55 protein-coding genes, 3 tRNA genes and 1 pseudogene (1 of these 59 running past the window's edge) are annotated in these 54,698 nt (G+C 68.0%); 15 read left to right on the forward strand and 44 right to left on the reverse strand.

All coding sequences use genetic code 11. The features are described 5' to 3' along the window. The coding region (locus tag AAY78_RS20020) for a hypothetical protein (protein ID WP_231589636.1) at positions 1 to 321 on the forward strand (321 nt) is incomplete at its 5' end. Between the two features lie 23 nt (positions 322 to 344). Here the strand turns inward: AAY78_RS20020 and AAY78_RS01955 are convergent. Together AAY78_RS01955 and AAY78_RS01960 are read right to left on the reverse strand one after the other, a co-directional pair. Further along, positions 345 to 722: a hypothetical protein gene (locus tag AAY78_RS01955; protein WP_045264199.1), complete on the reverse strand. Its 378-nt coding sequence runs from the start codon at positions 720 to 722 to the stop codon at positions 345 to 347. A gap of 86 nt (positions 723 to 808) precedes the next feature. Continuing rightward, positions 809 to 1,231 carry a hypothetical protein gene (locus AAY78_RS01960; RefSeq protein ID WP_156149170.1) on the reverse strand — a complete coding sequence of 141 codons (423 nt, stop codon included), beginning with the start codon at positions 1,229 to 1,231 and terminating at the stop codon, positions 809 to 811. Between the two features lie 262 nt (positions 1,232 to 1,493). Here AAY78_RS01960 and AAY78_RS20225 point away from each other — a divergent pair, with 262 nt between their 5' ends. Further along, positions 1,494 to 1,778 (forward strand): helix-turn-helix domain-containing protein, encoded by a 285-nt coding sequence (locus tag AAY78_RS20225; protein ID WP_197073245.1) that lies wholly within the window; start codon positions 1,494 to 1,496, stop codon positions 1,776 to 1,778. Here AAY78_RS20225 and AAY78_RS20230 read toward each other — a convergent pair. The 5 genes from AAY78_RS20230 to AAY78_RS19140 all read right to left on the reverse strand — a co-directional run bounded on the left by AAY78_RS20230 (position 1,659) and on the right by AAY78_RS19140 (position 7,468). Next, the gene (locus AAY78_RS20230) at positions 1,659 to 2,321 is read right to left on the reverse strand and encodes a hypothetical protein (protein WP_045264201.1); all 663 of its coding nucleotides are present in this window, start codon (positions 2,319 to 2,321) and stop codon (positions 1,659 to 1,661) included. The two genes, AAY78_RS20225 and AAY78_RS20230, sit on opposite strands and share 120 nt — an antisense overlap. A gap of 482 nt (positions 2,322 to 2,803) precedes the next feature. After that, the gene (locus AAY78_RS20260; RefSeq protein WP_153243565.1) at positions 2,804 to 3,706 is read right to left on the reverse strand and encodes a TniQ family protein; all 903 of its coding nucleotides are present in this window, start codon (positions 3,704 to 3,706) and stop codon (positions 2,804 to 2,806) included. Continuing rightward, positions 3,703 to 4,731 (reverse strand): ATP-binding protein, encoded by a 1,029-nt coding sequence (locus AAY78_RS01975; RefSeq protein ID WP_045264203.1) that lies wholly within the window; start codon positions 4,729 to 4,731, stop codon positions 3,703 to 3,705. The genes AAY78_RS20260 and AAY78_RS01975 overlap by 4 nt, the downstream gene beginning before the upstream one ends. Beyond that, positions 4,728 to 6,653 (reverse strand): Mu transposase C-terminal domain-containing protein, encoded by a 1,926-nt coding sequence (locus tag AAY78_RS19135; RefSeq protein ID WP_156172595.1) that lies wholly within the window; start codon positions 6,651 to 6,653, stop codon positions 4,728 to 4,730. Before AAY78_RS19135 ends, AAY78_RS01975 begins: the two co-directional genes overlap by 4 nt. A gap of 77 nt (positions 6,654 to 6,730) precedes the next feature. Next, entirely contained in the window at positions 6,731 to 7,468 is a 738-nt protein-coding gene (locus tag AAY78_RS19140; RefSeq protein WP_082066568.1) for a TnsA-like heteromeric transposase endonuclease subunit, read from the reverse strand. A gap of 447 nt (positions 7,469 to 7,915) precedes the next feature. Here AAY78_RS19140 and AAY78_RS01990 point away from each other — a divergent pair, with 447 nt between their 5' ends. From AAY78_RS01990 to hrpB, 3 genes are all read left to right on the forward strand, one after another. Further along, the gene (locus AAY78_RS01990) at positions 7,916 to 8,344 is read left to right on the forward strand and encodes a MarR family winged helix-turn-helix transcriptional regulator (RefSeq protein ID WP_046746699.1); all 429 of its coding nucleotides are present in this window, start codon (positions 7,916 to 7,918) and stop codon (positions 8,342 to 8,344) included. A gap of 170 nt (positions 8,345 to 8,514) precedes the next feature. After that, on the forward strand, positions 8,515 to 10,107 hold the full coding sequence (locus AAY78_RS01995) for an SPFH domain-containing protein (RefSeq protein ID WP_046746700.1): 1,593 nt from the start codon (positions 8,515 to 8,517) through the stop codon (positions 10,105 to 10,107). A gap of 76 nt (positions 10,108 to 10,183) precedes the next feature. Next, on the forward strand, positions 10,184 to 12,739 hold the full coding sequence (gene hrpB, locus AAY78_RS02000; protein ID WP_046746761.1) for an ATP-dependent helicase HrpB: 2,556 nt from the start codon (positions 10,184 to 10,186) through the stop codon (positions 12,737 to 12,739). A gap of 20 nt (positions 12,740 to 12,759) precedes the next feature. Here hrpB and AAY78_RS02005 read toward each other — a convergent pair whose 3' ends face one another. From AAY78_RS02005 to AAY78_RS02025, 5 genes are all read right to left on the reverse strand, one after another. Next, positions 12,760 to 13,494 (reverse strand): ABC transporter permease, encoded by a 735-nt coding sequence (locus tag AAY78_RS02005; RefSeq protein ID WP_046746701.1) that lies wholly within the window; start codon positions 13,492 to 13,494, stop codon positions 12,760 to 12,762. After that, positions 13,491 to 14,276 (reverse strand): ABC transporter ATP-binding protein, encoded by a 786-nt coding sequence (locus tag AAY78_RS02010; RefSeq protein ID WP_052748610.1) that lies wholly within the window; start codon positions 14,274 to 14,276, stop codon positions 13,491 to 13,493. Before AAY78_RS02010 ends, AAY78_RS02005 begins: the two co-directional genes overlap by 4 nt. A gap of 134 nt (positions 14,277 to 14,410) precedes the next feature. Then, the gene (locus AAY78_RS02015; protein WP_046746702.1) at positions 14,411 to 15,007 is read right to left on the reverse strand and encodes a TetR/AcrR family transcriptional regulator; all 597 of its coding nucleotides are present in this window, start codon (positions 15,005 to 15,007) and stop codon (positions 14,411 to 14,413) included. 43 nt (positions 15,008 to 15,050) lie between these two features. Then, on the reverse strand, positions 15,051 to 15,806 hold the full coding sequence (locus AAY78_RS02020) for an AAA family ATPase (protein WP_046746703.1): 756 nt from the start codon (positions 15,804 to 15,806) through the stop codon (positions 15,051 to 15,053). A 70-nt stretch (positions 15,807 to 15,876) separates the two neighbouring features. Beyond that, positions 15,877 to 17,373: an L-serine ammonia-lyase, iron-sulfur-dependent, subunit alpha gene (locus tag AAY78_RS02025; RefSeq protein WP_046746704.1), complete on the reverse strand. Its 1,497-nt coding sequence runs from the start codon at positions 17,371 to 17,373 to the stop codon at positions 15,877 to 15,879. A 126-nt stretch (positions 17,374 to 17,499) separates the two neighbouring features. Here AAY78_RS02025 and AAY78_RS02030 point away from each other — a divergent pair, with 126 nt between their 5' ends. Next, entirely contained in the window at positions 17,500 to 17,796 is a 297-nt protein-coding gene (locus AAY78_RS02030) for a hypothetical protein (RefSeq protein ID WP_046746705.1), read from the forward strand. An 84-nt stretch (positions 17,797 to 17,880) separates the two neighbouring features. Here AAY78_RS02030 and AAY78_RS02035 read toward each other — a convergent pair whose 3' ends face one another. Then, the gene (locus tag AAY78_RS02035; RefSeq protein ID WP_046746706.1) at positions 17,881 to 19,611 is read right to left on the reverse strand and encodes an L-aspartate oxidase; all 1,731 of its coding nucleotides are present in this window, start codon (positions 19,609 to 19,611) and stop codon (positions 17,881 to 17,883) included. Between the two features lie 71 nt (positions 19,612 to 19,682). On the opposite strand from AAY78_RS02035, the gene AAY78_RS02040 reads away from it, so the two are divergent. Then, positions 19,683 to 20,621 carry a LysR family transcriptional regulator gene (locus AAY78_RS02040; RefSeq protein ID WP_046746707.1) on the forward strand — a complete coding sequence of 313 codons (939 nt, stop codon included), beginning with the start codon at positions 19,683 to 19,685 and terminating at the stop codon, positions 20,619 to 20,621. Between the two features lie 101 nt (positions 20,622 to 20,722). Here AAY78_RS02040 and AAY78_RS02045 read toward each other — a convergent pair. Next, positions 20,723 to 20,795, reverse strand: a tRNA-Arg gene (locus AAY78_RS02045). A 64-nt stretch (positions 20,796 to 20,859) separates the two neighbouring features. Next, complete coding sequence (locus AAY78_RS02050) at positions 20,860 to 21,516, reverse strand: asparagine synthase (RefSeq protein ID WP_231589637.1); 657 nt, start codon at positions 21,514 to 21,516, stop codon at positions 20,860 to 20,862. A 57-nt stretch (positions 21,517 to 21,573) separates the two neighbouring features. Between AAY78_RS02050 and AAY78_RS02055 the strand changes: the two genes are divergently transcribed. Continuing rightward, positions 21,574 to 22,413: an SDR family NAD(P)-dependent oxidoreductase gene (locus tag AAY78_RS02055; RefSeq protein WP_046746709.1), complete on the forward strand. Its 840-nt coding sequence runs from the start codon at positions 21,574 to 21,576 to the stop codon at positions 22,411 to 22,413. A 48-nt stretch (positions 22,414 to 22,461) separates the two neighbouring features. On the opposite strand, the gene AAY78_RS02060 is transcribed toward AAY78_RS02055, so the two are convergent. From AAY78_RS02060 to AAY78_RS02095, 8 genes are all read right to left on the reverse strand, one after another. After that, positions 22,462 to 23,322 (reverse strand): hypothetical protein, encoded by an 861-nt coding sequence (locus AAY78_RS02060; RefSeq protein ID WP_046746710.1) that lies wholly within the window; start codon positions 23,320 to 23,322, stop codon positions 22,462 to 22,464. Beyond that, positions 23,322 to 23,534, reverse strand: coding sequence for a hypothetical protein (locus AAY78_RS02065; protein ID WP_231589638.1), 213 nt, complete (start codon positions 23,532 to 23,534; stop codon positions 23,322 to 23,324). Before AAY78_RS02065 ends, AAY78_RS02060 begins: the two co-directional genes overlap by 1 nt. A 143-nt stretch (positions 23,535 to 23,677) precedes the next feature. Next, positions 23,678 to 24,343 (reverse strand): GntR family transcriptional regulator, encoded by a 666-nt coding sequence (locus AAY78_RS02070; protein ID WP_046746712.1) that lies wholly within the window; start codon positions 24,341 to 24,343, stop codon positions 23,678 to 23,680. 114 nt (positions 24,344 to 24,457) lie between these two features. Continuing rightward, positions 24,458 to 25,099, reverse strand: a complete 642-nt coding sequence (locus AAY78_RS02075; RefSeq protein WP_046746713.1) for an NADPH-dependent F420 reductase — start codon at positions 25,097 to 25,099, stop codon at positions 24,458 to 24,460. 56 nt (positions 25,100 to 25,155) lie between these two features. Further along, the gene (locus tag AAY78_RS19445; protein WP_156172596.1) at positions 25,156 to 26,097 is read right to left on the reverse strand and encodes a GNAT family N-acetyltransferase; all 942 of its coding nucleotides are present in this window, start codon (positions 26,095 to 26,097) and stop codon (positions 25,156 to 25,158) included. A gap of 16 nt (positions 26,098 to 26,113) precedes the next feature. Beyond that, entirely contained in the window at positions 26,114 to 26,548 is a 435-nt protein-coding gene (sufU, locus tag AAY78_RS02085) for a Fe-S cluster assembly sulfur transfer protein SufU (protein WP_046746714.1), read from the reverse strand. Beyond that, positions 26,545 to 27,852 (reverse strand): aminotransferase class V-fold PLP-dependent enzyme, encoded by a 1,308-nt coding sequence (locus tag AAY78_RS02090; RefSeq protein ID WP_046746715.1) that lies wholly within the window; start codon positions 27,850 to 27,852, stop codon positions 26,545 to 26,547. The genes sufU and AAY78_RS02090 overlap by 4 nt, the downstream gene beginning before the upstream one ends. Before the next feature lie 43 nt (positions 27,853 to 27,895). Continuing rightward, positions 27,896 to 28,276, reverse strand: coding sequence for a winged helix-turn-helix transcriptional regulator (locus AAY78_RS02095; protein ID WP_046746716.1), 381 nt, complete (start codon positions 28,274 to 28,276; stop codon positions 27,896 to 27,898). A gap of 89 nt (positions 28,277 to 28,365) precedes the next feature. Between AAY78_RS02095 and AAY78_RS02100 the strand changes: the two genes are divergently transcribed. Together AAY78_RS02100 and AAY78_RS02105 are read left to right on the forward strand one after the other, a co-directional pair. Continuing rightward, the gene (locus AAY78_RS02100; protein WP_046746717.1) at positions 28,366 to 28,773 is read left to right on the forward strand and encodes a nuclear transport factor 2 family protein; all 408 of its coding nucleotides are present in this window, start codon (positions 28,366 to 28,368) and stop codon (positions 28,771 to 28,773) included. A gap of 76 nt (positions 28,774 to 28,849) precedes the next feature. Next, a complete protein-coding gene (locus AAY78_RS02105; RefSeq protein ID WP_046746718.1) occupies positions 28,850 to 29,497 on the forward strand; it encodes a LysE family translocator in 648 nt (215 codons plus the stop codon). A gap of 21 nt (positions 29,498 to 29,518) precedes the next feature. Here the strand turns inward: AAY78_RS02105 and AAY78_RS02110 are convergent, their stop codons facing one another. The 7 genes from AAY78_RS02110 to AAY78_RS02135 all read right to left on the reverse strand — a co-directional run bounded on the left by AAY78_RS02110 (position 29,519) and on the right by AAY78_RS02135 (position 34,737). Beyond that, positions 29,519 to 30,319, reverse strand: coding sequence for a DUF1206 domain-containing protein (locus tag AAY78_RS02110; RefSeq protein ID WP_046746719.1), 801 nt, complete (start codon positions 30,317 to 30,319; stop codon positions 29,519 to 29,521). A 76-nt stretch (positions 30,320 to 30,395) separates the two neighbouring features. Next, complete coding sequence (locus AAY78_RS02115; RefSeq protein ID WP_046746720.1) at positions 30,396 to 31,031, reverse strand: GyrI-like domain-containing protein; 636 nt, start codon at positions 31,029 to 31,031, stop codon at positions 30,396 to 30,398. Between the two features lie 84 nt (positions 31,032 to 31,115). Continuing rightward, positions 31,116 to 31,982: an AraC family transcriptional regulator gene (locus AAY78_RS02120; protein WP_046746721.1), complete on the reverse strand. Its 867-nt coding sequence runs from the start codon at positions 31,980 to 31,982 to the stop codon at positions 31,116 to 31,118. A gap of 93 nt (positions 31,983 to 32,075) precedes the next feature. Further along, positions 32,076 to 32,210, reverse strand: coding sequence for a methionine/alanine import family NSS transporter small subunit (locus AAY78_RS19450; protein WP_082108540.1), 135 nt, complete (start codon positions 32,208 to 32,210; stop codon positions 32,076 to 32,078). Then, positions 32,207 to 33,829: a sodium-dependent transporter gene (locus AAY78_RS02125; protein WP_046746722.1), complete on the reverse strand. Its 1,623-nt coding sequence runs from the start codon at positions 33,827 to 33,829 to the stop codon at positions 32,207 to 32,209. Before AAY78_RS02125 ends, AAY78_RS19450 begins: the two co-directional genes overlap by 4 nt. Before the next feature lie 162 nt (positions 33,830 to 33,991). Continuing rightward, positions 33,992 to 34,573: a haloacid dehalogenase type II gene (locus AAY78_RS02130; protein WP_197077662.1), complete on the reverse strand. Its 582-nt coding sequence runs from the start codon at positions 34,571 to 34,573 to the stop codon at positions 33,992 to 33,994. Positions 34,574 to 34,648: 75 nt separating this feature from the next. After that, positions 34,649 to 34,737 (reverse strand) — tRNA-Ser (locus AAY78_RS02135). A gap of 159 nt (positions 34,738 to 34,896) precedes the next feature. Between AAY78_RS02135 and AAY78_RS02140 the strand changes: the two genes are divergently transcribed. Both AAY78_RS02140 and AAY78_RS02145 read left to right on the forward strand, forming a co-directional pair. Next, positions 34,897 to 35,604: a potassium channel family protein gene (locus AAY78_RS02140; protein WP_046746723.1), complete on the forward strand. Its 708-nt coding sequence runs from the start codon at positions 34,897 to 34,899 to the stop codon at positions 35,602 to 35,604. A gap of 53 nt (positions 35,605 to 35,657) precedes the next feature. After that, positions 35,658 to 38,168, forward strand: a pseudogene (locus AAY78_RS02145) (family 78 glycoside hydrolase catalytic domain); the annotation flags it as partial. On the opposite strand, the gene AAY78_RS02150 reads toward AAY78_RS02145, so the two are convergent. Continuing rightward, positions 38,085 to 40,589 (reverse strand): glycoside hydrolase family 3 C-terminal domain-containing protein, encoded by a 2,505-nt coding sequence (locus tag AAY78_RS02150; RefSeq protein ID WP_231589639.1) that lies wholly within the window; start codon positions 40,587 to 40,589, stop codon positions 38,085 to 38,087. The pseudogene AAY78_RS02145 and the gene AAY78_RS02150 overlap by 84 nt on opposite strands. A 94-nt stretch (positions 40,590 to 40,683) precedes the next feature. On the opposite strand from AAY78_RS02150, the gene AAY78_RS02155 reads away from it, so the two are divergent. Continuing rightward, positions 40,684 to 41,262 (forward strand): TetR/AcrR family transcriptional regulator, encoded by a 579-nt coding sequence (locus AAY78_RS02155; protein WP_046746725.1) that lies wholly within the window; start codon positions 40,684 to 40,686, stop codon positions 41,260 to 41,262. Positions 41,263 to 41,352: 90 nt separating this feature from the next. Here AAY78_RS02155 and AAY78_RS02160 read toward each other — a convergent pair whose 3' ends face one another. The 10 genes from AAY78_RS02160 to serS form a co-directional block, all read right to left on the reverse strand. Beyond that, positions 41,353 to 42,300, reverse strand: a complete 948-nt coding sequence (locus AAY78_RS02160; RefSeq protein ID WP_046746726.1) for a carbohydrate ABC transporter permease — start codon at positions 42,298 to 42,300, stop codon at positions 41,353 to 41,355. Then, positions 42,297 to 43,262, reverse strand: a complete 966-nt coding sequence (locus tag AAY78_RS02165) for a carbohydrate ABC transporter permease (protein ID WP_171010978.1) — start codon at positions 43,260 to 43,262, stop codon at positions 42,297 to 42,299. Before AAY78_RS02165 ends, AAY78_RS02160 begins: the two co-directional genes overlap by 4 nt. A gap of 6 nt (positions 43,263 to 43,268) precedes the next feature. Continuing rightward, complete coding sequence (locus AAY78_RS20030; RefSeq protein WP_231589640.1) at positions 43,269 to 43,811, reverse strand: hypothetical protein; 543 nt, start codon at positions 43,809 to 43,811, stop codon at positions 43,269 to 43,271. Then, on the reverse strand, positions 43,736 to 44,638 hold the full coding sequence (locus tag AAY78_RS02170; protein ID WP_231589641.1) for an ABC transporter substrate-binding protein: 903 nt from the start codon (positions 44,636 to 44,638) through the stop codon (positions 43,736 to 43,738). Before AAY78_RS02170 ends, AAY78_RS20030 begins: the two co-directional genes overlap by 76 nt. 52 nt (positions 44,639 to 44,690) lie before the next feature. Next, positions 44,691 to 46,322 carry a glycoside hydrolase family 13 protein gene (locus tag AAY78_RS02175; protein WP_046746766.1) on the reverse strand — a complete coding sequence of 544 codons (1,632 nt, stop codon included), beginning with the start codon at positions 46,320 to 46,322 and terminating at the stop codon, positions 44,691 to 44,693. 181 nt (positions 46,323 to 46,503) lie between these two features. After that, positions 46,504 to 47,511 carry a LacI family DNA-binding transcriptional regulator gene (locus AAY78_RS02180; protein ID WP_017204694.1) on the reverse strand — a complete coding sequence of 336 codons (1,008 nt, stop codon included), beginning with the start codon at positions 47,509 to 47,511 and terminating at the stop codon, positions 46,504 to 46,506. Positions 47,512 to 47,574: 63 nt separating this feature from the next. Then, positions 47,575 to 48,825: an LCP family protein gene (locus AAY78_RS02185; protein WP_046746727.1), complete on the reverse strand. Its 1,251-nt coding sequence runs from the start codon at positions 48,823 to 48,825 to the stop codon at positions 47,575 to 47,577. Between the two features lie 51 nt (positions 48,826 to 48,876). Then, positions 48,877 to 48,961: transfer RNA gene (locus AAY78_RS02190), tRNA-Ser, on the reverse strand. Between the two features lie 42 nt (positions 48,962 to 49,003). Then, positions 49,004 to 49,825, reverse strand: coding sequence for an HAD family hydrolase (locus tag AAY78_RS02195; protein WP_046746728.1), 822 nt, complete (start codon positions 49,823 to 49,825; stop codon positions 49,004 to 49,006). Next, the gene (gene serS / locus AAY78_RS02200; RefSeq protein ID WP_046746729.1) at positions 49,822 to 51,138 is read right to left on the reverse strand and encodes a serine--tRNA ligase; all 1,317 of its coding nucleotides are present in this window, start codon (positions 51,136 to 51,138) and stop codon (positions 49,822 to 49,824) included. The genes AAY78_RS02195 and serS overlap by 4 nt, the downstream gene beginning before the upstream one ends. A 110-nt stretch (positions 51,139 to 51,248) precedes the next feature. Here serS and AAY78_RS02205 point away from each other — a divergent pair, with 110 nt between their 5' ends. Then, the gene (locus AAY78_RS02205) at positions 51,249 to 51,629 is read left to right on the forward strand and encodes a YybH family protein (protein WP_046746730.1); all 381 of its coding nucleotides are present in this window, start codon (positions 51,249 to 51,251) and stop codon (positions 51,627 to 51,629) included. A 34-nt stretch (positions 51,630 to 51,663) separates the two neighbouring features. On the opposite strand, the gene AAY78_RS02210 is transcribed toward AAY78_RS02205, so the two are convergent. After that, positions 51,664 to 52,191 carry an RNA polymerase sigma factor gene (locus AAY78_RS02210; RefSeq protein WP_046746731.1) on the reverse strand — a complete coding sequence of 176 codons (528 nt, stop codon included), beginning with the start codon at positions 52,189 to 52,191 and terminating at the stop codon, positions 51,664 to 51,666. Between the two features lie 76 nt (positions 52,192 to 52,267). Between AAY78_RS02210 and AAY78_RS02215 the strand changes: the two genes are divergently transcribed. Then, a complete protein-coding gene (locus AAY78_RS02215; RefSeq protein ID WP_046746732.1) occupies positions 52,268 to 53,266 on the forward strand; it encodes a diacylglycerol/lipid kinase family protein in 999 nt (332 codons plus the stop codon). Between the two features lie 19 nt (positions 53,267 to 53,285). Here AAY78_RS02215 and AAY78_RS02220 read toward each other — a convergent pair whose 3' ends face one another. Then, on the reverse strand, positions 53,286 to 54,014 hold the full coding sequence (locus tag AAY78_RS02220; RefSeq protein ID WP_046746733.1) for a hypothetical protein: 729 nt from the start codon (positions 54,012 to 54,014) through the stop codon (positions 53,286 to 53,288). Positions 54,015 to 54,059: 45 nt separating this feature from the next. Beyond that, on the reverse strand, positions 54,060 to 54,698 hold the 3' end of the coding sequence (cls, locus tag AAY78_RS02225; RefSeq protein WP_046746734.1) for a cardiolipin synthase. Its footprint extends 822 nt past the window's final position; only the last 639 of its 1,461 coding nucleotides appear in the window; its start codon lies beyond the right edge, outside the window; its stop codon occupies positions 54,060 to 54,062.

Genomic DNA, 54,698 nt, shown 5'->3' on the forward strand with positions numbered 1-54,698 from the left:
TATCGTCGTCTTCGTCGGGACCGCTGTCAAGTCGGCATCGGCATTTCGAATCCGGACCGTGACACTGCCGAGATGCGCGCGATCGCAAGCCCCCGGGCGACAGCGCGGATCGAAAGGATTCGATGCGTTCGCGAGCCTTCGCGCAGCGCCGCAGGGAACGTCGTGTGGGCAGACGATCGAGCTCCCGAGGACGCTGAGCAACGGCTAACCGCGATGACGGAGGTCCCATCGCTGGTCGTCCGCCCCGACAAGTTCGTGGGCCTCACCCTTGCCGATGTTGGGCAAATTGATCAGTTCCTAGACGAGCAGCTCGTAGTCTGAACGTCCGCCAGGCAGGGCGGCCCTCATTCGGATGCTTCCCCGGCCTTGGCACGAGCGTGAGACGCGCAGAGTGCCCACACCCACATTCGGATCGTGTAGGTCCTCGCCGGTGCCCCGCATTCTTCGCAGGTCCTCGTGCTCTCCCACTCAGCAGCAAGGATGGCGTCGCTGAACACTTCGTTGTAGTCGTAGACGTCGTCGGATGCACGAGCGTAAAAGCTGAGAGAGCCAAACTTTGATTTGATCTGCTGAACGACGTAGCCCGGAGCGATCGCCGCGAGCTTTCTGTCAAGCCGGTCGAGAAGCGGGTACCAGCCGGAGCTCACATCGATGAGCTCAGGCCAGCCAGGTTCGATGCGAGCAATGATCCGCCGAAGCCCCGGCGGAGCGTTCTCAGTCATATCGTCCCCTCCTGATCGACGTTCTCCGCTCTAGACGACTCGAACGGGCTAGTGGTGGCTCACGGGTACATCGGCTCGATGGGAGCCTACGTACCTTCGTTCGTTTCGTCAGCCACCTCCAGCGGTTCCGCAAGCAGGACCAGTGTGGAATGCTTCGAACCGTTACGGGCAACTAGGGACGCTCGGGACTGTTGCCGCCGTCGAGAATGCTCACGGAACGCGCGCCCTACGCGCAGACTGCGCATCACGGCCCTGTCGAAGCTAATCATTCCTCGACGACGCCACTCGATAGCGGCGTGACCTCGAAATCCCGTGACCGCCCGTCGGCGCTCCATGAACTCGAGTTCTGGGAAAGGACCCGGCAATCCACCGGTGTCGGGCAGCAGGTGGGTGAAGAGTTCGGCGAACGTCGGACCGAGGCCCGTGCGGCGTCGAGTCTGCGCGATGAAGATGGCGGCAGCCAGCGCCCATTCCTCCGCGGTGTCATCGCCGGTGAACTCTTCGAACATGTACACCCATTCTGTAGGCGGCGGACTCGTGATGTCCTGCCACCAGATCGGGAACGCCTCACACATGACGCACACCATCACATTTCGCGGTCGCATGCACGGGCCGATCCCGCGGCGCGACCGCCAGTCACCGGGATGGGCAGCACACGTGCAGGGAGTAGCGGAGCAATCCGACGAAGATGATGATTGTTTCGTATGGCCTCCCAAATTATGCCATACCGATTAGGCCAAGCATGAGAGCCCGGATCTAGACGCTTGGAAGGTGCGCCAGCGGAACGACGACTTGGAAGCAGATTGGGATGCGTTCGCGCAGCGCTTCGCCACTTCCCTTCGCACTGCTCGCCACAAAGCCAATCTGAGCCAGGAAGACGTGGCCTACCGCGCCGGGCTGACCCGGTACACGTATCAGAAGTACGAGAAGGGCGAATCACGCCCCGGCCACCCGGCTAACCCGACGTTGCGAACTCTCCTGGCTCTCACCCAGGTGCTCGGCATCACCTTGACCGATCTGGTCCCGGGGAACGCTCCCGATCTTCGAAGTCGCTGAGCGCTGTTCAGGCCCCTGCGTGACCCACGGTGCATCGTCGGCCCAGCCGGGAACGATGCGCCGGGATACGACCCGAGATGCAGGTGCCGCACGCACAGAACGCTCCAGGATGTCCGCTCTTCTGCCGGAGCGCGTGATGTGGCGCAGGAGAACCGCTTTCTCACGGTAGGACGCTTCCGCGACCCCCTTCTCAAATGGCGTTTTCGATACCGTCGCCCCGCTCGACTTCGGCATTCGGATCGCGGTGTACATCGCGGCGCGGTGAACCGCTACGACCGTGGCTGCGGTCGATTCCAGTTCCGCCGTCCGGCTTCCACCTCCAATGCCTACGACGAGCCCGATAAGCCCTTCGACCTGCTGGGAGTCGCTCTCGGCGAGTGCAAACAAGCTGAGCGTGACGTCAGGGTGCGTTAGCGTCACGAGCAGGTCAACTGCCGGCGCATACGAGCACGAGGCTCGGAGCCAGCGCGCGTCAGGTCGCTCTTGCCAGCTGTCGATGATCAAGCGCAGGGCAAGGTCGTATTCGCCCGTGTGCATCGTCACTCCACGTCTCCAAAGGACTCCTGAAATCGACTGTTCGGCGCGATGGCACGCCGACGGGGTGGACAGGAGTTCATCTTCACCGAGGAAGTGCCATCGACGGTGGCGAATGCAAAACCCACCTCCCCTACTGAACACCTCAGTCGGGTTTCCGTCGCTGCATACCAAGCACGCGGAGCGAGCGCGATCAACAACTTCGCACGTGGCGCAGCGTCGAAGCATCCACCGAACGTGGTGGCAGCGCCGATACAGACGGAAGCGTGCGCGCTCCTTGGCGAAGTACCCGGGAGGCAGCGCACCGATTGCCTCAGTCGCAGATGTGAATCGAGCGTTGGTCGAGCTCGACCTGTTGGCACCAACCGTCCGCTCCAAATAGTGGGTGAGCGCGCTGAGATCGAGCGAGTTGGCGACGGCCAACCTAGCCAGGAAACCGGCAGGCGTCTCCCCGGGCAGCGGAATCACACGACAGGGAAGAGTTCGCATGCCTACCTCGACCTCAGTTCCACACGATGGTTCAGCACATGCGCCCTGATCGCCTTGACCCTCGGAAGCATGCGCCTGGCAGCGGGCGTAAGCACGCAGCCGCCTTGCGTCGCGACCGCGGACCTGCCGATCCAGAGTTCCCGTCCCTGAATTCTCAGGCTGTCGAAGATTCCGTCCACGGCGCGATGCCCTAGAGAGTGCGCGGCGACTACGCGATCGAACAGCATTGCCAGTGCGTACCCACCGAGACCCTGCGACATCAGAACGTTCGCGAGACGAGCGTCAGTGAGCCGCGCAGTGAGCGCGATTCGCCGCGGAAATTGAAGAATCTCGTCATCCAGAAGTTCAGCTGCGCACCCACCTTCGAGATTTCGCAGTCGCAGCAACTCCGCGGCCGCATCAACTTCGGGTGACCGATACGGCACACCTCGAAGAGTGAGAGTTCCATTCAGCAGGCGTTGCGCGAGCAGGTGCTTGTGCCTCCCCGGCAGGGGAATATCTCGGCCGCTTCCGTGCCACCTCCGGTGTCGCACGCAGACCGGACCGTGCATACGCGCGACTGTGACCTGATCGCCTCGGGCGCACCGTCTGCAGAGAGCCACAGCTGCCGGAATCATGCGACAACTCGGGCATTCGACTTGACGCGTGGCGCCACCATGTCCACAGGCGCGACCGCCGGCTTCGCGGAGCAATGCACCATCCGGAAGCCCACCCAACGCCTCGATCTTCCGGAGGGCGCTTCTCGGTGTCACCCGAATTGGGAGGGTTCGATCCTCGCGTCGCAACGCCAACCAGAGGTCCTTTTCGCCGATTGCATTTGCGGCGCAAAGCCGCGCCCAGTAGCTCGCCGCCGTTTCTCCCGGATACAGGCGAACGGAAGTCGGAAGCCCGGGACGCGAGGTCATGCCGCACTCACAGGCGTTCGCGATCGTCGCGGCTTGCTTGTGTGGAGCGTTGCGGCCGTCTGACGGCGGGCAAGATCGCGTTCAAATGCGGCCGAATCGAGCTTCTCGGTTCCGTCGTCCATCGCGCTCAGGGCAGCGAACTGCAAGAGGTCCTTGAGCAGTCCGATCTCCCCGCCCGTCAGCGCGTGCAGTGTCGGCGCCGCGGACAGAATCGATCCTGGCCGTTGCTCTGCTAGACACAGTGAGCTCTCCATGGCGAGAAGCAGATCACCCCAGCGAGCCTTCTCCGCGGTCGAGATCAAAGGAAATGGTAAGGCCACGTGCACTTCGAATCGCTTCCCGATCTGCCCACCACGTGAGCCGTCGAGAAGTCCGGTCCCCTCAACTGCGATTCCGGCGTAGACGAACGTGCCTCCACATCGCTCGGAAAGCTGCTTGAGCATGTCTGATGCCTCGACGTTCTGCCGGTACTTCAGATCGAGGTGATGCACGTCATCGACCAAGACAAGTTCGGTGGAGCATCTGCGCAGGGCGTTCGAGACCGCTTCCAGCAGGTCCCCGTAGGTCATCCTGCTGAGAACCGGGAGACCAAGGAATCGGGCGAACTCATGCATCAGAGCTTTGGCTGAGCACTGGGCGGGTACCGCGACATACACGACTGGGAGCATGCCCGGCCCCGCAGCCGGGTGGCCGGTGTCTCGCCGCCTGCGTTCGTGTGCTCTACCGATCTCGACTAGCGAAGTAGTCTTGCCCTGGCCTGGCTCCCCCGAGAGGATCAGGCCTAGCTTCCCGACTCGTCGGTAGGCGTTGAGCATGACGCGATCCCGCACGGCTCGCTGGAAGGCTTCGAACTGCGGTGTCCGCACGAAGGCGCCTGCCTGCGAGTATTGAGCTCGTCCCTGGTTGTATAACGCGCGGTCCCCGAAGCTCATGGCCCGAAGCTCCTCGGATGTGACCGGCGCCGGGCGCTCATACGCGGTGTCGACGTGCTCGCGCCAGCCTTCCTTGGTCGCGATCTCGATCATTCGTCGATCCTCCGCCGCACCTCGTCGAGCCTGTCTCCGATGAGAGGGAAGCCACCGGTGTTAGGCCATTCCTCAGTAGAGGTGGTCTCGATGGACGAATTGTCATCGTCAGCAGGTCGTTTCTCGTCCTCGATGCCCTTCACACTGGTGAAGTTCATCGGATCTTCAGCGATCGCTGCCAATCGAGCGCGCTCTCGCCCGCTTCGCTTCTGACCGTTGCTTCGAGGGGCCGGATTCCCTTGACCGGCGAACGCCTTGATCGCCATCGCAAGCTCGCGACGTTCAGCATCGAGATCCGCGACACCACCGGAGCGCGACGTGCGAGCGTACCGCCAGACATCACCCAGCATCGGGAGTTCATGGACCTGATTGGACCATCTCAGAGGGATGAACTCGCCGTCCCGCTCGAGCCAGACGACGTGCAGATTGTAGGGGTCTACGCGGATCGGCCATCGGCCGTTCCGCGCTTTGTCAGGAGACTTGCGCCTCCACAGGCCTTTGAGCCGCTCGGAGTTGTAGACGCGGTTATCGATGCGCACGCCGTAGCGGTTCAGAACTCGGTAGTCCACAGGTAGCAGCGCGATGTAGTCGTCTCGCGTCAGCGGTACGTGGAGTTCGGGCACGTAAGCGCGGAACGCGCGACACATCTCGTTCGGCGACAACTTGATGCGCGGATGCAACGGGTCCCGCAGTCCGTCATGCGGACGATTCTGCCACTCGACCGCGATCCAGTCCTCTAGGAGCTCCTGGGCCTGTGCGATCGTCAGTAGTTCGTCGGATTCCGTGTCTGTGTCGCGCCCGCGATGTTCGACGCTGCGGCCGACATATCCCTTCACATGCTGCAGCAGCATTGAGTTGATTGCCCCGAACGCTCGCTCTACGTGCGGTTTGTCCGTTGGTGTGTGCGGCGCCGAGGTGATCAGCGAGATATTCAAGGTTTCACACGCAGCGCGGAAATGCCGCGACAAATAGTTTCGTCCGCGGTCGGTGGTGATCGTGTCCGGAAACACATACGGCTGCGCGATACGCAATCGCTCAAATCGCTCCTGATCGATCAGTTGATCGTCAGCCCATGCCGTCGAAATCAGCTGTCGGGTCTCGCGAACCCCTTCCATACGCCGGCCATAGGGCACCAGGGCCCGTGCAAGGACAGCCACCAGGTCGACGCTCTTCGTCCCTTCGGGGCGGAGCATCGCGGCAAGAATCGAGCGCGTTGCGACGTCAAGGAGAATCGTCAGTTCGGGCCGGCCGACGGTTTCGTCATCGATCCGCAACATGACATCAATCCGCGTGGAGTCCATCTCGACCAGTTCGCCGGGACGCAGTGCGGTGCGAGTGCCGAATGTGCCGTCGGGTTGAAGCGCAAGCGACTCGCGAGTCTTGGCCGAACCGAAGGTGAATTGCCCGTGCTCGTCTGCTTCGAGAAGTCGGAAGAACGTCGCTCGGCTCGGCAGCTTCACCGCATCGCCGTGGAGACGTTCGACGCGCCTCATGATTTGTTCGATCGCTGTAGTTCGACTCACAGTCGAGGCGCGGCTCTTTCCTCCGAGTACGTGGTTGATGGCCTCGACGAGGCGTGGATCCCATGTGCTCTTGCGTGGGGAGCCTTTGCCTGCAGTGGTCGTCCCCTGCTCTCGGAACGCTTTAAGCCGACGCTCCACGGCGCGCGTGGAGACAGTTCTACTTAGGCGCACCTCCAGCCACTCGCGCTCTGCTTCAACAGCCTTCCCGACCCCGATCTCTTCTCGGGTCGCCTCGATACGTATGCAGGATTGCAGCCACGCATCCATGTCCGGCGTGATGTCCTGCACCTGCAGAGGAAGGTTCAGCAGACCTGAAGTGTCGCTAGGCACCGGTGTTGCATCATGTCGAAGCTCGTCGAGAGCGACTTCGACCTCACTTCCGTCCTCATCTCGGAGCATCGCCGAATCCTTCTCGATGAACAAGACCGAGAACTTGCGTTGACGCCACGTGAGCGACCCGCCAACTACAACCCGCACTACACGCTCCTTTGCCACACGATCGTTCTGATGTTGAGGGCTTGATCGAGATCTGCCTCGAGCGCCCCTGACCAGAGGTGCGCGTAGCAGTGTGCGAAGCCCTCGGATCCGACGCCGAGCAGCGCAGCTACCTCAGCCAGGGGCAGCCCATCTTCTGGGAGCATTGGCAGTTCTTCGCTGCTCGCCCAGTCTCGAAACGGGCCCAGGAATCGGAGGTTGGCCTCGCGGACTACCGATTCCGCGTCATAGACGACATACCGCCAGCCGCGCTCAGCGGCGAACACCGCTGTCATGTCGAACTGTCTTCTGACGTCGTCCTTGATCTGAGTCGCCGGCTTGACGTCCATCAGCACGGCGTGCCCGTCGTCCAGACGCACGAAGTAGTCCGGGCAGTGCTCGCGCGGGCCGTCGGGTGTGGTCCATCGGATCCACATGGGCTGGCTGGCGATCGCAACCACGCCCGGGGTGCGGTCCAATTCGATGAGGCAGCCCCGCTCCGTCAGCGACTCGAATCCGACAGACGCGCCAAGCGCACCCATCCAGTGGTAGCCGTCGTAATGACGCTTGAGCCGCCAACTGGGAAAGTTCCGAACGGGATCGCCTCGTTCGAAGGGCACGCTGTCGCAGTCGACGGCGTCGAGCTCTAGTTGCACGCCATCGAGACGGTACTCAACGCGAGCTCGCGTCCGGTTGGCTTTAGTGGTGGGAGGAACAGGCCATTGCTGAGTCAGGTCCATAGGGATCCAATCGACATCGACGGATACTTCCTATTCGGCAGTCAGCCTCTCTCCTGGGGAGCGGTACTGGCCTATGTCCTGAGCCCTGACAAAGATGCCCCGACTGGGGATCTGCTCACGGGCAGACTATGTCCGGCACCCAACGAGGCTGGTCGACACGCCGCTCTTCCGACACGTCTAGTGAGACTCCGACACTTTCGTGAGACTCTCCGACAGCCTTCGTGAGACTCCGACACTTTTCGTGAGATCGGACAGCGCGATGCCTGCGCTAAAGATTCCGTGATCAAACCGTTGCATTCGTTATCTCGCCGTTATACAGTGATCGCACGGTGAATGTTTGCTGTGGCATCCACCGCATGTGATTGCAGGACACTCTTGGTGCAAGGGACAAGGGCCGGTCGGGAGCCTCTCCGACCGGCCCTTTACTGTTCGCACTATTCTGTGAGGATGACCGATCGCAAGCTCGCCCTGGAGGCCTGGGAGAGCCTGTTCCGCGCGCAGCACGAGCTGTTCACCGAGATGACGGGCGACTTCGAGCACAGCGATATCGCGCAGGCCGAGTACGACGTGCTGCTCACCGTCACCCGCTCCCCCGACCTCACAGCGCGGCTGCGGGACATCACGGCGAATATGCTCATCAGCCAACCCAGCGTCTCGCGACTGGTCGACCGCATGGTCGCGCGCGGTCTCGTGGCGAAGTGCCCCGACCCCGACGACGGTCGCGGCGCACTGATCCGCGCGACGGACGAGGGGGCACGGGCCTTCCGCTCGCTCGCCACTGTGCACGGACGCTCGATCGCCGAGCGCATGTCCCGCCTCGACGACGACGAGCTCCGCGCCCTGCGCGACCTCGCGGAGAAGCTCCGCAAGGGCTGACGTCCGACTCTCCTCCACAGCTTCTCTGGGGGAGGATGAGTTCCCCATGGGACACGGGAGATGACGTCCGCCGCGGCGACGCCGGGCGCTTTTCTGGCAGGGTGGGGGCGAAGGCGCGCATTACGGCGCGTCCGAGACCGCCCCCTCGGGGGGAACCAGGGAGGTCATCCATGGAGATCGCCGGAATCGTCGGCATCCTCGTCATCGTCGGCATCGCCGTCGTCGTCGCCGTCGTCCTACTGCTCGTCCTGCTGCTGTTCGCGCGCAGCTGGATCAAGGTCGCTCGCGCCGACGAGGCACTCGTCATCTCGGGGCGCAAGCAGAAGGTGCAGACGGCAGTGCTCTCGGCCGACGGCTCGAGCAGGTCCGAGATGTCGGAGTCGCCGGTCACCGTGATCGTGAACGGCAAGTCGCTCGTGAACCCGATCACGCAGCGTCACGAGATCATCTCGCTGCGTTCACGTCAGGTCTCCCTGAACGCCGAAGCGCAGTCGCTCGACAGCGTGACCCTGAACGTCGACGGTGTCGCGATCGTGAAGATCGGATCCGACCCGATCCTGGTCCGCCGCGCAGCCGAGCGATTCGCCTCGCAGGACAAGGCCATCGAGCAGTTCACCACCGAGCAGCTCGAAGGTGCGCTCCGCGGTATCGTCGCCACCCTGTCGGTCGTCGAGCTGATGCGCGAGCGCAAGAAGTTCTCGGACCAGATCGCCGCAGACGTCTCGCAAGAGCTCGCCGAGCAGGGTCTGATCCTCGACTCGTTCCAGATCAAGGGCATCACCGACAAAGTGGGCTACATCCAGTCGCTCGGCGCCCCCGAGATCCAGGCGAAGCGCCAGTCCGCCGAGATCTCGCAGACCAACGCCGACCGCGCGATCAACCAGAAGAACATCGCCAACCAGGAAGCGAACCTGATCGAGCAGACCGCGCTCGACACCAACACCGCCAACGCGGACTCCGGCATCGGCCGGGCGCGCGCCGAAGCCGAGCAGGCCGAGGCACTCGCCCGCGCGCAGGCCGAGCAGGCGGTGCTGCAGCAGCAGGCCGAGAACAAGCAGGCACAGCTCGACGCCGACGTGAAGCGCGTCGCCGACGCCCAGCGCTACGAGGCGGAGACCCGAGCCCAGGCCGAGCTCTACACACGTGAGCGCTCGGCGGAGGCCGCCGCGATCGAGCAGGTCAAGCAGGCTGAGGCCCGCACGCGCATCGCCGAACAGCAGGCCCAGGCCGACAAGGCCCGCGCCGAGGGTGAAGCAGCAGCGGCGATCGCGAAGGCCAGCGGTGAGGCGAATGCCCTCCGAGCCCAGGCCGAGGCCGAAGCAGAAGCCCGCCGCCTCCGCGCCAGCGCCGAGGCCGACGCGATCCGTGCCGAGGGTGACGCCCGTGCGGCAGCCCTGGAGGCGGAGGCCAAGGCCATCGCCTCGAACCAGGACGCATTCCTCTCGCAGCGCGTCCTCGAGGTGCTGCCGTCGATCATGGCCGAGTTCTCGAAGGGCTATGCGGCGATCGGCAACGTGTCGATCATCGGCAGCTCCGGCGAAGACGGCGCATCCACCGTCGTGGGCGCCGACAGCGCCAAGGCGCTCGCCTCGGTGTTCGACAGCGTCCACTCGGCTACGGGGCTCGACCTGGCCGGCATCATCCAGGGTCAGGCCGTGGGCCGCGGCTTCGGCGCAGGAGTCGCAGAGGCTTCGGCGGCCGCGCCCACGCCGCGCGTCGCGACGCCGACCACGCCACCGCCGCCCGCGCCGCCCGCGGAGTAGTCGGCGCATGACGGCAGATGCCGCGATCGATTCGGTCGCGGCATCCGCCGTTTCTCCGACCGGGCAGACTGGACGGATGACGCGCGCCGCCTTCGACATCGCCACGATCGGCGCCGGCCTGTCGTTCGCCGGCGCCGTCGAGGAGCTCTCCGCCGCCCTCGACACGAGTTCATCCGTGGTGGTGACCGCACCGCCGGGCACGGGCAAGACCACCCTGGTGCCTCCGCTTCTCGCCTCGCGAACCCCCGGGCGGGTGATCGTCACCCAACCGCGCCGGGTCGCCGCACGCGCGGCCGCTCGCCGACTCGCGCAGCTCGACGGCTCGCCGCTCGGCGGGCGCGTGGGATTCACCGTCCGCGGCGAGCGCTCCGCGGGAGCCGACACGAAAGTCGAGTTCGTCACGGCGGGGGTCCTCCTGCGACGGATGCTCGACGACCCGGGACTCGACGGTGTGGGCGCGGTCATCATCGACGAGGTGCACGAGCGCGCCATCGAGACCGACCTCCTCGTCGGTCTGCTCTCCGAGGTGCGCGAGCTGCGGGACGACCTGATGGTCGTGGCGATGTCGGCCACCCTCGACGCCGCCCGGATCGCCGCCGTCATCGGCACCGACGAGTCCCCTGCGCCGGTCGTCGACCACGACGTCCCGGCCTTCCCCCTCACCGAGCGATGGGCTCCGAGTCCCGTGCCCCGCCTCGACGAACGGGGAGTCACCCGGGGGTTCCTCGACCACGTCGCGAGCATCACCGCATCCGCAGCCGCCGAACTGGTCCGCGAAGACCCGGAAGCCGATGTGCTGGTCTTCGCCCCCGGCGCTGGTGAGGTGTCGGAGATCGCGCGACGCCTCCGCTCCCTCAGCGACGCCTTCGACGTGCGCGAGTTGCACGGGCGGATCGCCCCGGCGGAACAGGACGCCGTGATCCGCGGCCGCGCGCCGCGCGAGGTCCCCCGCATCATCGTCACCACCTCCCTGGCCGAGTCATCTCTCACCGTGCCGGGTGTACGGCTGGTCGTGGACACCTGCCTGTCGCGGCAGCCCCAGCGTGACGCGGCCCGTGGCATGACGGGTCTGGTCACCACCGCCGCCTCACGCTCCTCGTGCGTGCAGCGTGCCGGACGCGCCACCCGGCAGGGCCCCGGCGCCGTGATCCGCTGCGTCGACGAGCGCACTTACGCCGCGGCTCCCGCTCGTCCGTCGGCGGAGATCGCCACGGCCGACCTCACCGACGCCGCCCTCCTCCTCGCCTGCTGGGGCGCACCGGGTGGCGCGGGTCTGCGCATGATCGAACCGCTGCGAGCCGACAGCCTCGCCGACGCCGTGGCCGTGCTCCGCGGACTCGGCGCGATCGACGACGACGGTCGCGCCACGGCACACGGCCGAGTGCTGGCACGTATCCCGACCGACCCGCGACTGGCCAGGGCGCTGCGGGACGGCAGTCCCGTGGTGGGGAACCGACTCGCCGCTGAGGTGGTCGCGCTTCTGAGCGGAGACCAGCGCGTCCCCGACACCGACGTCGCCCACGCTCTCATCGCACTGCGCGGAAGTCGGACCCCCGACGCTCGCCGTTGGCACGAGGACGCGCGTCGCCTGGAGCGGATGGTCGATCCGACGCCGGACACGCGTTCGGGCCTCGAGGGGGTGGGTCTCGTGATCGCGCTGGCCTTCCCTGACCGTGTCGCCCACCGCGTCGAGCGCTCGGAGTCGGGCGCGACCTTCCTGCTGGCTTCGGGCACCCGGGCCGGGGTCACCGGTCCGCTCGCCGCCGTGGAGTGGCTGGCCGTGGCCGACGTCACCCGGGCCTCATCGCGGGCGGCGGCGGGCTCCGGCGCGGTCATCCGATCGGCGGCGGTGCTGACGGAGGGGCAGATGGAGAGCGCGGCCAGCCACCTGATGACAGACCGCATCGAGGCCGAGTTCGTCGGAGGTCGCGTGCAGGCCCGCCGTGAGCGCCGGATCGGGGCGATCGTCCGCTCATCGGTGCCGGTGCGGGCGGCGGCGGCGGAAGGCCGGGATGCAGTGGAGCGGGCGCTCCGACGCGACGGACTCGGCATGTTCACCTGGTCCGAGAGTGCGGATGCCCTGCGCCGCCGACTCGCGCTGCTGCGACGCGAGCTCGGCGAACCCTGGCCCGACGTGTCGGACTCGGGGCTGCTCGAATCGCTCGACACGTGGCTGGCGACGGAGCTCGATGCCCTCGCGTCCGGTGCCCCCGCCAGCCGGCTGGATCTCACGTCCGCCCTTCGCCGTCTGCTGCCCTGGCCGGAAGCCGTGCACCTGGATACGCTCGCCCCGGAACGGCTCGCCGTGCCCAGCGGGTCCCGGGTGCGCATCACCTACCCGGAGCCCGACGGCGACGCGACCGCACGCCCCGTCGTGGCAGTGAAGCTGCAGGAGTGCTTCGGCTGGGCGGAGACGCCGCGGCTGGTGGACGGACGCGTTCTCGTGCTCTTCCACCTGCTGTCCCCGGCGGGGCGGCCGCTCGCCGTCACAGACGACCTCGCCTCCTTCTGGTCCGGTCCCTACGCCCAGGTGCGCGCCGAGATGCGCGGCCGCTACCCCCGGCACCCGTGGCCCGAGGACCCATGGGCCGCGGCGCCGACCAAGCAAACCAAGAACCGCGCCGCTCGCTGACCCGCACCCCCGAGCCGGTCTCAGCCAGTTCGCCGCCGCAGTGTGAGGGCGGCAAGCGCCAGGGCGCCGACGGCGAACGCCACGACGATGAGCAGCGGACCGAACACGTCCGCGCCCTCGTCCCCCGCCGCGACCGCATTGATCGTGTCGATCGCGTAGCTGAGCGGCAGCCAGTCAGAGATGGCGTGCAGCACATCGGGCATCTGGTCTCGGGGCATGAACAGACCGCCGAGGATGATCTGCGGGAACACCAGCAGCGGCATGAACTGCACGGCCTGGAACTCGGTCTGGGCGAACGCGCTCGCCAGCAACCCGAGCGCCGTGCCGAGCAGAGCATCGACAACCGCGACGAGGCCGAGCTGCCACAGCGGCCCGTCGACGTCGAGGCCGCACACCGCGACCGCGAACGACACCGTGATCACCGCCTGCAGCAGGGCCATCAGCCCGAACGCGAGTGCGTAGCCGAGGATGAAGTCGGCCTTCTCGAGTGGCGTGGTCATCAGCCGTTCGAGCGTGCCGGAACGGCGCTCGCGCAGGGTGGTGATCGATGTGATGAGGAACATCACGATGAACGGGAACAGCGCCAGGATCGCACCGCCGAACTGATCGAACACACCGTCCTGCTCGCTGAACAGCCAGGCGAAGAGACCGACGAGCAGGCTCGGGGCGATGAGCATCAGGGCGATCGACCGCGGGTCGTGCCGCAGCTGCGTGAGCACGCGCCCGGCGGTCGCGAACAGCCGACGTCCGTTCATCCCTCGACCCCCTCATTCCGCTCGTGCGCCTCTCGCCGCGCCCGCCTTGTGGTCGCGGCGCCGGCCGCCCTGTCGCGCTCGATCAGAGCGAGGAACGCGGCTTCGGCGTCGCTCGTGCCGGTGTCGGCAAGCAGCGACGACGGCGTCGTGTCGGCGATGATCCGCCCTTCCCGCATCAGGAGCAGCCGATCGCAGCGCACCGCCTCGTCCATCACATGGCTCGAGACGATGAGTGTGACGCCCCGGTCGGCAAGGCGGCGGAACAGGCTCCACAGCTCGGCGCGCAGCACAGGGTCGAGGCCGACCGTCGGCTCGTCCAGCACGATGAGCTCGGGGGCGCCGATCAACGCCACCGCGAGCGACACCCGCGTCGCCTGGCCGCCGCTCAGCGAATCGACGAGCTGCGCCGCCTGCGCGCCGAGGCCCACCTCCTGGATGACCCGGTCGACGTCGCCCCTCGGCGCCTTCAGGAGCGACGCGAAGTATGAGAGGTTCTGCCGCACGCTGAGATCGCCGTAGACCGAGGCGCCCTGCGTGCCGTACGCGACACGATGCCGCAGCTGGCGGGAACCGCCCGGCTCACCGAGAACGGTCACGTCGCCCGACGCGATCCGCTGCACGCCGACGATCGACCGCATGAGCGTGGTCTTGCCGCACCCCGAGGGACCCAGCAGTCCCGTGATCTGGCCGCGGGGCACGGCGAGGTCGATGCCGTCGAACACATGAACGGCCCCGCGCCGCACGCGCAGCTGCGTGATCTCGACGGCAGCATTATTCATCATGCGATGAATTATGCGCCTGCCGATCGACGGCGTCAACGGGTTCTCCAGAGCGCAGAAAGGTGGAGCGCAGTAGAAGGTGCAGAGCAGGAGAAGGTGCAGAGCAGGAGAAGGTGCAGAGCAGGAGGAAGTGGAGCTCAGTCGAAGAGGTAGCGCTGCACCGTGGGGCCCAGCCGTGCGACGAGGTCCTCCACCGGGGCGGCAGCGAGCGCCGGGAGCTTCAGCACATATCGGACGATCAGCATCCCGGCGATCTGCGAGGCGACGAGCGATGCCCTGAGGTCGGCGTCGTCGACGTCGAGGCTCCGCGAGATGCGGGAGAGGAGCTCACGCGAGAGGAATCCTGCCAGCAGCGGTGTCGTCACCCGACTCCCGATCGCGGTGCGGAGGAGCATGACCCCGCGCCGGCGCACCTCGGGCTGTTCGAACGCCTCGAGGACGTATCGGATCAGACGTTCACCGACCTCGTCACGCGGACCCGTGAGGATCCCCGGCACATCGATGTCCGGACGCAGCGGGATGCCCACGGCTTCGGCGAAGAGGTCGGCTTTGGTGCCGAAGTAGTGGTGCACGAGGGCGGAGTCCACCCCGGCCCGCGCGGCGATGGAGCGGATCGTCGCTCCGTCGTAGCCCTTCTCCCCGAAGTCGTCCACGGCGGACGCGATGATGCGCGCCCGCGAGTCCGAGACGCCGCGGGGACGGCCACGCCGTCTGGGGGGCTTGTGCTCGGTCATGCCCGTCAGCCTATGACGCGCGGCGATGGCACGGCGGTCCCGGTCAGTCGAGCAGATGACGCAGATAGCGCGTCGGATGCTCGAGGAACGAACGCCAGTGGTTCACGATCTCGAGGTCGTCCCACTCGGCCGGGCGCACACCCCACTCGCCGACCTCGAGGATCTTCGCTCCCGGCAGGGCCGCCAGCACCGGCGAGTGGGTGGCGCACAGCACCTGCCCTCCCTCGTCGGCGATGCGTCGGAGCACGGCGATCAGGGCGAGGGTGGAGTTGAAGGACAACGCGGCCTCCGGCTCGTCGAGACAGTAGAAGCCCGGCTCGTCGAAACGGCTCTCCAGCAGTGCGAGGAACGACTCGCCGTGGCTCATCTCGTGGAACGGCACATCGGGTGCGCTGGTCGACGGGTTCTCCTCGAGGTAGGTGTAGAAGGAGTGCATCGTCTCTGCACGGAGGAAGAACCCCCACCGGCTCGAGCCCACTCCCCGCTGCAGCCGCAACCACTCGGACAATGGCGATTCGGTCGCCCGCGTGGTGTGTCGAGCCTGCCGGGAACCTCCCTCGGGCGAGAGGCCGTACGCGATCGCGACGCCCTCGACCAGGGTGGACTTGCCGCTGCCGTTCTCGCCGACCAGGAAGGTCACCCCGGGGTCGAGGTCGATCCCCTCACGCAGCACCTGGGCGACCGCGGGGATGTTCGTCGGCCACCCCGTGCCCGTCGTCGGTGCCTCATCGTTCGGACGGACCGCGACGACGGGCTGCTGCCGTCGTCGTCGAGAGGTCGGCTCCCAGAACGCATCCATCGTGATCCCTCCCCGTGTGGCGTCTCGGAGAGGCTACCCGCATCCCCCGACAGGGACACGGGAAGGAGCCTCAGCACTCGATGACGTTGACAGCGAGGCCACCCTCGCTCGTCTCCTTGTACTTGGTGGACATGTCGGCCCCCGTCTGGCGCATCGTCTCGACGACGGCGTCCAGCGAGACGTAGTGGCTGCCGTCGCCGCGAAGGGCGAGCCGCGCAGCGGTTACGGCGGTCGAGGCGGCGATCGCGTTGCGCTCGATGCACGGAATCTGCACGAGCCCGCCGATCGGATCGCACGTGAGACCGAGGTGGTGCTCCATCGCGATCTCGGCCGCGTTCTCGATCTGCCGGTTCGTGCCGCCCATCACCGCGGTGAGGCCGCCGGCCGCCATGGCACAGGCGCTGCCGACCTCGGCCTGGCACCCGCCCTCCGCGCCGGAGATCGACGCGTTGGCCTTGAACAGCGACCCGAGTGCCGTCGCGGTCAGCAGGAAGCGACGGATGCCGCGGCGACGGTTCGCCTCAGCGGTCTGCTCCTCGTCGAGGTCGCTCCCGTCGCTCACCGCACGCACGTCCGACTCGAAACCGAGCAGCGCACTGCCGACCAGCTCGCCGTACGGGGTGACCGCGTTGCCCGCCCCGAGCCCCGAGTCGGCAAGGAAACGCCACCAGTACATCGCGACGGCGGGGAGGATGCCTGCTGCTCCATTGGTCGGCGCCGTGACGACACGACCGCCCGCCGCGTTCTCCTCGTTCACGGCGAGCGCGAAGGCCCCGAGCCATTCCCCGGGAAGCTCGCGATGCCCGTCGGCTTCCACCTCCTCGAGCTGGCCGCGGATCACACCGGCGCGCCGCTTGACCTTGAGGATTCCGGGGAGCGTGCCCTCGGCGTGGAGGCCGGCATCGACACACCCCGACATCGCATCCCAGATCGCATCGAGCCCGGCAGCGACCTCCTCCTCCGAGCGCAGCGATGTCTCGTTCAGTCGCGCCACCTCGGCGATCGACAGTCCGTTCTCGTCGCAGAGCGCGAGCAACGACGCCGCATCCGCGTAGGAATACGGGAATCCGGCGGTCGTGAGCTTCGCCTCCTCGCCGTCGCGTCGGATGAAGCCTCCGCCGACCGAGTAGTAGGTCTCCTCGGCGAGCACCGCACCCGCGTCGTCCCAGGCGGTGATCGTCATGGCGTTCGGGTGTCCGGGAAGCCGGGTGCGCGGCGCGAACACGATGTCGTCCTTCGCGAAGGGGACGTCGTGGGTGCCGTCGATGCGGATCATGGCTTGCGCGGGCAGATCGGTCCAGGCTGCACGGACGTCGGCAGGATCGCAGGTCTCCGGCGTGAGACCGCGCAGGCCCGCGACGACCGCATCCGGGGTGCCGTGCCCGATACCCGTCGCTCCGAGCGAACCGTAGAGGGTGGTGCCGATCCGGGCGACCTGGGGAAGGATTCCCGTCGCTGTGAGTCGCCGAGCGAAGTCGAGGGCCGCTCGCATCGGTCCGACCGTATGGGAGCTCGATGGCCCCACTCCGATGGAGAAGAGGTCGAAGGCCGAGACGTACGCTGTCACCCCTCCAGGCTACGCCGGATTCACCACTTCGGTTCACCGCGGTTAACTCATCAGCGCGTCAAGCCCCTTCCCGTCCTGCGTGTGCGGAGCCATCCTGTTCGGAACACATCGTCGAAAGGGGTCATCATGACCGACACCACTCCCGACCCGGAGACCACGGACGAGGCCTCCCCCGAATCGCAGACCCCCACGCCCACGCCGTCGTCGGACACGAGCGAGGGCGAGGTCACGACACCCGCCGAGGCGGAATCGCCAGAAGACGCCGACCCGAGCGAGGTTCCGAGCACCGAGGAGCTCGAAGAGCCCAGCACCGAGAAGGCCCCGGGCGAAGAGCCCAAGGCTCCGAAGCGCGATGAGCCCGAGCCCGATCACGAGGCGGTCGGCATCGGCGTGATCGACACGGAAGAGCCGCAGGCCGACTGAGCTCCCGAAGAATCCGGAGCACCACAGAGGCCCCGTCCTGCTGTCATCGGCAGGACGGGGCCTCGGTCGTGAACGGGGTCCCCGCTACTCGACGAGCTTGCCCTCGGTGTCGACCTCCCGCATGAGCTCGGCGATCTCGGGCGAGATCTCAGGGATCGCCTCTCGGGTAACACCGTCCTTCGGCGACCACACCAGGTTCACCTGCAGTGTCGGGTCGGTGTCGGGGAAGTCGCTGCGGTTGTGGCATCCGCGGGTCTCCCGACGTTCCAGCGCCGCCTCGAGGGTGGCGCGCGCAGCGAGCGCCGACGCCTTGAGATCGAACGCGTGCGCGAGGTCCTGGAAACCCGCGATGTCGGGGTGGATGCCGATGTCCTCCATGCGCCCCTCGATCATGTCGAGGTCGGCGAGTCCCGCGCGCAGCCCCTCCTCCGAGCGCACGACTCCGGCGTACTCGGTCATCAGGTTGCGGATCGCCCGCTGCAGGGCGCGGACGTTCTCACGTCCCTCCGCGGCGAGCAGGTCGTCGATCTCCGCACGCGCCTCGGCGACGGCCGTCGCCGACCGACGCTGCGCATCCAGCCCGGCCGCATGCTCCATGGCCGCCTGCCCCACGATCCGCCCGTAGACGAGCAGCTCGATGAGCGAGTTGCCCCCGAGTCGGTTGGCGCCGTGCAGTCCGCTCGAAGCCTCGCCGATCGCGTAGAGGCCGTCGACGTCGGTCTGGTGGTCTTCCGGCCGCACCCACACACCGCCCATCGAGTAGTGCGCGGTCGGTGCGATCTCGATCGGGTCGGTGGTGATGTCGAGCATCTGCAGCTCCATCATCGTCTGATAGACGCGTGGCAGCCGGGTCATGATCGTCTCGCGCGGCAGGTGCGACACGTCGAGCCAGACGCCACCGTTCTCGGTGCCGCGACCTTCCTGGATCTCGGTGTACGCCGCGAGCGCGACGCGGTCCCGCGTCGACAGCTCCATCCGCTCGGGGTCGTACTTCGCCATGAACCGCTCACCGAGCGCGTTGCGCAGGATACCGCCCTCGCCGCGAGCCGCCTCGGAGATCAGGGTTCCCGCCGCGCTCTCCGGCTCGATGATGCCGGATGGGTGGAACTGAACGAGCTCGGGGTCGCGCAGGCGAGCTCCCGCGTCGACCGCCAGGCGGAAGGAGTCGCCCGTGTTCTCGTCGCGGCGGGAAGAGGTGCGGCGCCAGATGCGGTTGTGTCCGCCCGCGGCGAGGATCACGGCATCCGCGTGGATGAGGTAGCGGGTGCCGTCGGCCTGGTCGAAGCCATAGGCCCCGAACACGACGTTGTCGCGCACCAGGAGGCGGGTGATGTAGACGTGGTCGAGGATCGGCACGTCGAGCTGCTCGGCCTTGCGCACGAGGGTGCGCTGGATCTCGAGCCCCGTGTAGTCGCCGGCGAATGCCGTGCGGCGGAAGGTGTGAGCGCCGAAGAACCGCTGCGAGATGCGGCCGTCGTCTTCACGCGCGAAGTCCATGCCCCAGCGCTCGAGGTCGCGGATGCCCCGCTCGGCGCCCTGGGTGACGATCTCGACCGTGTGCGGGTTGGCGAGGAGGTAGCTCTCCTTGATGGTGTCGGCCGCGTGCTGCTGCCAGCTGTCCTCCGCGTCCATCGTGCCGAGCGCGGCGTTGATGCCGCCGGCGGCGAGGGAGGTGTGCGCGTCCTGCCGCGGCCGTTTGCCCACGGCGAGCACGTCGACGCCGTGTTCGGCGATCTCGATCGCTGCCCGGAGGCCCGAACCTCCGGTGCCGATGACGAGGACGGTGGTGGATATCTGACGTTCGCGCGTAGCCATGCGGTCCACGGTAGTTAGGGGATCCTAATAACTCCAATGCATAGTTCGACTTGAAACGATGCGGGTAGGCTATGGCCATGAACCTCGAGCAGCTCCGCGGGTTCGTCGAGGTCGCGCGTCTCGGACACTTCACCCGCGCCTCCGAGCACCTGCACCTGGCACAGCCGTCTTTGAGCCGGCAGATCTCGACGCTGGAGCGCGAACTCGGCGCCGAGTTGTTCCATCGTGCGCGCGGCCACATCGCCCTCACGGCCGCCGGCGAGACGCTCCTCCCCCGCGCACAGCGCATGCTGGCGGAGGCCGATGCCATCCGCGACGAGATGGGCGAGCTGGCCGGGCTCCGACGGGGACGCGTGCGCCTCGGCGCCCCTCCCACCCTCTGCATCAGCCTCGTCGCCGAGGCGATCCGCTCCTTCCACGCCGCGCACCCCGGCGTCGACCTGCATCTCACCGAAAGCGGATCTCGCCGCCTCGTCGAGGAGCTCGCCGTCGGCGCCGTCGACATCGCACTCATCACGGAATCCGACGGCCCTCCACCCTCGGGGTTCAGCCTCACGAGGATGCCGCTGCTCACCGAGGAACTCGTCGTCGTCTCGGCCGCGACCGAGCCGCCCGTATCGAGCTCGGCATCCATGACGCTCCTCCACCTCGCGTCCCTCCCCCTGATCGCGCTCGACGAGACCTACGAGCTTCGAGCCACGACCGATGCGGCGTTCCGCGCCGAGGGTCTCAGGCCCACCCATGTGCTCGAAGGCGCCGAGATGGACGCGGTACTGCGTTTCGTCGAGCGCGGTGTCGGCGTCGCGGTGGTGCCGGCGATGGTGCTCCTCGATCGCCCCGCCCTGCGGTCGGTCCGGCTGACGCACCCCATGATGACCCGCACGGTGAGCCTCGCCCACCGTGCGGATGTGACACCGGCCGTCGCCGTCGCGGCGATCCGCGACGTGATCGTCGCGACCGCCGCCGAGGTGGCCGACCGCGACCCGGCGATCACGAGCCTGCTCACCTGACGACGCGGGGCTCATCCTCAACGATGAGTCGGCTCGTTCCCGACAACGCAGAAACGGCCTCCACCGAAGTGGAAGCCGTTTCTCACTGTCTCAACACAGTGTGCGCCCGAAGGGACTCGAACCCCTAACCTTCTGATCCGTAGTCAGATGCTCTATCCATTGAGCTACGGGCGCCCGGCCCGCTCAGCGGGCCGTAGAACAGCCTACAACAGTCCCGACGCGAAAGCGAAACGAGGCCTCAGTCGTCGGCCGATGCGGCCTTCTGCTGCTTCTTCCGCCTCTTGGCCTTGGCTCTCTGCTCCGAGGAGAGCGCCTGCAGGTCGACGAGTCGAAGGGCCTGCATCCGGGCCTCGCGCATGCGGTTGTAGTCGGGATCCTGGTCGGGGCGCATCCCCTCGACACGCAGTCGACGGTCGAGATTGTGGCGCACGTCGGCCCAGGCCGCGCTCCTCGCCTCCTCGACGATGGCGGCGAGCTGCTCCCGGTCCTGCATGATCTCGCGCAGACGCACAGCGACGCCGGTGGACTGCTTGGCCCGACGGCGGAGGTTGCGCACATCGCGATCGCGGTAGTCGTGCGTTCCCACCGGGTCGGAATGCCGGCCCCTCGCCCGCTCGCGCAGGGCGGTGACGGTGGCCGCGGCTTCTTCAGACTCCTCTGCCATGGCACGGAGCGCCTCACGCGCGTCGTCGATGTACTTGTCCATGTCGAACACGCCGTCCTCGGCGATGGTGCCGATGAGGATGTGGTTCTTGACGGCCAGGCGCGCGGCAGCGGTCGCGATCGCGACGCCTTCGGCGATGGCATCCGCTGTCCGTCCCACCGGTACCTCCTCTCCTTGAGCGTACCGGTATCGATGCGGCCCGGTGTCGGCCAGAATGGTCGGAATCAGCATGTCCCACCCATCCGACATCCGCGGGCTCGCGCCCCGATCACGCCCTGCAGGAGACGCATGAAACACCTCGATCTCACCGGGGGCACCACCGTGATCACCGGAGGCGCCAACGGGATGGGCGCGGAGATCGCACGCCGGCTCGCCGCCCGAGGAACATCTCTCGCGCTGGTCGACCACGACACCGCGGCTCTCGCGAGGATCGCCGAGGAGCTGCACGACGCACGGGTGACCACGCACGTCGTCGACCTCCGCGACGACGACGCCGTCTTCGCAGCCGTCACGGACATCACCGAGTCGCACCCGCGGATCAATGCGCTGATCACGTGCGCCGGCTCCTCCATGCTCGGCGACATCGACCAGCTGACGATGGAGGAGATGCGCTGGCTCACCGACGTGAATCTCTGGGGCACCGTGTCCGTCACCAAAGCGCTCCTCCCCGCGCTCCGCGCCGCCCCTGCCGCCCACATCACCCATCTGGCGAGCGTCTACGCCCTCGCCGCCCCCGCCGGACGGATCCCCTACGCGGTGAGCAAATTCGCCGTCCGCGCCTTCTCGGAAGCACTGCGGCACGAGCTGGAGGGCACCTCTGTGACCGTCGGCGCCGTGTACCCGGCAGGGGTGCGCACCGGGATCATCCTGCACGGCCGCTATGCCGCGGCGATCGACCCGGAGGTCGCCGCCCGCGCCGCCGCCGCCCAGGCGGAGATGTACCACACCGAGCCCGCAGACGCGGCGGCGCGGATCATCCGCGCGACCGAACGACGGGCTGCACGGACCATGGTCGGCCGCGAGGCGCGCCTCATCGATGTGCTCACCCGTATCGCGCCGGCGTCGTACTGGCGTGTGATGCGGCGGCCGCTGCGCGAAGCGATCGACACGACGACGCCGATATCCTGACGCCGCTGTGCTGACGACGCTGTCCTGACGCCGCTGAGGCGCACCGCCTCAGCGGACGACGCCCACCCAGATGCCCGAGGCCCACGCCTGCTGATCGCCGTTGCAGCCGACCGATCCGGGATATCCGCGCACCACGGCCATGCAGTTGGCGAGGAACTCCGGGTCGCCGCCGAACAGCGACCCGTAGGCACCGGACGACGTGAGCGAGCCCCATACACGGAACTGATAGATGTGCGCGAGCTCGTGCGCCATCGCCCAGTTCAACCGGCCGGCCCCCCAGTTCGCGATGTCGGCGCGGTACTTGATGTACCCGTTGCTGTTCGCGCAGGCCGGGGCGTTTCCCCCCGCACAGGACGACGATTCGTAGAGCCCGACGCCTCCACCGCCGACGAGGTCGAGCGCCGCCCGCACCCGCGCGTAGCCGTCAGGGCCGCTCGACGACCACGCCGGCCCGCCGGGGCCCGAGCTCTGCGCCGCCTGCCACGAGGCGACCTCCGTGCCGACCTTCTCGGTGAGCGCGTGCACGGTCGCCGTGGCCGCAGCGACCGTGTCGGGGTTCTCCTTCTCGGCGGCGACCGTCTGCTGTGCCGAAAGCGCGGCAGCACGGTGCGCGGCGGTGCCCACCCGCCCCTCCGCACCCTTGAGGGCGACGGTGAGCGCCTGCACCTCCGCGAGGAAGGCGGGACGCTGGGCGAGGACGGCGGCGCGCTGCGCGGTGTCCTGCTCTGCGCGGTCGACCGCGCCGTCGAGGTAGTCCGTGCGCTGTCCGGCATCGTGGTACTGCTCGGTGAGCGCGGTCAGCTCAGCGACGGCGGACGCCCTCTCCTGCTCGAGGCCCTGGGATCTGCCGATCATCCCCGAGACGAGGAGCACGGAGGCCGCGAGCGCGACGGCCACGGCGCGACGCATCACGGGAGGAAGCCCGTCGTGTCCGCGATCTGCGCGTCCTGCTCGGCGAGCTGAGAACGCAGCGCGGTCAGCTGCGCGGCGAGCTCCCGGTTGTCGCTCCTCGTCATCTCCAGCGCGCGTTCGATCCGCACGATCTCCGCTTTGACCGCGGCGATCGATTCCAGACGCTCCTGATCGGCGATGGCGACGACTGTGATCCCACCGACAAGCAAGAGGCATCCGACCGCGACAGCAAGACCTCGCATCTCGCTCCCCAGGACAGCGCACCAGTTCCGGACCGACTCCGATCGCCCCAATATACAACCGGAGGCGCCTCCGCAGGACCTCACCTCGGGGGGGCGCGGACCCGCGAGGCTCAGACCGTCAGGTCGCTGCGCGCCGCAAGCCGCCGCTCCGCCGCGGACTGGCCGCTGGCGAGGTGCGCCGGCACGATCCGACGCAGCGCTTCCGTATCCCGCGCCGTCATCGCCTCAAGGATGATCCTGTGCTCGTCCGCCATGGCGAGCAGGTCGTCGTGCTGACCGAACAGCCAGCGCAGACGGGTGAGGAAGACGGCGATCAGCTCTCCGAGCATCTCGTTCGCGGCGAGTTCGACGGCGACCTCATGGAACTCCGCCGCCGCGATCCTCGCCGCCTCGGAATCCTCGGCACGTGCGGCCGCGAGCTCGCGCTCGTACGCGGCACGGATGCGGGCGATACCCGCCTCGTCGTGCCGCTCCGCCGCGAAGACGAAGATCAGCGTCTCGATGGCCTCGCGCACCTCTGCGAAGTCCTGGATGTCGCGGTGCGTGAACTCCCTCACGACAGCCCAGGTACGAGGACGCGCGACCACGATCCCCTCGGCGACGAGCGTGCGGATGGCTTCGCGGACCGGAAGGCGGGACACGTTCAACTCCGCGGCGATGTCCCGCTCGACGAGTCGCGCACCCGGCTTCCGGTGTCCGAGGATGATGTCGTCACGAAGGATGCGGGTGACCCGCACCGACTCGAGTTCCCCGCCTGCTGCTATAGCCCCCGCCATCTGGGCATTGTCGCACCCCTGCCGGTGTTCCTCAACTTTTGGTATCCCAAGGCTCCGCGCCGATGGACCCCGACGACCGGGCGAGAGGATGCGTCCCCCCGCCCGCATCGATGGTCAGGGCAGACGGTTCGCGCGTGCGAGGTTCTCCGTCAGCTCTTCCGCGTTCTGTCGGACCACATACGCCGGACGGTCACGCTCGACCCGCCACGACTCGCTGAGCGGTCCCACGTTGACGGTGTCGAACCCTGCCTCGTCGTAGAAGCGGGTCACGAAGGCGACAGCCTCCGCATCATCACCGGCAGTCGCCAACGCCCGCCGGTTCGGCGTGCCGGCAGGAGTGCCGTCCGACGTGATCTCCGAGGCGAAGATGTGGTTGAAGGCCTTCGCGATCTTGGAGTTCGGGAGCGCGCGCTGCACCAGCTCCGACGTCGTCGTCTCCCCCTTGTCGAGGGCTTCGATGTGCCCGTCCCGCTCGAAGTAGTAGTTGTTCGTGTCGAGCACGATCTTGCCGGCGAGCTGCTCTGCAGGCAGGTCGTCGATCGCGCGGAGCGGCACCGTGACGACCGCGACGTCCGCAGCGGCGGCGGCGTCCTCCGCAGTGGCGGCGCGAGCGTTCGGGCCGAGCTCGGCGACGAGGTCGGCGAGGGTCTCCGGTCCCCGCGAGTTCGCGATCACCACGTCGTACCCGTTCGCGATCGCCACGCGTGCGACCTGGCTGCCGATGTGTCCTGCACCGATGATTCCGAGAGTTGTCATGTCGGGACCAACGCCGGGCGCTCGAGGCTATTCCCGTCGAGTCCTCCTACGACGGCTCAGACGTCACGGAGCAGGCTCTCCTCGGTGCGGCGGTAGCCCAGCTGCTCGTACAGGTCGATCGCTCCCGTGTTGAAGCCGAAGACGTGCAGACCGATCGAGTCCGCACCGAGCCGGCGCGCCTCCCGCTCGACGGCATGCATCAGTTCGCGCCCGTACCCTCTGCGCCGGTGCTCGGCGGCCACCTCGATGTCCAGGACGAACACATGAGGACGACCTTCGCGCTGACGCACGCCGACCCACAGGATGCCGACCTCCGTCCCGTCGACGGAGGCCGTGAAGAGCTCCTGCCCCGCGGTGTCGAGTCCGTCGGGAAGCTCGGCGATCATCTGACGATGCGACTCGGCGAGCGCCTCCTCCGGGGTGTAGCGACCGGACTCGACGAGGTCGTTCGCGAACCCCTCCTCCGATGCGGCGGCGAACGTCGGGAAGCGCTCCGGGGTCATCGGCGACACGTCGACGTGGGAAGCGACGTCGCGCGCAGGGAGCGGCTCGAGCACCATCTGGATGGAGGCCACCTCGAAGCCTCTCCCGCTCGCGAACGCCCGACCGGTCGAGTCCTGCGGGAACAGCTGCATGCCGACCTGCGTGGCGCCCTCTTCTCGCGCGACCCGCAGGATCGCTGCGAGCAGATCGTCGCTGTGCGCGTCGGTGAACGGCTCGTCGACGACGAGGTCGAGGAGGAAGAGCTTGTCGTCCCGCAGAATCAGCAGGAGCGTCCCGACCTCCCCTTCCGCGTCCATGACCACGCGCATGACCCGCGCGGTCGCGGTCGCGGCGGAGTCCGGGAACACCTCGCCGAAGAGCTGATCGGCGTGGGCGACCGCGTCGACGCCGGGGCGCCGGTCCGACGCCCTGTTGCCGTCGATGAGACGCTTCCGCGCGGCGGACCGCCATTCGCCGAAGCGTTCGGCGGGCAGAGGCATCAGCTGCACGGACATGCGTCCATCCTGCACCTCAGCTGCGGGTGAGCGCGTCTTCCGCTGCGACCCAGGCGAGCATGGCGCACTTGACGCGTGCGACGTACTTCGACACCCCACCGAGAGCTGCGGCATCTCCGAGCAGCTCCTCATCGGGTTCGATCTTGCCGCGGGAGCGCATCGCCTCGCGGAATGCGGCGATGCGCACCTCGAGGTCTTCGACGCTGAGCCCCTCGGCGAGCTCTGCCAGCAGCGAGGCGGATGCCTGCGAGATCGCGCAGCCGTGTCCCTCCCAGGCGATAGCCTCGATGCCGCCGTCGGCTCCGCGGTGCACCTGGAGGGTGATCTCATCGCCGCAGGTCGGGTTCAGCTGGTGCGACTGCGCCGGGATCTCCTCCCGCAGCCCATACCCGTGCGGGGTGCGCGAGTGGTCGAGGATCAGCTCCTGATACAGGTTCTGCAGGTCGCTCATGCGCCCCTCCGGAAGAAGTCGATGGCTCCGGCGACGCCCTCGATCACGGCATCCACCTCGGCATCGGTCGTGTAGAGATAGGTGCTCGCCCTGGTGGACGAGGTCACGCCGAGCCGGCGGTGCAGCGGCTGTGCGCAGTGATGGCCGACGCGCACCGCGATGCCGAGATCGTCGAGGAACTGCCCCACGTCGTGGGAGTGGATGCCCTGGACGTCGAAGCTCGCCAGTCCCACGCGGGGCAGGTCGATACCGGCGCCGAGCACGCGCACCCCGTCGATCGCGCTCAGACCGTCGACGAGTCGTCGACCGAAGGCCGCCTCATGCGCGGCGATACGCGGCATCCCGACCTCGGTCAGGTAGCCGACCGCTGCGGCGAGCGCGATCGCCTGCGACACCCGCTGCGTGCCCGCCTCGAAACGCTGCGGCGGCGGAAGGTACTCGGCTTCGGTCGTGGTGACCGTCGTGATCATCGAGCCGCCCGTCAGGAAGGGCGGCATCGCTGCCAGCACCTCGCGGCGGCCGTAGAGGGCACCGATCCCGGTGGGCCCGAGCATCTTGTGTCCGGACAGCACGGCGAAGTCGACGTCGAGGGCGCGCACATCGAGGGGCAGATGCGGTGCCGACTGGCAGGCGTCGAGCAGCGTCAGCGCCCCGACCTCACGGGCGAGCGCGACCAGCTGCTCCACGGGATTGATGACTCCCAGAACGTTGGAGACGTGCGTGAAGGCGACGAGCTTGGTGCGTGCCGTGATCAGCTCGGCCGCGGCGTCGAGCCGCAGGGCACCGTCGTCGTCGAGGGGGATCACCTTGAGCGTGGCGCCGGTGCGGGCCGCGAGCTCCTGCCACGGAATGAGGTTCGCGTGGTGCTCCATCTCGGTGGTGACGATCTCGTCGCCCTCTCGGAGCCGCAGGCGCTCCGCAGCCGCACCGCCACGCCCGAGCGACGCGTTCGAGACGGAGTACGCGACGAGGTTGATCGCCTCGGTGGCGTTGGAGGTCCAGACGATCTCGTCGTCGTCCGCGCCGACGAATCGGGCGACGGCCGTGCGGGCGTCCTCGAACAGCTCGGTCGCCTCGGCAGCGAGCGTGTGCGCACCGCGATGCACGGCCGAGTTCATCGAGGTGGCGAAGTCGCGCTCGGCGTCGAGCACAGCCACCGGTCGCTGTGACGTCGCCCCGGAGTCCAGATACACCAGCGGACGCCCGTGCACCTGTGCCCCCAGGATCGGGAAGTCGCCGCGAATGCGCCGCACCTCGGCGTCGTTGAGGGGGGCGATCACGTCGAGACCGGGAGAAGTGCTCATCCCTCCATGTTCCCACCTGCGGACCGGGGGTGGGCGCGACGGGTCAGGGGCCGCCGAGTGTCTTCGCGTCGGCGGCCGCGTCGTAGCGGTCCTGCGCGTCACGTACGTCCTCGACATGCGACTCCGCCCAGACCTGCAGCGCCTGGAGGGGCTCATGCAGGGTACGACCCAGCGTCGTCAGCAGATAGCGGGAGTGGCCGTCGTCTCCGACGCCGCGCTCCAGCATGCCGTCGCGTTCCAGGGCGCGGAGCGTGTCGACGAGCACCTTCTTCGTGATTCCGTCCATCCTGGTGTGCAATTCGCCGAAGCGCAGAGGCTGCTCGTGCAGGAGGACGACGGTCATCGCGGTCCATTTGTTCGCGATGCGCGCGAGTGATGCGCGCGACGGGCAGCTGGCCGAGAACACCGTCCACGTGTTCGACATCCGCTGCCCCTTCCGGTGACGTTGAAGTAACCGCGCCCCTGCCGAGACGCTGGATGCTCCACAGTACCGACCCATCGAGAAGGAGCATCATGTCGGCGATCGACGTCGTAGGACAGTACGGTGCGGCCATGGCCGCCGGAGACATGGAGGCGCTGGCGGCGACCTTCCATCCGGATGCCGTCTGGCACCAGCCCGGAGCGAACCAGCTGTCAGGAGATCACGTCGGCCCCGACGCGATCATCGCGCACCTGGGACGGTTCATGCAGCTGAGCGGGGGCACGTTCGCCCTCGAGACGGAGTCGGCGACCGAGAGCGGTGCCCTGGTATCCGCCACCGTGCGATTCCGCGCGCAGCGCGTGGGGCACGATGACCTCGATCAGCACGTTCTCGATCAGCACGGCGTCGACGTGTTCCGTGTCGCCGACGGCCGCATCGTCGAGGTCTGGCTGATGAGCGAGGACCAGGAAGCGGAGGATCGCTTCTGGGGTACGGCCTGATCCGTCCCCCGATTCGAGCGACGCCGGGTGGTCGCGGACCTCGACCGCCCGGCGTCCGCGCCTCTAAGCTCGTCCCATGATCGCCCAGGACACGCTGTTCACCTTCGTCGTCGCGGCGTTCATCATGGTCGTCATCCCCGGGCCGACCGTGCTCTTCACGATCGGCCGAGCCATGGCGCTCGGTCGGATGGGCGGATTCCTCAGCATCCTGGGCACGGCGGTCGGATCGATCGTGCTCGTCGTCGCGGTGGCTCTCGGCGTCGGCACCGTGATCGCGCAGTCGGTCGTGCTGTTCACGATCGTCAAGGTGCTCGGCGCCGGCTACCTGATCTTCCTGGGCATCCAGGCGATCCGCCACCGGAAGGACACGGCGAGAGCCATGGCCACGGCGCCGGCGAAGCGCTCGGGCTGGCGGCTTCTCACCGAGGGCTTCGTCGTCGGCGTCACGAACCCGAAGTCCATCGCGTTCTTCCTCGCGATCCTCCCGCAGTTCGTCGATCTGCATGCCGGATCGGTGCCGGCGCAGCTGTTCCTGCTCGGGGTGATCGTCGTGGTGATCGGCGTGAGCTGCGACGCCGTATGGGTGCTCCTGGCGAGCGCCGCCCGTGACTGGTTCGGCCGCTCGCCCCGACGTATTGAGGCGATGGGGGCGACCGGTGGCGGGCTGATGATCGCTCTCGGCGCTTTCCTGCTGGTGTGGAGCGAGAAGCCCGCCACCGCGTGAACGCGGCGTGAACGCTCGAACTCACATCCTGGCGTAGCGGGCCCTGGCGATGCAGAAGACGCCGTAGACGGCGAACCCCGCGCCGACAGCACCCAGGACGAGTCCGCCGAGGGGCAGATCGAGCAGACTGTGCAGGGCGGCATCGAGCCCCGCGCCCTTCTCCGGGTCCTGCGTGACGGCGGCGACGACGAAGAGCACCCCGGTCACGGCGACGGCGGTGCCCTTGCCGAAGTAGCCGATCACCCCCAGCGTCACGATGCCCCTGCGGGCGACTCCCGATGGCAGGTCGAGCAGCTTCTCGAAGCCGCGGGTGAAGCCGCCGACGATGAACCCGACCCCGACCCCGACGACCGAGAGCCCTACGACGACCAACAGGGCCACGCCGCCCGGCGCCGAGAGCAGCACCGCGCTCAGGGTCTTCGACGCCGTCTCGGAGTCGGCATCGCCACCCACGGCGTAGATCAGGGCCATGCCCCCGACGACGAGGTAGGCGGCGGCGATGCCGAACAGCTTGACGCGCTGACCCCACTTCTTCGTCTCGGCCGGATCGGCGGCGAGGAAGGCACCGGCGATCTGCCACACGGCGAGCGCGATCAGCCCGGCGGCCACGAGCACGAGCAGCAGCCCTCCGATCGGGCTCTGGCGGATCTGCTCCATGGCGCCGTCCTGGTCGGCGTCACCGGAGGCGCCGGCCGCGATGGAGATCGCCACCGAGCCGATGATGACGTGGATGAGACCGAGGACGACGAAGCCGACACGGGCGATCCGTCGGAACGTCGACGACCTCTTGGCGACGCGTGCCGCATTCTTGACCGTGCTCATCGTTGAAGCGTAACCGTCGTGGGGAACCCCGCCGAGGGGCTTGATTTCGCCTCGCCTGTCGCTCCCGCCCTGTCGCTCAGGCGTGCGGCATGACCGGCTGCCGGAGGATGGTGCGCAGCTTCGCCGGATCGGCACGGCGCAGGTCGCTCAGGTAGATCTCGTGATGGAGCCCCCGCATCTGGAGCCCGTTGTCGGGGATGAAGTGGTGATGCAGCTCTTCGAGCACCGGTCCTTCGTCGTCGAACGGTCCGACGTGGAGTGTCTGTACGCAGCTACCCTCGTCGAGGGTCTGCAGCCGCACGGAGTCGAGCGCAGGGATCGGCTCCCTCTTCTTCACGGCCTTCTGCGACACCGACTCGACGGCTGCCGCGAACATCGCGGGGGTGATGTGATCGCCGACCATGATCATCATCGTCCACATCCAGGCCGACTTGTCACGGCGGGAGGTGAACGACTCCATGTCGGGCGCATGCCAGAGTCCCTCGAGCGGCATGACGACGGTGTCGATGCCGAGGTCGTTCCGACTCGCGAACTTCAGCGCGTATGCCAGGGGGAACAGCGCCGACACGGCGTCCCGATAGGCGGGCGCGGTGTTCGGGTCTCCTGCCCCGTCGATCGTCAGGTACTGCAGGGGCGGCACCTCGACGACGCGGAACTCGCCCCGCTTCGCCCGGTACGCGTCGAGTGTCTTCTTCGGATCGATGGCCGCCATCACGTGCCTCCCTGGATCGTGCGCTCAGTGTCGCACGGGCCACGGACACGGGGTGGGTGCGCACGCGCGCCCACCCCGCCGGCCTCAGGCCGGTTCGACCGGAAGCCAGAGCTCGCACGACGCGGAGTCACCGCTGAACTCCAGGTAGCGCACGACCGACGGGCCGGGGCGCAGCCTCCACGGGTTCGACGGGAACCACTCCGTCGCCGTGGCCGCCCACAGCGTCTGCAGAGCGGCGGGGAAGGGACCACTGGCGGCGAAGACCGCCCACGATCCCTCGTCGACCGGAAGCACGTCGAGGTCTTCCGGAACCGATGTCGTGCTGTGCACCGCGACGCCGTGCAGATACCTCAGCAGCGAGCCTTCCGGGGCATCGGGATCGACGTCTGCCGTGACGGCCAGGATCCCCGAGGGCTCGGCATCGCCGAGGGTCTTGAGCCGCGCATGCTCCTCGGGCGGGATGGCCGCGATGTGCGCCTGGATGTGCGGATTGGCGCCTTCGTGGATCAACGGAACCTCGACGGCGTGACCGACGAGCACGAGCGCGGGCCGGTGGTTGATGGTGACGTGCATGGGGATGCTCCCTTCCACGCTCAGGCGGAACCGGAGCGAGGGTTGTGTACGGAGAGGACCCCCGTCACGGCGCGCATCGGCCGGTCCGATGCCGTGCACCGCGCGGAAGGCGCGAGCGAACGCCTCGACCGAGCCGTATCCGTGGCGCACGGCCACGTCGAGCAGGCTCGGGGCGCCGGCTGCGAGTTCCGCTCCCGCGTGCGTCATCCGGCGACGACGCACGTACTCCGAGAGCGGCATCCCCGCCAGCGCCGAGAACATCCGACGCAGGTGGTACTCCGTCGTGCCGTTCTCACGGGCGAACGCGTCGATGTCGATCTCTCCCGCGACACCGTAGGTGTCGACGAGGTCGACCAGGGCGTTCAGCGTGCCGATCATGAGGTCCTCCTTTCCCCACCATCGTCGCTGCGCATCTCATACGCCGACCCGACTTCTCCGGTCGGATGCGATCGGTTCTCCGTAGACGCCCGGTCAGAGCTCGACGGGAGGTGCCGGCTCCGTCTCCGACTCCTCGGGATGACGGGCCAGGTTCACGATCCCGGCGACCAGCCCGCCCCATACCGTGACCATGGCGATGATCATCATGACGACAGCGATCGGAGTCATGCGCTCGCTCCCTTCGTCGTGGTGCCGACGGCCGGGATCGCGGACGTCTCCGCATCCGGCTCGTACTCCTCTTCGACGAGGAACTCGTCGTACTCGGGATCGTCCTTCGCGTGGGAACGGCCGCTCCACGGCAGCGCCGACAGGACCAGGGCCAGCACCACGAGGGCGATCACCATGCCCCATCCGAAGACGGCGAGGAACCAGGCGGGGTAGCCGCTGTAGGGCTCGGACGTCTTCGCGATGAGCTCGCTGATGAAGAGGTACCCGAGCACGACGGGTGCCAGCACGCCGACGAGCAGCTTCCAGATCGCGCCCACCCGGAAGCTCGATCGACGATTGAGGTGCTCGACCAGCACCGGCAGCTTGTGCAGCAACCAGGCCACGATGATCACGGCCACCAGGGCGACCGCCATGATGCCGAAGGAGTTCACGAAGGCATCGACCGTATCGAGGACGGAGAGCGCCGTCGTCGTCGAGAACAGCGCCATCGAGACGATAGCGAGCGGGATCGCCACGGTCAGGGTCGTGCGCACACGCGCCCAGCCCAGCTTGTCCTGCAGCGCGGCGACGATCACCTCGAGGATGGAGATGAGCGAGGTGACTCCGGCGAACACCAGGGCCCCGAAGAAGAGGACGCCGATGATCGATCCGCCCGTCGCCTGCGACACGATCGTCGGGAACGCGATGAACGCCAATCCGATGCCGGAAGAGGCGACTCCCGCCACCTCGGTCCCCTGCGCCTGCGCCATGAAGCCGAGGGCCGCGAAGACACCGATACCGGCGAGGATCTCGAAGCCCGAGTTCGCGAAGGCCACGACGAGTCCCGAACCGGTCAGGTCGGTCTTGCGCTTGAGATACGAGGAGTAGGTCACCATGATGCCGAACGCGACCGACAGCGAGAAGAAGATGTGGCCGTACGCGGAGGCCCAGACGCCCGGGTCGGCGAGTGCCTCCCAGTTCGGGGTGAAGAAGGCGTTGAGGCCGTCCATCGCACCGGGGAGGAACAGCGACTGCACCACGAGGATCGCGAACATGACCGTGAGCAACGGCATCAGGATCATGTTCGCCCTTCCGATGCCGCGCTTCACACCCAGCGCCATGATCACGATGACGACGAGCCACACGACCACGAGGGGGATGCCGACCTGCGGGACGAAGTCGGTCGAGACGCCGACTTCGGCCACGTCCGCCGAGCGCAGGAAGTCGATGAAGAAGAAGTCGTTCTCGTTGCCCGCGCCCCACGTGAGCTGGGCCGAGAACCAGGTGTACATCGCCGCCCACGCGATGATCACCGCGTAGTAGACGGCGATGACTACGCAGATGAGCACCTGCCACCATCCGAGGGGCTCGGCAGCACGGTGCAGACGACGGAAGGCGAGAGGCGCCGATCCGCGGTATCGATGACCGATCGCGTAGTCGAAGAACAGCAGCGGGATGCCGGCGGTCAGCAGCGCGCACAGGTACGGGATGAGGAATGCCCCGCCGCCGCCCTCGTAGGCGACGTAGGGGAACCGCCAGATGTTCCCGAGGCCGACCGCTGAGCCGATCGCGGAGAGGATGAACACGTTCCGCGAGCCGAAGGCTTCGCGTTTGTGGGTCTGCGTCGTGGCGGAAGACATGCGGACGACGCTACCCGAGGGCCGAGCCGAACGTCGGGTCGGACACAGACACGACACGATCCCGATGCATCAGCCCAACGCCTCCGCCAGCTCGGCCAGGCTGGGGAAGCGCCCGTCGAAGGCGTCGGTGTCCTCGGGCGGATCACCTGCCGGACGCGGTACCTACGCGGTCCTCATCCCCGCGGCTCCGGCGCCTCGGAGATCCCAGGCGTGTGCGGCGACCATGAGCACGCGCGTCGGGTCGCCGCCCGCCTCCTCCACCGCGAGCCGGTAGACCCGCGGGGAGGGCTTGTAAGCCTCGACGGCGTCCGCCGATAGCGCTCCGTGCCACGGCAGTCCGGCGTGCTCCCCGAGCGCGTGCAGCGACTCCGGGTTCGCGTTCGACAGCCCGAGCACACGGAAGCGGGCGGCGAGACGCTCGATGCCCTCGCGCGAATCCGGCCAGGCGGGAAGACGCTTCGCCGCGGTCGCGAGGCGATCGACGGTGGCGGCATCCGTGATCCCCGCGGTCTGCGCCACCAGTGTCGCCGCCTCGCGATCCAGGATCCCGGAGTCGACGTAGTCGCGCTCACCCCATGCGATCCGGCGCTGCTCCCCGTCGATATGACGTTGCCAGACGGCGAGGAGTCCATCGGAATCGCGGGGAGAGCCACCCGCCTCCTCGATGGCAGCGCGAAGCCCTCCGGGCTCATCGACCAGGGTGCCCAGCACGTCGAAGACGATCGTGGTGATGTCGCGAAGCATGATTCGAGTCTGCCCCGACACGGGAGCCCAGGGGCCGGGAACGAGAAAACCCCCGCCGGAGCGGGGGTTCTTCTGCGGAGACGAGGGGATTTGAACCCCTGGTCCCCGTGAGGGGACTCCACCTTAGCAGGGTGGTGCACTCGGCCGGACTATGCGACGTCTCCAGGCATCCGGCCGGAAAGCGCGGATGCACCTAGCCATCATAACGGGTCCGGCGAGCGGACACGAACCGCGCCCGGCCGGTCGTTCCTCCTCGTCGTCACCCGCCTGGGATACTGACCGCAGATCACGGACATCGCCAGCCGCTGATCCGGAGGGACGCCATGACCGAGAAGCTGACCGCGCAAGGGACCGACTCCTCGCCTTCCAGCGGCCTGTGGACCCGACGCGCAGCAGGGTACGGGGTCGTGCTCGTGCTCCTCGTCGTCTCCTATGGACTGTGCGCGACGCAGCCGAGCACCGACCCGAGCCCGTGGGCCTTCCTGCCGATGCTGGCGACCGTCGCCGTGGTCTTCTACGTCACCGGAGCGACGCGGCTGGCGCAACGTGTGTCGTGGGTGGTGCTCTCCGCTGCCGGTCTCGCCGCGGTCATCGCCGGCGCCCTCGGGCTCGACGGCCCGCTCTTGGCCATCCCGCTCTCCGCCGCCTCGATGCTCGCGCTCCTCGTGGCGCCGTGGGTCATCATCGCCCACCAGGTCACCCGTCGCGGGCTCGACTTCGAAGCGCTCCTGGCTGCGGTCACGGCATACATCCTCGTCGGGATGTTCTTCGCGTTCGTGTACAACCTGATGTCGCAGCTGTCTCCCACTCCGCTGTTCGGTGACGCGACCGCCGACTCCCTCGGAAACCAGCTGTTCTTCTCGTTCACAGCCCTGACGACGACGGGCTACGGCAACATCGTCCCGGTCGGAACCGGCGGGCAGGCGGTCGCGATCGCCGAGGGGATCACGGGACAGCTGTTCCTCATCACGGCTGTCGCCCGGATCATGCGGGGCGCCAGCGCCAAGCGCACCCCGGCGCCGTCCGAGTGAACCCCGCGACAGAGCATCGACACCCGACGAGCCGCAGGGGCAGGAAGAAGCACATGACCACCGTCTCCGCGCCACGCATCGAACACCACCGGGAGCCGCTCGGCATCGGCGAGAGCCGCCCGCGTCTGAGCTGGACCATCGCAGACGCCCCCGCTGACTGGCGACAGCAGTCCTATGCCGTCACGGTGGTGCGCGGCAGCAGCCAGGGCCGGGACGAGGAGCGCATCGAGGTGACGTCCGAAAGACAGGTCCTGGTGCCCTGGCCCTTCGACGCCCTCGACTCGCGCGAGCGCGTCGGCGTGCGCGTGGCAGTGCGGGGCGGCGACGGCAGCTGGTCCGCCGACAGCCCGGAGACCTGGCTCGAGGCCGGCCTTCTCCGGGCAGACGACTGGTCGGCGCGACCGGTGGGGGTCGACCTCGACGAGGATCCGGAGAGCGATGCCCGCCGCGCGACCCTGGTTCGACGCGGCTTCCGCGTCGAGGGCGAGATCGCCAGCGCCCGGCTCTACGCCACGGCGCACGGCTTGTACGAGGCGGAGATCAACGGGGTCCGCGTCGGCTCCGACACGCTCTCACCCGGATGGACGACCTACCGCGAACGCCTGCGGTACTACACCTACGACGTGACCGCACTGCTCCTCGACGGCGAGAACGCGCTCGGCGCCTGGCTCGGCGACGGCTGGTACCGCGGTCGTCTGGGCTGGCGCGGCGGTCATCGCAACGTCTTCGGCAGCGACCTGTCCTTCCTCGGCCAGCTGGAGCTCGACTACGTGGACGGACGGCGCGAGACGATCGCGACCGACGAATCCTGGAGGGCATCACTCTCCCCCATCCTCCGTTCCGGCATCTACGACGGCGAGGACTACGACGCACGGCACGAGCACACCGGGTGGACGACCGCGCCGTTCGACGACACCGGCTGGTTCCCTGTCGCCGTGCGCGAACGCGACCCGCGAACCCTGGTCGCCCCGACCGGCCCGCCCGTGCGGGTGACGGAGGAGGTCGCCCCGATCGCCGTGCTCACCTCACCGAGCGGCGCACGCATCCTCGATTTCGGGCAGAACCTCGTCGGCAGGGTCCGCATCCGCGTCGCGGGTTCCCGCGGTGCCACCGTGACGCTGCGCACCGCGGAGGTTCTGCAGGAGGGCGAGATCTACACGCGTCCGCTGCGCAGCGCCCGTTCGAGCGACGCCTACACGCTGGCCGGACATCAGGGCGGCGAAGAATGGGAGCCTCGGTTCACCTTCCACGGCTTCCGCTACGTAGAGGTCTCGGGGTGGCCGGGCGACCTCGACGCGGATGCCGCGGCCGGCGCACTCGTCGCCCGTGTGCTCCACACCGACCTCGAGCGCACCGGATGGTTCACGTGCTCCGATCCGCTGGTCGAGCAGCTGCACCGCAACGTGGTCTGGGGCATGCGGGGGAACTTCGTCGACATCCCCACCGACTGTCCGCAGCGCGACGAACGCGTGGGCTGGACGGGCGACGTGCAGGTGTTCGGCCCGACCGCGTCGACACTCTTCGACGTCTCGGGGATGCTGTCCGGGTGGCTCAGAGACGTCGAGGCCGATCAGCTGCCCGACGGCACGGTGCCCTGGTTCGTGCCGGTGATCCCGTCGCACAAGGTCTGGTCTCCGGCCAGGGCTGGTGCCGCCTGGGGAGACGTCGCCACGCTGCTGCCCTGGACCCTGTACGAGCGCTTCGGCGACACCGGCGTGCTGGCGACGCAGTTCGAGAGCGCACGCCGCTGGGTCGACAAGGTCGATTCGCTGGCCGGACCCGACCGACTGTGGGACGAGGGGTTCCAGCTCGGCGACTGGCTCGATCCCGCCGCTCCCCCGCAGGATCCCGGAGCCGGCCGCACGGATCGGTACCTCGTGGCCACGGCCTACTTCGCCCGATCGACCAGGGCGCTCGCGGAAATGGCCGGGGTGCTCGGGCTCCCCGCAGAGGCTGCGCGCTATGCGACTCTCGCCACCGAGGTCGCCGCCGCCTTCCGCGCGGCCTACGTGCGAGCCGACGGCACGATGACCTCGGACGCTCAGACCGCGTACGCCCTCGCCATCGTGTTCGCGTTGCTCGACGACGACACGCAGCGCGCAGCGGCAGGGGCGCGTCTCGCCGAGCTGGTGCGAGAGGCAGGCAACCGCATCGCGACGGGCTTCGTCGGCACACCGCTGGTCTGCGACGCGCTGACCATGACCGGCCATGCGGACGCCGCGTACGGCCTGCTGCTCGAGCAGGGCTGCCCGTCGTGGCTGTATCAGGTCGCGCAGGGAGCGACCACGGTCTGGGAGCGCTGGGATGCGATGCTCCCCGACGGCACGGTGAACCCCGGCACCATGACATCGTTCAACCACTACGCGCTGGGCGCCGTCGCCGATTGGCTGCACCGCAGCGTCGCAGGGCTCGCCGCCGCGGAACCGGGCTACCGCCGCATCCGCTTCGCCCCGCGCCCTGGCGGTGGGCTCACGCATGCCTCATCGACGCAGCGCACTCCCTACGGAGTCGCGTCGATCTCGTGGCGCGTCGACGGCGACCGACTGCACGTCGACGTCGTGGTCCCGGTCGGCGCGACCGCTGAGCTCGATCTGCCAGGCGCGTCCGCCGAGGAACTCGGGCACGGCGCCCACACGCGGACGGTGCGCATGCGGTCGTGACGGCCTGGCCGAATGCAGACTCCGGTTGGCACCGACGGGTGAGCGGGCGGCTGAGTCCCCCGCGTTCGCTGCGGCGATGAGCTGCTCGATCTGCTCGAAGTCGACGGGAAGGCCCGGAAAACCGGCCAGGCGACCGATCGGGAACGACGCCATCATCTTCTGCATCGCCTCGTCGTTCGGCATCATCGACGCCGCTGCCGCATCGCCGCCGGACCCGCCCAGAAGACCACCGAGAGCCTGCTGCACGATCGGGCCCGCGACGGGGTGCGACATCAGGTCGCCGACCGAGGAGTTCATGGTCAGCTCCTGGCGCACCGTGTCTCCGGCGATGTCGACGGTCGCGGTGGAGCGGATGTCGCGGCTGGAGGCGGCGACGTCGACGATGTACTCGCCGCCCTCCACCACCCAGCGGTCGGCGCGGACATCCCAGTAGGCGAGGTCCTCGCGCCGCACGACCAGCTCGACCGTGCGGGTCTCCCCTGCGGCGAGCGCGACGGAGGAGAAGGCCTTGAGCTCGCGGGGTGCGCGCTGCACGCTCGATGTCGCCGGAGCCACGTACACCTGCACCACCTCGCGGCCGTCGCGGTCTCCGGAGTTCGTGACGTCGACGCGCACGACGATGTCGCCGTCCGCTCCGACCTCGGCCGTCGCAGGTGCGTACTCGAACGTCGTGTACGAGAGTCCGTGGCCGAAGGGGAAGGTCACGTCGAGACCCTTCGCGTCGTACCAGCGGTAGCCCACCAGCAGGCCCTCGCCGTAGCGGACATGTCCGAACTCTCCGGGGAAGTTGCCGAACGAGGGGTTGTCCTCGAGCCGCACCGGCACGGTCTCGGTGAGCTTGCCCGAGGGGTTCACCGCCCCGTAGAGCACGTCAGCCACAGCGCTGCCGCCCGCCTGACCGAGCAGCCAGCTCTCGACGATCGCGGGTACACGGTCGGCGAAGGGGAGCGCGACCACGCCGCCGTTCGACAGCACCACCACGACACGAGGGTTCACCGCGAGCACGGCGTCGAGCACCGCAAGCTGCTCGGCGGGCAGATCGATGTGGTCGCGGTCGAAGCCCTCCGACTCCTCCGCGGCCGGGAGCCCGAGGAAGAGCACGGCCACGTAAGCCGCCTTCGCGATGTCGACGGCTTCCGCCCGCAGGTCGTCTGCAGAGCGTCCGGACGCGGCGATGGCACCACCTTCGACCGCGAAGCCCGCAGCGTAGGTGACGTGGTCGCCGCCGACGGCGCGCAGTCCGTCGAGGGCCTCGTCGATGCGCGTGGGGTTGATCAGCGAAGAGCCCGCTCCCTGGAACCGCGGCTCGGTGGCGAACGCGCCGATCACGGCGACCTTCTGGTCGTCGGCGAGCGGCAGCAGCGCACCGTCGTTCTTCAGCAGCACGATGGACCGACCAGCGGCCTCCCTGGCCAGCGCGTGGTGCGCGTCGACGTCGAGCGGGCCGGACACGGCAGGACGCCGGGCGGCCTTGCGCACGAGGTCGATCGCGCGACCGGCTGCGGTGTCGAGCACGCTCTCGGCGAGTTCGCCGGCGCGCACGGCTGCGACGAGCTGCGCATCCGTCCTCCCACCGGACGAGGGCATCTCCAGGTCGAGTCCTGCGGCGACGCCGGCGACGCGGTCGTTCACGGCTCCCCAGTCCGAGACGACGAGGCCGTCGAAGCCCCAGTCGTCGCGGAGCACGCTGGTGAGCAGCCAGGGGTCCTCGGAGGTCCAGACACCGTTGAGCTTGTTGTACGAGCACATGACCGTCCACGGCGCAGCGTCCTTCACGACACGCTCGAATCCGCGCAGGTAGATCTCCCGCAGCGGACGCGGATCCACGTCGGAGCTCGCGCGCATGCGGTCGAACTCCTGGTTGTTCGCAGCGAAGTGCTTGAGCGAGGTGCCGACGCCCTTCGACTGGATGCCGCGGACGGACGCGGCTCCGAGCACGCCCGACACGATCGGGTCTTCCGAGAAGTACTCGAAGTTGCGGCCGCACAGCGGTGAGCGCTTGATGTTGATGCCGGGTCCGAGCACGACCGCGACGTCCTCGATCGCGGCCTCGATGCCGATCGCGGCGCCCACCCGCTCGATGATCTCGGGATCCCACGATGAGCCGATGCCGACGGCGGGCGGGAAGCACGTGGCCGGGACGCTGCTCGCGAGGCCGAGGTGATCGGTGCTGCCCGACTGCTTGCGCAGACCGTGCGGTCCGTCGGTCATCATCACCGACGGGATGCCCACGCGGTCGATCGCCTTCGTCGTCCAGAAGTCCGCACCGCTGGTGAGCGAAGCCTTCTCCTCGAGGGTCAGGTCGGAAGCCGAGTTCTCGGTCATTGTGTTCCTTTCGCGGGCGACGGCGATGTCCTTGCGAAAACCTTATGCCTTTCAGTATTAGATTTCAAACGTCATTCAGGATTAGGGTCGAGTCATGGCACGACGAGGTTCGTACGCGAAGGGTGTCGCGAGGCGCGAGGAGATCCTCGAGAGCGCCCTCGACGTGATCGGACGCAAGGGGTATCAGAACGCCTCGCTCAAGGAGATCGCGGAGGTCGTCGGTGTCACACCCGCCGCCCTCCTGCATTACTTCGGATCGAAGGAGGAGCTCTTCACCGAGGTGCTCCGCACCCGCGATGCGCATGACGGTCTCGACCCGACAGGACTCGGGGCCGACGATGCCCGCACCGCCTTCCTCGACGTGATCCGCCACAACACCGAGGTTCCCGGCATCGTGGCGTTGTTCTCGCGGCTCTCGGTGGATGCCGCCGACCCGGAGCATCCGGCCCACCAGTACTTCCTTGACCGCAGCGAGCGGCTGAGGGAGTCGATCGCCGACGGCTTCGGAGCCGACGGTCGCCGCTCCCCCCTGGATCCGGATGCCCTCGCCCGCGTGATCCAGGCCGCGTCCGACGGACTTCAGCTGCAGTGGATGATCGACCCGACCGTCGACATGCCCGGCATCATGGGCGCACTCATCGACGCACTGCTTCCTCCGACACCACCCACCTGAGTCGTCGAGACCCATCACCATCGTCGAGACCCATCGGAGGATGCGGCGCCGGCGATGGGTCTCGACGCGGAACGTGGGTCTCGACGCGTCTCACCCCTTCACGGCACCGCCGAGACCTGCCGAGCGCAGGAACACCGACTGGAAGACGAGGAACATCGCGATCGGGATCAGGGTCGCGATCGCGAGCGCGGCCAGGAACACGTCCAGTTCGGTCTGCGACTGCACGGCAGGGAGCCGCACCGACAGCGGCTGCACCGCGGGATCGGGCAGCACCAGCATGGGCCAGAGATAGTCCTTCCACGCGGCGATGATCGCGAAGACCGAGACCACCCCGAGGATCGGCTTCGACATCGGCAGCACGATCGACCAGAACAGCCGGAAGGGCCCGGCGCCATCCGTGCGCGCGGCCTCGAACACCTCGCGCGGAAGGCTGTCGAAGAACCGCTTCACCAGCAGGATGTTGAAGGCGTTCGCGCCCATCGGCAGCCACACCGCGAGGTAGTTGTTGAGCAGGCTCACATCGCCCAGCAGCGGTGGACGCACGATCGTCAGGTACAGCGGCACCAGCAGCACGATCCCGGGGATGAACAACGTCGCCAGCACCAGCGCGTTGAGGATGGGCGCGTAGGTCGGGCGCAGCACCGAGAGCGCATAGCCCGCCGTCGTCGCGATGAACAGCTGCACGAACCAGGCCCCGAGCGCGATGATCACCGTGTTGAGGAAGTACTGGTCGATGTGGATGTCGTTCCACGCGGTCGAGAGGTTCTCCCAGTCCATGCCGTTCGGCCACAGCGCGAACGGCTGCTGCAGGGTGTCCTGCGTCGGCGTGATCGCCGACTTCGCGAGCCACAGGATGGGACCGAGTCCGGCGACGACCAGCCCGACGGCGAGGAACACGTGCGTGAGCGTCATCCCGATGCGGATGCCGGGGCGCCGACGTTCGGAGTCGGAGATGACGGTGCGATCGCCCGCACTGTCAGCGGCCTTCTCCGCGGCCCTCTCTGCGGCGCGGGTCGAGAGGCGGGTGGTGAGGCTCACGTCGTGCTCCAACGGTCGGTCAGCTTGAAGTACAGCCAGGAGAGGAGGGCGAGGATGATCGCCAGCAGCACCGAGACAGCCGTGGCCTCGCCGTAGTCGCCGCCCAGGCTGTTCCGGAAGGCCTTGTCGTAGATGTACAGCAGCACGGTCTTGGTCGCTCCCGCGGGGCCACCGCCGGTGAACAGGAACGGCTCGAGGAAGACCTGAGCGGTCGCGATCACCTGCAAGATCAGCATGATGAAGAGGATGCCGCGCAGTTGCGGCAGCGTGACGTGCCAGACCTTCTTCCAGACGCCGGCACCGTCGACCTCGGCCGCGTCGTAGAGCTCCGGAGGCACACCCAGGAGCGCCGCGAGGTAGATGATGATCGATCCGCCGGCTCCGGCCCAGGTGGCTTCCAGCACGAGCGAGGGCATGGCCTGCACCGCGTCCTGGATCCACGGCTGCGGCGGAATGCCCACGAACCCGAGCACGGTGTTGAACACACCGGACGGATCGGCGCTGTAGAAGAACTTCCACAGCAGCACGGCCACGACCGGCGGGATGACGACCGGGAGATAGGCGAGCGCGGAATAGATGCCCTTGCCGCGGCGCACCTCGCTCATGAGTACGGCCATCAGCAGGGGCAGCGGGAACCCGAAGAGCAGAGCGAGCACGGCGAACCACAGCGTGTTGACCACAGCGCGGCCGAGTTCGGGGTCACCGATCACCGCGAGGTAGTTGTCGAACCCGACCCACTCGGAGACGATCAGGTTGGTCTTCTGCAGGCTCATGACCACCGACTGCACGATCGGCGACCACGAGAAGAACACGAACACGAACAGCATCGGGAGCACGAACAGGAGGTTCGCGAGCCCGCCGCCGCGGAACCAGGTGAGGGGTGAGCGGCGGCGGGAGCGGCGCACAGCGGGCGGCGGAGAATCCTCCACCGCCGCCCGCTGCTCGGGGAGCGTCATCGTCATGAAGGGTTACTCGTCGAGCTTCGCCTGCGCATCGCTCTGCGCCTGGGCAAGGAGAGCGTCGATGTCGGCGTTCTGGTCGGTCAGGACCTTCTGCACCACGGTGTCGAGCAGGGCGTAGACCTCCTGCGTCTTGACCTTCGGCTCCCCCACCGGCGTCTGATCCCAGATGCGGTCGCTGAACGGAGCCATCTGGTCTACCGGCACGTTGATGTAGTCGGCGATCCACTCCTGCGACTCGTCGTACAGCTCCCGGCTGAGCACCGGCAGCAGCGGAGTGCCGACGGCCTGGCCCGACTCGTTCAGGGTCTTCGCGTCGAGCACCGCGGCGTCCTTGTCCATGAGCTTCTGCATGTAGTACCAGTCGATCCAGGTCACTGCTGCTTCCTTGGTCGCGTCGTCGACCGTGGGGCTGATCACCGCGATGTCACCGCCGCCGAGCGTGCCTGGGTCGTCGCCTTCCATGGGCACGACGGTCATGCCGTAGATGTCCGAGTCCATGCCGAAGTCGCGCACGAGAGCGGTGTAGATGTCGGAGCCGGAGGTGTACATGCCGATGTTGCCCGCGGCGAACTCCTGGTTGATGGTCCCCAGTCGAGGTCGACCTTCGAGCCGAAGGCGTTGTCCTCCCACTTCACGTCATGCAGGAACTGGAGGGAGGCCTTGGTCGCGTCGTTGTCGATCGTCGAGTCGGCGGTGCCATCCCCGTTGTCGGTCTGCGTGCGACCACCACGGGCCACGGTCTGCGACGTGAGCTGCCATCCACCGGTGTTGTTGATGGCCATCTGCGCGTAGCCGGCCTTGCCGGTGGCGTCCGTGATCTTCTTGGCGGCCTCGCGGATCTCGTCCCACGTCTCCGGAGGGCTGTCGGGGTCGAGCCCCGCCTGCTCGAACAGGTCGCGGTTGTAGTGCAGTGCTGCGGCGTACGCCTGCCGCGGGAAGCCGTAGATCTTGCCGTCGGCGCCGGTGACCCCGTCGAGGATGATGGGGTTGAACTTGTCCGTGTAGCCGAGCTCTTCGATCGCGTCGGTCACATCCATCAGCTGCCCGTTCTCGAGCAGGGTCTTGGAGTCGGTGAACGGCACGGTGAAGACGTCGGGCAGGCTTCCCCCGGCGAGCTGCACGGCGAACGTGGGGCCTTCCCATTCGTACTCGACACCGATGATGTCGATATCGGGGTGTTCCTTCTCGAACTGCTTCTCCTGCGCGGCGAACGCATCGTACGCGGCCGCATCCGCCCCGGGCGGGAACGTCGCGACGCGCAGCTCGAGGCGTCCGTCGGCGCCGCCCCCGTCGCCGGCGGACGTGCATCCGGCAAGGGCGCCGACCGTCGCGAGCACGGCGATGCCGGCGACCGTGGCCTTCGTTGGTGACTTCATTGTCTGTCCTTCCATGTGGTGCTGAACGGGTGGTGCAGGATCACGACGGCGCTCACTGCGAGCGCGTGGGGGTGGCGCGCAGAGCGAGCCAGGCTGTGGAGTCGGGTGGGAGCACGCCGTCGAGCGGCGCACTGGAGAGGAGGACCTCATGGTGTGCAGGCAGCGGCACGGCGACCGCCCCGAGGTTGGTGACGCTGAGCGTGCCGTCACCACGGCGGAATGAAAGGACGTCGGCGCCCAGTTCGAGCCACTCCAGGTGGTCGCCGGCGAAGTCGTCGATGCGCCGTCGCAGAGCGATCGCCGTGCGATACAGGTTGAGCGTCGAAGAGGGGTCCGCATCCTGCGCCTCGACGGTGAGCGCCGCCCAGTCCTCGGGTTGCGGCAGCCAGGGAGCGCCACCGAAGCCGTAGGGGCTCGTCGCCCCCGTCCAGGGCAGCGGCACTCGGCAGCCGTCGCGTCCCGGGTCGACCCCACCGGAGCGGAAGTGCATGGGGTCTTCGATCGCGTCGAGCGGCAGCTCGACCTCAGGAAGGCCGAGTTCGTCCCCCTGGTAGATGTAGAGACTGCCGGGCAGCGCGGCGACGAGCAGCGCGGCGGCGCGGGCCCTTCGCGCACCGCGAGCCGGGTCGGTCGGGGTGCCGAAGCGCTTGCGCTCGAAGGCGAAAGAGGAATCCGCCTGCCCGTACCGCGTGACCGGACGCGTGACGTCGTGGTTCGAGAGCACCCACGTGGCCGGGGCACCGACCGGCGCATGCTCCGCGAGGGTGCGGGTGATGGAATCGCGCATGGCACGCGCACTCCACGGCTGCGTCATGAAGCCGAAGTTGAAGGCGGTGTGCATCTCCCCCGGCCGCAGGTACCGGGCGAATCGCTCTGCATCCTCGAGCCACACCTCGCCCACGAGCACCCGCTCCCCGTCGTACTCGTCGGCGACCGCACGCCACTCGCGATAGATGTCGTGCAGCTCGTCGCGGTCGATGTGCGGATGGTCCACCGTGGGTGCCGAACCTGCGGGGAGGTCGGGAAGCGCGGGGTCCTTGACGGGAAGAGCCGCCGAGTCGATCCGGACACCCGCGACCCCGCGGTCGAACCAGAACCGCAGGACGTCTTCGTGCTCACGTCGCACATCGGGGTGGTTCCAGTTCAGGTCCGGCTGCTCGGGGGTGAACAGATGCAGGTACCACTCGCCGTCGGTGCCGTCGGGGTTCCGCGTGCGCGACCAGGTCTCGCCCTGGAAGCTCGACACCCAGTTCGTCGGGATGACGTCACCGTGCTCCCCGCGGCCGTGGTGGAACCAGAACCGTTCCCGCTCCGGACTGCCTGGACCCGCCGCCAGCGCCCGCTGGAACCACTCGTGCTGATCCGAGATGTGATTGGGCACGATGTCGACGATCGTGCGGATGCCCAGAGCGAGCGCCTCCGCGATCAGCTGCTCCGCTTCCTCCAGGGAGCCGAAACGGGGATCGATGCGGCGGTAGTCCTGCACGTCGTACCCGCCGTCGGCGAGGGGGCTCAGGTACCACGGGGTGAACCAGAGCGCGTCCACCCCGAGGCTCTTCAAGTACGGGAGCCTCGAGCGGACACCCGCGAGATCGCCGATGCCGTCGCCGTTTCCGTCCGCGAAGCTGCGCACGTACACCTGGTAGATCACGGCCGTCCGCCACCAGCCGTCGCCAGCAGGCATGGTCAGGGTGCCGGCGGGTGCCGTCGTGCGCAGAACGTCAGTGTCCACGGAACTCCTCGTCGTCGGTGGCGATGAGTCGAATGTAGCTTTCTCAATCACTTAACGCAAGAACTAAACGAGTTGTCGCAAATTTACGATGATTTGCGGGCACGACAATCAGCGCACCTTCGGGGACCCGTGGTCAGAGGGGCAGGGGCCCCGTCGAGGCGCGCAGCACCAGTTCGGGCTCGAACAGGAGCTCGTCGCTCGGCTGAGCCGTGCCGGCGATCTGAGCGAGCAGGAGGGCGATCACAGCTCGCCCCATCGACTCGATCGGCTGCCGAACCGTGGTCAGCGGCGGCTCGGTGCAGCTCATCAGCGCGGAGTCGTCGAATCCGACGATGCTCACGTCACCCGGCACCGACAGCCCGGCACGCCGCGCCGCGCGCACCGCCCCGAGCGCCATCGGGTCGCTCGCGCACACGATCGCCGTCGCACCGGCGGCGAACAGTCGTGAAGCCCCCGCCTGGCCGGACTCGAGCGAGTACATGCCGCGCACGACGAGTTCGTCCGCCAGCGGTGCGCCGAGCGATTCGAGCAGACGTCGCGCCGATTCGAGCTTGCGGCGGGACGGGATGTGATCCTCCGGCCCCAGCAGCAGGCCGATCTTCCGATGCCCGAGCTGATGCACGTGCAGCACCGCCTGTTCCGCGGCGGCGGCGTCGTCGGTCGACACCGTGGCGAACGGCAGCTCCGGCACGCGGGCATTGACGAGCACGGTCGGGAGGTTCACTTGACGCAGGCGCTCGTAGTGCTGATGCGCGGCGTCGGCCTGCGTGTAGTTCCCCCCGAGGAAGATGACGCCGGACACCTGCTGCGCGAGGAGCAGGTCGACGTAGTCCGACTCCGTCACACCTCCGGCATTCTGCGTGCAGAGCAGCGGCGTGTACCCGTTCTGGGTGAGCGCACCGCCGACGATCTCGGCGAATGCGGGGAAGATCGGATTCTGCAGCTCGGGCAGCACCAGGCCCACGAGGCGGGCGCGTTCTCCGCGCAGCTTCGTCGGCCGCTCGTAGCCGAGGACGTCGAGGGCGGTGAGGACCGCCTGGCGCGTGGCGTCCGAGACCCCCGGCTTCTCGTTGAGCACGCGACTGACCGTCGCCTCACTCACTCCGACCTTGCGGGCCACCTCGGCGAGTCGCTTCGACATGCAGCCAGTGTACGCAAGTCCTTGCAAGAAGGCGCAAGCGGTTTGCGCTCCCTCGCGGAGTCGTCAGCGAACGTTGCCGTTGGAGCAGGTCTGCTGCGCGGCGGAGTTGCCCTTGATCGAATCGGGAAGCGCCACGACGTTGTCGGGGGTCGCTGCCGGGTCCGGAGTCGCCGCCGTGTCGGTCGGCTGTTCGCCGGTCGTGGTCGGCTCCTGCACGATCACACCGTCGTTGCGGTTGTTCTCGTGCGTGATCTGCAGCTGCGCATTCTCGGCGAGCGCATCCCAGAGCGCAGAGGCTGCAGTGTAGTTGGGGACGACCTTGTTGGGGTTCGCCGAGTCGGTGCCGTTGGGGTACTGCACGAAGACGATGTCCTCGAACGGCACGGACTTGACCGCGAGCGCGATCTGCACGAGCGTCATCGGATTCGTGAGCGACTCACTCGGCTCGAGGTTCTGGATCGCGGTGTTCGCGAGCTTGAGCATCACCGGGACGTTGCCGAGCACCTCGCCGCTGATCATCTTGCGGGCCAGGCTCGACATGTACTGCTGCTGGTTGCCGATGCGGCCGAGGTCGCTGCCGTCACCGACCCCGTGACGGGTGCGCAGGAACTGGAGCGCCTGCAGCCCCTCCACCGTGTGCGTGCCCGCAGCCATGTCGAGTCCGGTGTAGCGGTCCTTGATCGGGTTGGCGAGGCAGACGTCCACGCCTCCGATGGCGTTCGTGATCTCGATCACGCCGCCGAAGGTGACGCCGGCCGCGAACTGGATCTCCTGATCGGTCAGCTCGGAGATGGTCTTCACGACGCAGTTCAGGCCGCCGTCCGTGTACGCCGTGTTCAGCGGCTGCTTGCTCATCGCAGAGGTGGCGTTGCCGTTCTTGTCCGTGCAGGACGGGATCGGGACCATCAGGTCTCGGGGGAAGCTGACCACCGTGATGCGGCGCGGCTCCTGCGAGACGTGGACGAGCAGGTTCACGTCGTTGAGCGTTCCCTCGGCGTCCGCTCCGGTGCACCGTTCGCCGAACAGGTCCTTGTACTTCTCCTCGCAGGTGTCCACCCCGGTGAGCACCATGTTGAAGCCGCCCTCGTACTCGCCGATGTCCGGCGGGATCGGGTCCTGGCCCTCGATCTCGACAGCATTCGCCGAGACCGTGCTCGTGAGGTCGTAGAAGACGTAGGCGCCGACGCCGAGGCCGCTCACCAGGACCACGGCGAGGCCGATGGCGATGAACTTCAGGAGTTGGCCGACGGTACCGGGAGTACCCAGCTGACCATGGCGCGCGATGGTGTGCCGGCGTCGGGGGTTCTGGCTCACTCGGGACCTTTCGGATTCAGCGCCGGTGCGGGGGACACCGTGCTCACAATGCGGAGGGTGTGGGATTCGAACCCACGAGACATCTCTGCCCACTGGTTTTCAAGACCAGCTCCATCGGCCGCTCGGACAACCCTCCCGGCAGGCACTTCTGCCGACCAGGCGTGAGTCTAGCCGAGTTCTATTCTCCGGCGCTGACCTGGGCGGGGGCTGGAAGCGTGTCGAGCGCTCGCGCCAGGCCACCGTCGACGACATCTGCGGTGACCTCGCCGGCTGCCTCCTTCACCACGTCCGGAGCCTGGCCCATCGCCACCGCCCGACCACCGAGCGAGCGCGCCCAGCCGAACATCCCGATGTCGTTGCGCCCGTCCCCGGCGACGAGGATGCGCCCCTCGCCGAGCCCGAGCTCGGTACGCACCTGCTCCAGCGCCGTGCCCTTGTCCACACCCTGCGGCGCGATGTCCAGCCACGCCGTCCAGCCGATCGCGTACGACACCTCGTTCAGACCGGCGTCAGCGACCAGACGGTGGAAGTCCTCTTCGTCGTGACCAGGAGAGACGACGACGATGCGCGAGACGGGAAGGGCTCCGAGCTCGTCGAAGTCGACCTGTCGACCGCCGTCGAGCGTCCAGTCGTCGAGCTGCTCCGTGAACAGCCGCTGCCCCGAAGCCAGTTCCACCATGTACCTGGCGTCGGGCAGCCGCTCTCGCAGCAGACCGAGAACCGGGGTGGGGTCGAACGTCTCCACGTTCCAACGCTCCCAGTCATCGCCCGATCGCCGCATCGTCACGGCCCCGTTGGAGCAGACGACGAAGTCAGCGGTCAGTCCGAGTTCTTCGACGTAGCGCCGCGTCGCCATCCAGCTTCGTCCGGTCGCGATCGTGACGACATGTCCTCCGTCGCGCAGGCGGGCGATCGCCTCCGGAACACCGGGGCTCATCGTCTCGTCCTGCAGCAGGATGGTCCCGTCGACGTCGAGGCCGACCAGCCAGGCGTCCGTCATCGTGCGGCCCGCCCCTCAGCGAGCGGCTCGATCACCTCGAGGCCGCCGAGATACGGGCGCAGCACCTCGGGGACGCGCACGGATCCATCCGCCTGCTGATGGGTCTCGAGCAGCGCCACGATCCAGCGCGTCGTGGCGAGCGTGCCGTTCAGCGTGGCGACGTGCTGCGTCTTCGCCGTGCCCTGCGCCGCACCCTCCGCGGCCTCCACCACCGGCCGGTACCGCACATCGAGACGTCGCGCCTGGAACGTCGTGCAGTTCGAGGTCGACGTCAGCTCGCGGAAGGCACCCTGCGTGGGGACCCAGGCCTCGATGTCGTACTTGCGGGCGGCGCTCGAACCGAGATCTCCCGCTGCGACGTCGATCACGCGGTAGGCGAGGCCGAGGGAGGTCAGCATCTCCTCCTGCAGCGCGACGAGGCGCAGGTGCTCGGCCTCCGCGTCCTCGGCCGTCGTGTAGACGAACATCTCGAGCTTGTTGAACTGGTGCACACGGATGATGCCTCGGGTGTCCTTGCCGTGCGAGCCCGCCTCACGCCGGTAGCACGTCGACCAGCCGGCGTACCGGAGGGCACCGTCCGTCAAGTCGACGATCTCGTCCTTGTGGTACCCGGCTAGCGCGACCTCGCTGGTGCCGACGAGGTACAGATCGTCGTCCTTGTCGAGGTGATAGACCTCGTCGGCGTGCTCGCCGAGGAAGCCCGTCCCCTGCATGATCTCCGGGCGCACGAGCGTCGGGGTGATCAGGGGCACGAAGCCGTTCTGCAGCGCCTTGTCGAGCGCAAGGTTCATCAGCGCGATCTCGAGACGTGCTCCGATGCCGCGCAGGAAGTAGAAGCGGGCGCCGGAGACCTTGGCACCGCGTTCCATGTCGATCGCACCGAGGAGCTCGCCCAGCTCGAGGTGGTCCTTCGGCTCGAAGTCGAAAGCGGGCACGTCTCCCACACGCCGCAGCTCGACGAAGTCGGCTTCGCCACCGGCCGGCACACCGTCGATGACGACGTTCTCGATCCGGGCGAGGGCTGCGGCCGCTGCCTCAGCCGCCTCGTTCGCGGCGTGCTGGGCCTGCTTCACTCGCTCGGCGAGGTCCTTGGCCTGCGCGACCAGGGCGGCCTTCTCCTCCTTCGGGGCTTTCGCGACCAGCTTCCCGAAGGCGTTCTGCTCTGCTCGCAGCTCCTCGAATGCGGAGAGCGCCGACCGGCGCGATCGATCGGCCTCGAGTGCGACGTCGACGGTGCTCTGGTCGTTTCCACGAGCAGTCTGCGAGCGGCGGACGATCTCCGGATTGTCGCGGAGGAGTGCGAGGTCGATCATCCACCAAGTCTACGGTGATCGTCACACCCTCTCGGATGTCACACTCTCGGCGCAGCATCGTCTTCCTCTGCAACGGCCGGCATTCCGCCGACCCTCGGAAAGGAACACCCATGAGCACTCGCGTCACCGCCCTCGATCAGCTGAACCTGGCGTTCGCCGACCGCTTCAACGCCCGTGACCTCGACGGATTGATGGCATTGAACACCCCGGAGGTGGTCTTCGTCCCCGCGCCGGGGACACCGGTCACCGGCACGGAAGCCGTGAGGGGCGCGCTCGAGCAGTTCCTCGGCCTGAACCTGCCGATCTCGATGACGGTCCGTCACGTCTTCGAGAGCGCGGGCACCGGCCTCGCGGTCGCCGACTGGACGATCACGGGCATCGCACCCGACGGGTCGGAGGTCTCCCTCGCCGGGACGACCGCCGACCTCGCGGTGTACGACGATGCGCACGGCTGGCGCTACGCGATCGACAACCCGTTCGGGACCGCCTGAGATGACGTGAGGGAGACCTGCAGGAGAGTCTCCCTCACGCCACCCCCATACCTGTGCCGCGGCAGGCCTTCAGCGCCTTGCGTGCCCGCGAGATGCGCTGCCGGGCGGCGGCGGGTTCGATTCCGAGTCGCGTCGCCACCTCCTCCGCCGAGAGCCCGTCGGCGACCGTCAACAGCAGTGGTTCCCGAAGCGTGGGTGGGAGCGCATGCACAGCCGCCATTGCTCCGTCGAGCAGGACTCGCGCCTCGACGACGGACTCGACGCTGACGTGCTCGTCCGCCGCCTCTTCCAGCGTCGCGGCGGGGCGACGGGAGCGCTGTCTGGCGAGGTCGACGGCGACGTTCCTGGCGATCACGTCGAGCCAGGCGCACATGCGCCCTGGCTGCGGGGTGTCGAGGTGAGAGAACGAGCTCCAGGCGCGCAGCAGCGCGTTCTGCGCCGCGTCGTCGGCGTCGTCGACGGGAACCCCGAGCGAGATGCTCCGTCGCCGCAGACGATCGGGGTCGCCTTCGATCATCGCGGAGAGCACGGTGCGAGCGGTGTCGTCGGAGTCATCGCGCATGTCTCCATTCTCCTCGCGCAGGGAAGGCCCGGCGCCGGATGGGCGACCCGAGTGGATCGCGGTTTAGAGTAGCGCCATGACCACGAGCGAACCCGTCCGGCGACAGGCGGCGCTCATCTACAACCCGATCAAGGTCGACGGCAAGCACCTCCGGGGCCGAGTGCGCGATCTCTCCCGGGAGGCCGGTTGGGAGCATCCCGCGTTCTACCCCACGACCGTCGAGGACGCCGGCCAGCTCGCCACGGCGCAGGCGCTGGAGCGCGGGGTGGACGTCGTGCTGGTCGCGGGAGGCGACGGCACGGTGCGCGCCGTGTCGGAGGCGATCGCGAACAGCGGGGTGCCGTTGGCGATCCTGCCCAGCGGCACCGGGAATCTGCTCGCGCGCAATCTCGGGCTCCCGCTGGGCGACCCGACCGAGATGATCCAGGCGGCGCTCGGCGACTTCCGACACCCGATCGACATCGGCTGGGCGCGACTGACTCGACAGGACGGCGAGGAGGCGCAGCATGCGTTCGTCGTCCTCGCCGGAATGGGTCTCGACGCCGACATGATCGCGAACACCCGCTCCGATCTGAAGAAATCCGTCGGGTGGATCGCGTACGTCGACGGCGCCGCCCGCTCCCTGCCTCGCGCGAAGCCGTTCCGCGCGGTCTACCAGATCGACGACGGACGCCTGCACACCCATCGCGCCTACAGCCTGCTGTTCGCGAACTGCGGCACGCTCCCTGCCGGGATATCCCTGATCCCCGAGGCATCGATCACCGACGCCGCCCTCGACGTGGCGGTCATCCAGCCGACCGGCATGCTCGGCTGGTTCGCCGTCTGGCGGAAGATCTGGTGGGACAACTCCGTGCTGCGACGCTTCCGCGCGGGACGCCGAGTCCTCGAACGGCGCGGGAAGAACGCCTCCGTCCACTACTTCCACGGGGCCGCGGCCGAGGCTGCAGCGCCCGACCCGATCCCGATCGAGCTCGACGGTGACGAATTCGGGGAAGCCGTGCGCATCACCTGCTGGGCAGACCCGGGGGCGCTTCTGCTGGCGCTGCCGACGGGCCACCCCGTGCACATCCTCTGAAGGCCCGCGGGCTTCGGATTCAGCGCACCTCGACCGTGCCTTCGAGGCCTCCGCCGACGAGGGTCAGGGTGAAGGGCGCGTCGTCATCGACCGCGTCGTCCCCGAAGGAGAGCAGCGTGGCGCGCGGAGCCATGTCCATCGTGCAGGCCTTGGTCTCATCCGTCACGAACGTCGCCGTGCCGCTGTTCCCCGACCCCTCGAGGGATTCGATCTCCGGCGGGCAGGACGACGATCCCCAGGTGAGCAGCACCAGAGCGCCGTCGCCGGACCAGCCGGCAGACGGCAGGTACTCGGTCGACGTGCCGGGCGTGCCCGTCGCGGCGGGGTCGCCGTCGAGGTCGACGTCGTCGGTGATGTCGCCATAGGTGACCTCGAGGGTGATGTCGGCTGTCGGATCCACGCCCTCGGGAAGCGCGCCGATGCTGGCCCGCGGAGCGAGGTCCTTCGTGCACGGCCGTGGCGACTCGCCCTCGGCGTCGACGAGAGTGACCGTGACGGTCTGTCCCTCGGCGCTCACCTGGTCCACCTGGGGGACGCACGTGGAGGAGCCCACCGTGACGACGGCGAACATGCGTCCGTCGTCGAGCAGCGCACCCTCGATGTCGTTCCGGTCGTCGACGCCGCCCGCGCTCGGCGCAGGGGAACTCGTCGGCGTCTCCGAACCGGGGCTCGCGGTGCAGCCGGCGACGAGGAGCGCCGCGGCGACGAGACCGACGACAGGGGCGAGAGGACGCAGCGCGGAGGTCATGCTCACAGGGTAGCCCTCGCGGACTCGCGACGGATAGCGCGACGACTACTGCAGCGCGGAGGTGAGGCGGGCGAGGTTGTCGAGCACGGTCGAGCGCAGCGGCTGCTGCATCCACTCCTCGAGCGTCAGCTCACGGCTGAGGGAGCGGTACTTGTCCTCGACCTCCCGCATCTCGGCGACGAACTCCTCGCCGCGCACCAGCATCGAGACCTCGAGGTTCAGACCGAAGGAGCGCATGTCCATGTTGCTCGACCCGACCACCGCGACCTCCTCGTCGATCGTGAGCGTCTTGGTGTGCAGGATGTAGGGCTTGCGATACATCCAGATGCGCACTCCCGCCTTGAGCAGAACCTCGTAGTAGCTGCGCTGGGCGTGATAGACCATCGCCTGGTCGCCCTCTTCCGAGACGAACAGCTCGACGTGCACGCCACGGTCGACGGCGGCCGTGACCGCGAGGAGCAGGGCTTCGTCGGGGACGAAGTAAGGGCTGACGATCATGATCTTCTTCTTCGCCGCGTAGAGCAGTGCGAGGAAGAGACGGAGGTTGTTCTCGACTTCGAACCCCGGGCCGGAGGGCACGACCTGGCAGTCGAGATCCCCGGAGCCGATGTTCGCGTGGGCGATGTCGATGCCCTCGAGCACCGTGTCGGTCTCGCTGTACCAGTCGGCGACGAAGATCGCGTT

The organism is Microbacterium sp. Ag1, assembly GCF_001005635.1.
Lineage (GTDB): Bacteria > Actinomycetota > Actinomycetes > Actinomycetales > Microbacteriaceae > Microbacterium > Microbacterium oxydans.

What these genes read in the sequence shown, in the direction of transcription:
- AAY78_RS19140 (WP_082066568.1), bottom strand. Translation starts at nt 7,468, where the DNA reads ATGGACCTGACTCAGCAATGGCCTGTTCCTCCCACCACTAAAGCCAAC.
- AAY78_RS02170 (WP_231589641.1), bottom strand. Translation starts at nt 44,638, where the DNA reads ATGAAGTCACCAACGAAGGCCACGGTCGCCGGCATCGCCGTGCTCGCG.
- AAY78_RS19445 (WP_156172596.1), bottom strand. Translation starts at nt 26,097, where the DNA reads ATGTCCGTGCAGCTGATGCCTCTGCCCGCCGAACGCTTCGGCGAATGG.
- AAY78_RS02030 (WP_046746705.1), top strand. Translation starts at nt 17,500, where the DNA reads ATGACCGACACCACTCCCGACCCGGAGACCACGGACGAGGCCTCCCCC.
- AAY78_RS01990 (WP_046746699.1), top strand. Translation starts at nt 7,916, where the DNA reads ATGACCGATCGCAAGCTCGCCCTGGAGGCCTGGGAGAGCCTGTTCCGC.
- AAY78_RS02015 (WP_046746702.1), bottom strand. Translation starts at nt 15,007, where the DNA reads ATGACCGAGCACAAGCCCCCCAGACGGCGTGGCCGTCCCCGCGGCGTC.
- AAY78_RS01975 (WP_045264203.1), bottom strand. Translation starts at nt 4,731, where the DNA reads ATGATCGAGATCGCGACCAAGGAAGGCTGGCGCGAGCACGTCGACACC.
- AAY78_RS02165 (WP_171010978.1), bottom strand. Translation starts at nt 43,262, where the DNA reads ATGACGATGACGCTCCCCGAGCAGCGGGCGGCGGTGGAGGATTCTCCG.
- AAY78_RS02090 (WP_046746715.1), bottom strand. Translation starts at nt 27,852, where the DNA reads ATGAGCACTTCTCCCGGTCTCGACGTGATCGCCCCCCTCAACGACGCC.
- AAY78_RS02180 (WP_017204694.1), bottom strand. Translation starts at nt 47,511, where the DNA reads ATGTCGAAGCGACTCGCCGAGGTGGCCCGCAAGGTCGGAGTGAGTGAG.
- AAY78_RS02115 (WP_046746720.1), bottom strand. Translation starts at nt 31,031, where the DNA reads ATGGCGGCCATCGATCCGAAGAAGACACTCGACGCGTACCGGGCGAAG.
- AAY78_RS02055 (WP_046746709.1), top strand. Translation starts at nt 21,574, where the DNA reads ATGAAACACCTCGATCTCACCGGGGGCACCACCGTGATCACCGGAGGC.
- sufU (WP_046746714.1), bottom strand. Translation starts at nt 26,548, where the DNA reads ATGAGCGACCTGCAGAACCTGTATCAGGAGCTGATCCTCGACCACTCG.
- AAY78_RS02150 (WP_231589639.1), bottom strand. Translation starts at nt 40,589, where the DNA reads ATGACCGAGAACTCGGCTTCCGACCTGACCCTCGAGGAGAAGGCTTCG.
- AAY78_RS02110 (WP_046746719.1), bottom strand. Translation starts at nt 30,319, where the DNA reads ATGAGCACGGTCAAGAATGCGGCACGCGTCGCCAAGAGGTCGTCGACG.
- AAY78_RS02210 (WP_046746731.1), bottom strand. Translation starts at nt 52,191, where the DNA reads ATGCGCGATGACTCCGACGACACCGCTCGCACCGTGCTCTCCGCGATG.
- AAY78_RS02035 (WP_046746706.1), bottom strand. Translation starts at nt 19,611, where the DNA reads ATGGCTACGCGCGAACGTCAGATATCCACCACCGTCCTCGTCATCGGC.
- AAY78_RS02075 (WP_046746713.1), bottom strand. Translation starts at nt 25,099, where the DNA reads ATGACAACTCTCGGAATCATCGGTGCAGGACACATCGGCAGCCAGGTC.
- AAY78_RS02220 (WP_046746733.1), bottom strand. Translation starts at nt 54,014, where the DNA reads ATGACCTCCGCGCTGCGTCCTCTCGCCCCTGTCGTCGGTCTCGTCGCC.
- AAY78_RS19135 (WP_156172595.1), bottom strand. Translation starts at nt 6,653, where the DNA reads ATGCTCCGAGATGAGGACGGAAGTGAGGTCGAAGTCGCTCTCGACGAG.
- AAY78_RS01955 (WP_045264199.1), bottom strand. Translation starts at nt 722, where the DNA reads ATGACTGAGAACGCTCCGCCGGGGCTTCGGCGGATCATTGCTCGCATC.
- AAY78_RS20260 (WP_153243565.1), bottom strand. Translation starts at nt 3,706, where the DNA reads ATGACCTCGCGTCCCGGGCTTCCGACTTCCGTTCGCCTGTATCCGGGA.
- AAY78_RS02040 (WP_046746707.1), top strand. Translation starts at nt 19,683, where the DNA reads ATGGCCATGAACCTCGAGCAGCTCCGCGGGTTCGTCGAGGTCGCGCGT.
- serS (WP_046746729.1), bottom strand. Translation starts at nt 51,138, where the DNA reads ATGATCGACCTCGCACTCCTCCGCGACAATCCGGAGATCGTCCGCCGC.
- AAY78_RS02155 (WP_046746725.1), top strand. Translation starts at nt 40,684, where the DNA reads ATGGCACGACGAGGTTCGTACGCGAAGGGTGTCGCGAGGCGCGAGGAG.
- AAY78_RS02005 (WP_046746701.1), bottom strand. Translation starts at nt 13,494, where the DNA reads ATGAACGGACGTCGGCTGTTCGCGACCGCCGGGCGCGTGCTCACGCAG.
- AAY78_RS02125 (WP_046746722.1), bottom strand. Translation starts at nt 33,829, where the DNA reads ATGTCTTCCGCCACGACGCAGACCCACAAACGCGAAGCCTTCGGCTCG.
- AAY78_RS02095 (WP_046746716.1), bottom strand. Translation starts at nt 28,276, where the DNA reads ATGTCGAACACGTGGACGGTGTTCTCGGCCAGCTGCCCGTCGCGCGCA.
- hrpB (WP_046746761.1), top strand. Translation starts at nt 10,184, where the DNA reads ATGACGCGCGCCGCCTTCGACATCGCCACGATCGGCGCCGGCCTGTCG.
- AAY78_RS02050 (WP_231589637.1), bottom strand. Translation starts at nt 21,516, where the DNA reads ATGCTGATTCCGACCATTCTGGCCGACACCGGGCCGCATCGATACCGG.
- AAY78_RS02105 (WP_046746718.1), top strand. Translation starts at nt 28,850, where the DNA reads ATGATCGCCCAGGACACGCTGTTCACCTTCGTCGTCGCGGCGTTCATC.
- AAY78_RS20030 (WP_231589640.1), bottom strand. Translation starts at nt 43,811, where the DNA reads ATGTACACCTCCGGCTCCGACATCTACACCGCTCTCGTGCGCGACTTC.
- AAY78_RS19450 (WP_082108540.1), bottom strand. Translation starts at nt 32,210, where the DNA reads ATGACTCCGATCGCTGTCGTCATGATGATCATCGCCATGGTCACGGTA.
- AAY78_RS01995 (WP_046746700.1), top strand. Translation starts at nt 8,515, where the DNA reads ATGGAGATCGCCGGAATCGTCGGCATCCTCGTCATCGTCGGCATCGCC.
- AAY78_RS02205 (WP_046746730.1), top strand. Translation starts at nt 51,249, where the DNA reads ATGAGCACTCGCGTCACCGCCCTCGATCAGCTGAACCTGGCGTTCGCC.
- AAY78_RS02130 (WP_197077662.1), bottom strand. Translation starts at nt 34,573, where the DNA reads ATGCTTCGCGACATCACCACGATCGTCTTCGACGTGCTGGGCACCCTG.
- AAY78_RS02010 (WP_052748610.1), bottom strand. Translation starts at nt 14,276, where the DNA reads ATGATGAATAATGCTGCCGTCGAGATCACGCAGCTGCGCGTGCGGCGC.
- AAY78_RS02215 (WP_046746732.1), top strand. Translation starts at nt 52,268, where the DNA reads ATGACCACGAGCGAACCCGTCCGGCGACAGGCGGCGCTCATCTACAAC.
- AAY78_RS02100 (WP_046746717.1), top strand. Translation starts at nt 28,366, where the DNA reads ATGTCGGCGATCGACGTCGTAGGACAGTACGGTGCGGCCATGGCCGCC.
- AAY78_RS02070 (WP_046746712.1), bottom strand. Translation starts at nt 24,343, where the DNA reads ATGGCGGGGGCTATAGCAGCAGGCGGGGAACTCGAGTCGGTGCGGGTC.
- AAY78_RS01960 (WP_156149170.1), bottom strand. Translation starts at nt 1,231, where the DNA reads ATGTTCGAAGAGTTCACCGGCGATGACACCGCGGAGGAATGGGCGCTG.
- AAY78_RS02120 (WP_046746721.1), bottom strand. Translation starts at nt 31,982, where the DNA reads ATGATCGGCACGCTGAACGCCCTGGTCGACCTCGTCGACACCTACGGT.
- AAY78_RS02175 (WP_046746766.1), bottom strand. Translation starts at nt 46,322, where the DNA reads ATGCCTGCTGGCGACGGCTGGTGGCGGACGGCCGTGATCTACCAGGTG.
- AAY78_RS02195 (WP_046746728.1), bottom strand. Translation starts at nt 49,825, where the DNA reads ATGACGGACGCCTGGCTGGTCGGCCTCGACGTCGACGGGACCATCCTG.
- AAY78_RS02140 (WP_046746723.1), top strand. Translation starts at nt 34,897, where the DNA reads ATGACCGAGAAGCTGACCGCGCAAGGGACCGACTCCTCGCCTTCCAGC.
- AAY78_RS02020 (WP_046746703.1), bottom strand. Translation starts at nt 15,806, where the DNA reads ATGGATGCGTTCTGGGAGCCGACCTCTCGACGACGACGGCAGCAGCCC.
- AAY78_RS02060 (WP_046746710.1), bottom strand. Translation starts at nt 23,322, where the DNA reads ATGCGTCGCGCCGTGGCCGTCGCGCTCGCGGCCTCCGTGCTCCTCGTC.